This window comes from Pantoea sp. F_5, from assembly GCF_008631595.1.
GTDB classification, from domain to species: Bacteria; Pseudomonadota; Gammaproteobacteria; order Enterobacterales; family Enterobacteriaceae; genus Pantoea; species Pantoea gossypiicola.
The window spans coordinates 172,365-225,906 of sequence record NZ_VWUO01000001.1; the positions used below are offsets into that span (position 1 = coordinate 172,365).

The 53,542-nt window shown below is 50.4% G+C and carries 74 protein-coding genes, 2 tRNA genes and 1 pseudogene (2 of these 77 only partly in view); 59 read left to right on the top strand and 18 right to left on the bottom strand.

Going from position 1 to position 53,542, the window contains the following annotated elements; translation table 11 throughout:
* Window positions 1-29: the beginning of a DMT family transporter gene (locus F3I44_RS00810; RefSeq protein ID WP_150012661.1), read on the bottom strand. 871 nt of this gene lie to the left of the window's left edge; only the first 29 of its 900 coding nucleotides appear in the window; its start codon is at window positions 27-29; its stop codon lies beyond the left edge, outside the window.
* A gap of 176 nt (window positions 30-205) precedes the next feature.
* Between F3I44_RS00810 and F3I44_RS00815 the strand changes: the two genes are divergently transcribed.
* The 15 genes and pseudogenes from F3I44_RS00815 (at window position 206) to F3I44_RS00880 (ending at window position 12,892) form a co-directional block, all read left to right on the top strand.
* On the top strand, window positions 206-1,075 hold the full coding sequence (locus F3I44_RS00815; RefSeq protein WP_150012451.1) for a helix-turn-helix domain-containing protein: 870 nt from the start codon (window positions 206-208) through the stop codon (window positions 1,073-1,075).
* Window positions 1,076-1,641: 566 nt separating this feature from the next.
* Window positions 1,642-2,142, top strand: coding sequence for a type VI secretion system contractile sheath small subunit (tssB, locus tag F3I44_RS00820; protein ID WP_150012449.1), 501 nt, complete (start codon window positions 1,642-1,644; stop codon window positions 2,140-2,142).
* Between the two features lie 33 nt (window positions 2,143-2,175).
* Window positions 2,176-3,723, top strand: coding sequence for a type VI secretion system contractile sheath large subunit (gene tssC, locus F3I44_RS00825; RefSeq protein ID WP_150012447.1), 1,548 nt, complete (start codon window positions 2,176-2,178; stop codon window positions 3,721-3,723).
* A 17-nt stretch (window positions 3,724-3,740) separates the two neighbouring features.
* On the top strand, window positions 3,741-5,090 hold the full coding sequence (gene tssK, locus F3I44_RS00830; RefSeq protein ID WP_150012445.1) for a type VI secretion system baseplate subunit TssK: 1,350 nt from the start codon (window positions 3,741-3,743) through the stop codon (window positions 5,088-5,090).
* Window positions 5,087-5,815 carry a type VI secretion system protein TssL, short form gene (tssL, locus tag F3I44_RS00835; protein WP_150012443.1) on the top strand — a complete coding sequence of 243 codons (729 nt, stop codon included), beginning with the start codon at window positions 5,087-5,089 and terminating at the stop codon, window positions 5,813-5,815. Before tssK ends, tssL begins: the two co-directional genes overlap by 4 nt.
* The gene (locus tag F3I44_RS00840; protein ID WP_190286011.1) at window positions 5,815-5,982 is read left to right on the top strand and encodes a hypothetical protein; all 168 of its coding nucleotides are present in this window, start codon (window positions 5,815-5,817) and stop codon (window positions 5,980-5,982) included. Before tssL ends, F3I44_RS00840 begins: the two co-directional genes overlap by 1 nt.
* A complete protein-coding gene (locus tag F3I44_RS00845; RefSeq protein ID WP_223813000.1) occupies window positions 5,960-7,147 on the top strand; it encodes a type VI secretion system Vgr family protein in 1,188 nt (395 codons plus the stop codon). Before F3I44_RS00840 ends, F3I44_RS00845 begins: the two co-directional genes overlap by 23 nt.
* 2 nt (window positions 7,148-7,149) lie before the next feature.
* On the top strand, window positions 7,150-8,607 hold the full coding sequence (locus F3I44_RS23645) for a hypothetical protein (protein ID WP_223811640.1): 1,458 nt from the start codon (window positions 7,150-7,152) through the stop codon (window positions 8,605-8,607).
* Window positions 8,607-9,671, top strand: a complete 1,065-nt coding sequence (locus F3I44_RS00855) for a type VI secretion protein ImpA (RefSeq protein ID WP_150010646.1) — start codon at window positions 8,607-8,609, stop codon at window positions 9,669-9,671. Before F3I44_RS23645 ends, F3I44_RS00855 begins: the two co-directional genes overlap by 1 nt.
* A 2-nt stretch (window positions 9,672-9,673) precedes the next feature.
* Window positions 9,674-10,123 carry a type VI secretion system baseplate subunit TssE gene (gene tssE, locus F3I44_RS00860; protein ID WP_150010662.1) on the top strand — a complete coding sequence of 150 codons (450 nt, stop codon included), beginning with the start codon at window positions 9,674-9,676 and terminating at the stop codon, window positions 10,121-10,123.
* A 14-nt stretch (window positions 10,124-10,137) separates the two neighbouring features.
* A complete protein-coding gene (locus tag F3I44_RS00865) occupies window positions 10,138-10,608 on the top strand; it encodes a hypothetical protein (RefSeq protein WP_150010644.1) in 471 nt (156 codons plus the stop codon).
* 121 nt (window positions 10,609-10,729) lie between these two features.
* A complete protein-coding gene (locus tag F3I44_RS24205) occupies window positions 10,730-11,128 on the top strand; it encodes a hypothetical protein (RefSeq protein WP_150010642.1) in 399 nt (132 codons plus the stop codon).
* A gap of 78 nt (window positions 11,129-11,206) precedes the next feature.
* On the top strand, window positions 11,207-11,365 hold the full coding sequence (locus F3I44_RS23650; protein ID WP_156085415.1) for a hypothetical protein: 159 nt from the start codon (window positions 11,207-11,209) through the stop codon (window positions 11,363-11,365).
* Window positions 11,338-11,469 (top strand): annotated as a pseudogene (locus tag F3I44_RS24210) (GIY-YIG nuclease family protein); the annotation flags it as partial. The gene F3I44_RS23650 and the pseudogene F3I44_RS24210, both read left to right, overlap by 28 nt.
* Window positions 11,470-11,515: 46 nt before the next feature.
* A complete protein-coding gene (locus F3I44_RS00880; protein ID WP_150010640.1) occupies window positions 11,516-12,892 on the top strand; it encodes a VasL domain-containing protein in 1,377 nt (458 codons plus the stop codon).
* A gap of 227 nt (window positions 12,893-13,119) precedes the next feature.
* Here F3I44_RS00880 and F3I44_RS00885 read toward each other — a convergent pair.
* Window positions 13,120-13,194: transfer RNA gene (locus F3I44_RS00885), tRNA-Arg, on the bottom strand.
* Window positions 13,195-13,389: 195 nt separating this feature from the next.
* Between F3I44_RS00885 and F3I44_RS00890 the strand changes: the two genes are divergently transcribed.
* A complete protein-coding gene (locus tag F3I44_RS00890; protein WP_150019165.1) occupies window positions 13,390-14,559 on the top strand; it encodes a site-specific integrase in 1,170 nt (389 codons plus the stop codon).
* Here the strand turns inward: F3I44_RS00890 and F3I44_RS00895 are convergent.
* The 11 genes from F3I44_RS00895 to F3I44_RS00940 form a co-directional block, all read right to left on the bottom strand.
* On the bottom strand, window positions 14,543-14,728 hold the full coding sequence (locus F3I44_RS00895; RefSeq protein WP_150019166.1) for a DNA-binding protein: 186 nt from the start codon (window positions 14,726-14,728) through the stop codon (window positions 14,543-14,545). The genes F3I44_RS00890 and F3I44_RS00895 overlap by 17 nt on opposite strands.
* A complete protein-coding gene (locus F3I44_RS00900; RefSeq protein ID WP_150019167.1) occupies window positions 14,715-15,305 on the bottom strand; it encodes a 3'-5' exonuclease in 591 nt (196 codons plus the stop codon). The genes F3I44_RS00895 and F3I44_RS00900 overlap by 14 nt, the downstream gene beginning before the upstream one ends.
* A 99-nt stretch (window positions 15,306-15,404) precedes the next feature.
* Window positions 15,405-15,617, bottom strand: a complete 213-nt coding sequence (locus F3I44_RS00905; RefSeq protein ID WP_150019168.1) for a hypothetical protein — start codon at window positions 15,615-15,617, stop codon at window positions 15,405-15,407.
* Window positions 15,596-15,958, bottom strand: a complete 363-nt coding sequence (locus F3I44_RS00910) for a LexA family transcriptional regulator (protein WP_150019169.1) — start codon at window positions 15,956-15,958, stop codon at window positions 15,596-15,598. Before F3I44_RS00910 ends, F3I44_RS00905 begins: the two co-directional genes overlap by 22 nt.
* Before the next feature lie 136 nt (window positions 15,959-16,094).
* Window positions 16,095-16,262 (bottom strand): hypothetical protein, encoded by a 168-nt coding sequence (locus F3I44_RS23850; protein ID WP_190286060.1) that lies wholly within the window; start codon window positions 16,260-16,262, stop codon window positions 16,095-16,097.
* Window positions 16,259-16,783, bottom strand: coding sequence for an HD family hydrolase (locus F3I44_RS00915; protein ID WP_150019170.1), 525 nt, complete (start codon window positions 16,781-16,783; stop codon window positions 16,259-16,261). Before F3I44_RS00915 ends, F3I44_RS23850 begins: the two co-directional genes overlap by 4 nt.
* Window positions 16,784-18,091, bottom strand: coding sequence for a DNA-binding protein (locus tag F3I44_RS00920; protein ID WP_150019171.1), 1,308 nt, complete (start codon window positions 18,089-18,091; stop codon window positions 16,784-16,786). It lies immediately after the preceding gene.
* 77 nt (window positions 18,092-18,168) lie between these two features.
* Window positions 18,169-18,978: a YfdQ family protein gene (locus F3I44_RS00925; protein WP_150019172.1), complete on the bottom strand. Its 810-nt coding sequence runs from the start codon at window positions 18,976-18,978 to the stop codon at window positions 18,169-18,171.
* A 29-nt stretch (window positions 18,979-19,007) separates the two neighbouring features.
* A complete protein-coding gene (locus F3I44_RS00930) occupies window positions 19,008-19,373 on the bottom strand; it encodes a hypothetical protein (protein WP_150019173.1) in 366 nt (121 codons plus the stop codon).
* Window positions 19,374-19,664: 291 nt separating this feature from the next.
* Window positions 19,665-19,853: a hypothetical protein gene (locus tag F3I44_RS00935; protein WP_150019174.1), complete on the bottom strand. Its 189-nt coding sequence runs from the start codon at window positions 19,851-19,853 to the stop codon at window positions 19,665-19,667.
* Between the two features lie 439 nt (window positions 19,854-20,292).
* A complete protein-coding gene (locus tag F3I44_RS00940) occupies window positions 20,293-20,985 on the bottom strand; it encodes a S24 family peptidase (protein ID WP_150019175.1) in 693 nt (230 codons plus the stop codon).
* Between the two features lie 107 nt (window positions 20,986-21,092).
* Between F3I44_RS00940 and F3I44_RS00945 the strand changes: the two genes are divergently transcribed.
* The 11 genes from F3I44_RS00945 to F3I44_RS01000 all read left to right on the top strand — a co-directional run bounded on the left by F3I44_RS00945 (window position 21,093) and on the right by F3I44_RS01000 (window position 28,090).
* The gene (locus F3I44_RS00945) at window positions 21,093-21,317 is read left to right on the top strand and encodes a helix-turn-helix domain-containing protein (RefSeq protein WP_150019284.1); all 225 of its coding nucleotides are present in this window, start codon (window positions 21,093-21,095) and stop codon (window positions 21,315-21,317) included.
* A gap of 30 nt (window positions 21,318-21,347) precedes the next feature.
* Window positions 21,348-21,671, top strand: a complete 324-nt coding sequence (locus tag F3I44_RS00950; RefSeq protein ID WP_150019176.1) for a CII family transcriptional regulator — start codon at window positions 21,348-21,350, stop codon at window positions 21,669-21,671.
* 377 nt (window positions 21,672-22,048) lie between these two features.
* Complete coding sequence (locus tag F3I44_RS00960; RefSeq protein ID WP_223811641.1) at window positions 22,049-22,549, top strand: NUMOD4 domain-containing protein; 501 nt, start codon at window positions 22,049-22,051, stop codon at window positions 22,547-22,549.
* Window positions 22,543-24,075 (top strand): DEAD/DEAH box helicase, encoded by a 1,533-nt coding sequence (locus tag F3I44_RS00965; RefSeq protein ID WP_150019178.1) that lies wholly within the window; start codon window positions 22,543-22,545, stop codon window positions 24,073-24,075. The genes F3I44_RS00960 and F3I44_RS00965 overlap by 7 nt, the downstream gene beginning before the upstream one ends.
* Window positions 24,072-24,923: a Rha family phage regulatory protein gene (locus F3I44_RS00970; RefSeq protein WP_150019179.1), complete on the top strand. Its 852-nt coding sequence runs from the start codon at window positions 24,072-24,074 to the stop codon at window positions 24,921-24,923. Before F3I44_RS00965 ends, F3I44_RS00970 begins: the two co-directional genes overlap by 4 nt.
* Window positions 24,923-25,897 (top strand): toprim domain-containing protein, encoded by a 975-nt coding sequence (locus F3I44_RS00975; RefSeq protein WP_150019180.1) that lies wholly within the window; start codon window positions 24,923-24,925, stop codon window positions 25,895-25,897. Before F3I44_RS00970 ends, F3I44_RS00975 begins: the two co-directional genes overlap by 1 nt.
* Window positions 25,894-26,469 carry a recombination protein NinG gene (locus F3I44_RS00980; protein WP_150019181.1) on the top strand — a complete coding sequence of 192 codons (576 nt, stop codon included), beginning with the start codon at window positions 25,894-25,896 and terminating at the stop codon, window positions 26,467-26,469. Before F3I44_RS00975 ends, F3I44_RS00980 begins: the two co-directional genes overlap by 4 nt.
* Window positions 26,466-27,110, top strand: a complete 645-nt coding sequence (locus tag F3I44_RS00985) for an MT-A70 family methyltransferase (RefSeq protein ID WP_150019182.1) — start codon at window positions 26,466-26,468, stop codon at window positions 27,108-27,110. Before F3I44_RS00980 ends, F3I44_RS00985 begins: the two co-directional genes overlap by 4 nt.
* A complete protein-coding gene (locus F3I44_RS00990; RefSeq protein WP_150019183.1) occupies window positions 27,103-27,501 on the top strand; it encodes an antiterminator Q family protein in 399 nt (132 codons plus the stop codon). The genes F3I44_RS00985 and F3I44_RS00990 overlap by 8 nt, the downstream gene beginning before the upstream one ends.
* A 209-nt stretch (window positions 27,502-27,710) precedes the next feature.
* Window positions 27,711-27,786, top strand: a tRNA-Thr gene (locus tag F3I44_RS00995).
* Between the two features lie 85 nt (window positions 27,787-27,871).
* On the top strand, window positions 27,872-28,090 hold the full coding sequence (locus F3I44_RS01000; RefSeq protein WP_150019184.1) for a DUF1327 domain-containing protein: 219 nt from the start codon (window positions 27,872-27,874) through the stop codon (window positions 28,088-28,090).
* 20 nt (window positions 28,091-28,110) lie between these two features.
* On the opposite strand, the gene F3I44_RS01005 is transcribed toward F3I44_RS01000, so the two are convergent.
* Window positions 28,111-28,413, bottom strand: coding sequence for a hypothetical protein (locus F3I44_RS01005; protein WP_190286010.1), 303 nt, complete (start codon window positions 28,411-28,413; stop codon window positions 28,111-28,113).
* Window positions 28,414-28,654: 241 nt separating this feature from the next.
* Between F3I44_RS01005 and F3I44_RS01010 the strand changes: the two genes are divergently transcribed.
* From F3I44_RS01010 to F3I44_RS01050, 9 genes are all read left to right on the top strand, one after another.
* Complete coding sequence (locus F3I44_RS01010; RefSeq protein ID WP_150019186.1) at window positions 28,655-28,999, top strand: phage holin, lambda family; 345 nt, start codon at window positions 28,655-28,657, stop codon at window positions 28,997-28,999.
* Window positions 28,992-29,606 carry a glycoside hydrolase family 19 protein gene (locus tag F3I44_RS01015; RefSeq protein WP_150019187.1) on the top strand — a complete coding sequence of 205 codons (615 nt, stop codon included), beginning with the start codon at window positions 28,992-28,994 and terminating at the stop codon, window positions 29,604-29,606. The genes F3I44_RS01010 and F3I44_RS01015 overlap by 8 nt, the downstream gene beginning before the upstream one ends.
* Complete coding sequence (locus F3I44_RS01020) at window positions 29,603-30,064, top strand: lysis protein (protein WP_150019188.1); 462 nt, start codon at window positions 29,603-29,605, stop codon at window positions 30,062-30,064. The genes F3I44_RS01015 and F3I44_RS01020 overlap by 4 nt, the downstream gene beginning before the upstream one ends.
* A 15-nt stretch (window positions 30,065-30,079) precedes the next feature.
* Complete coding sequence (locus F3I44_RS01025) at window positions 30,080-30,352, top strand: hypothetical protein (protein WP_150019189.1); 273 nt, start codon at window positions 30,080-30,082, stop codon at window positions 30,350-30,352.
* A 36-nt stretch (window positions 30,353-30,388) separates the two neighbouring features.
* On the top strand, window positions 30,389-30,736 hold the full coding sequence (locus F3I44_RS01030) for a Gp49 family protein (RefSeq protein WP_150019190.1): 348 nt from the start codon (window positions 30,389-30,391) through the stop codon (window positions 30,734-30,736).
* Window positions 30,737-30,810: 74 nt separating this feature from the next.
* The gene (locus F3I44_RS01035) at window positions 30,811-31,080 is read left to right on the top strand and encodes a hypothetical protein (RefSeq protein WP_150019191.1); all 270 of its coding nucleotides are present in this window, start codon (window positions 30,811-30,813) and stop codon (window positions 31,078-31,080) included.
* Window positions 31,081-31,082: 2 nt separating this feature from the next.
* Window positions 31,083-31,262, top strand: a complete 180-nt coding sequence (locus tag F3I44_RS01040) for a hypothetical protein (RefSeq protein ID WP_150019192.1) — start codon at window positions 31,083-31,085, stop codon at window positions 31,260-31,262.
* A gap of 253 nt (window positions 31,263-31,515) precedes the next feature.
* Window positions 31,516-32,973: a glycosyltransferase family 2 protein gene (locus F3I44_RS01045; RefSeq protein ID WP_150019193.1), complete on the top strand. Its 1,458-nt coding sequence runs from the start codon at window positions 31,516-31,518 to the stop codon at window positions 32,971-32,973.
* A 21-nt stretch (window positions 32,974-32,994) separates the two neighbouring features.
* Window positions 32,995-33,192 (top strand): Rrf2 family transcriptional regulator, encoded by a 198-nt coding sequence (locus tag F3I44_RS01050; RefSeq protein WP_150019194.1) that lies wholly within the window; start codon window positions 32,995-32,997, stop codon window positions 33,190-33,192.
* Here the strand turns inward: F3I44_RS01050 and F3I44_RS01055 are convergent.
* Window positions 33,151-33,420: a DUF1883 domain-containing protein gene (locus tag F3I44_RS01055; RefSeq protein WP_150019195.1), complete on the bottom strand. Its 270-nt coding sequence runs from the start codon at window positions 33,418-33,420 to the stop codon at window positions 33,151-33,153. The two genes, F3I44_RS01050 and F3I44_RS01055, sit on opposite strands and share 42 nt — an antisense overlap.
* A gap of 104 nt (window positions 33,421-33,524) precedes the next feature.
* Here F3I44_RS01055 and F3I44_RS01060 point away from each other — a divergent pair, with 104 nt between their 5' ends.
* From F3I44_RS01060 to F3I44_RS01115, 12 genes are all read left to right on the top strand, one after another.
* The gene (locus tag F3I44_RS01060; RefSeq protein ID WP_150019196.1) at window positions 33,525-34,115 is read left to right on the top strand and encodes a hypothetical protein; all 591 of its coding nucleotides are present in this window, start codon (window positions 33,525-33,527) and stop codon (window positions 34,113-34,115) included.
* Window positions 34,108-34,476: an HNH endonuclease gene (locus tag F3I44_RS01065; RefSeq protein WP_150019197.1), complete on the top strand. Its 369-nt coding sequence runs from the start codon at window positions 34,108-34,110 to the stop codon at window positions 34,474-34,476. The genes F3I44_RS01060 and F3I44_RS01065 overlap by 8 nt, the downstream gene beginning before the upstream one ends.
* A 265-nt stretch (window positions 34,477-34,741) precedes the next feature.
* The gene (locus F3I44_RS01070) at window positions 34,742-35,230 is read left to right on the top strand and encodes a terminase small subunit (protein WP_150019198.1); all 489 of its coding nucleotides are present in this window, start codon (window positions 34,742-34,744) and stop codon (window positions 35,228-35,230) included.
* A gap of 3 nt (window positions 35,231-35,233) precedes the next feature.
* Window positions 35,234-36,892 (top strand): terminase large subunit, encoded by a 1,659-nt coding sequence (locus F3I44_RS01075; RefSeq protein WP_150019199.1) that lies wholly within the window; start codon window positions 35,234-35,236, stop codon window positions 36,890-36,892.
* Between the two features lie 57 nt (window positions 36,893-36,949).
* Window positions 36,950-38,884 (top strand): phage major capsid protein, encoded by a 1,935-nt coding sequence (locus F3I44_RS01080; protein WP_150019200.1) that lies wholly within the window; start codon window positions 36,950-36,952, stop codon window positions 38,882-38,884.
* 206 nt (window positions 38,885-39,090) lie between these two features.
* Window positions 39,091-40,434 (top strand): phage portal protein, encoded by a 1,344-nt coding sequence (locus tag F3I44_RS23855; RefSeq protein WP_150019201.1) that lies wholly within the window; start codon window positions 39,091-39,093, stop codon window positions 40,432-40,434.
* Window positions 40,431-41,639 (top strand): phage portal protein, encoded by a 1,209-nt coding sequence (locus F3I44_RS23860; RefSeq protein ID WP_150019202.1) that lies wholly within the window; start codon window positions 40,431-40,433, stop codon window positions 41,637-41,639. The genes F3I44_RS23855 and F3I44_RS23860 overlap by 4 nt, the downstream gene beginning before the upstream one ends.
* Window positions 41,636-41,962 (top strand): head-tail connector protein, encoded by a 327-nt coding sequence (locus F3I44_RS01095; protein ID WP_150019203.1) that lies wholly within the window; start codon window positions 41,636-41,638, stop codon window positions 41,960-41,962. Before F3I44_RS23860 ends, F3I44_RS01095 begins: the two co-directional genes overlap by 4 nt.
* Before the next feature lie 8 nt (window positions 41,963-41,970).
* The gene (locus F3I44_RS01100) at window positions 41,971-42,303 is read left to right on the top strand and encodes a head-tail adaptor protein (protein ID WP_150019204.1); all 333 of its coding nucleotides are present in this window, start codon (window positions 41,971-41,973) and stop codon (window positions 42,301-42,303) included.
* Complete coding sequence (locus F3I44_RS01105; protein ID WP_150019205.1) at window positions 42,296-42,685, top strand: hypothetical protein; 390 nt, start codon at window positions 42,296-42,298, stop codon at window positions 42,683-42,685. The genes F3I44_RS01100 and F3I44_RS01105 overlap by 8 nt, the downstream gene beginning before the upstream one ends.
* The gene (locus F3I44_RS01110) at window positions 42,682-43,092 is read left to right on the top strand and encodes an HK97-gp10 family putative phage morphogenesis protein (protein ID WP_150019206.1); all 411 of its coding nucleotides are present in this window, start codon (window positions 42,682-42,684) and stop codon (window positions 43,090-43,092) included. Before F3I44_RS01105 ends, F3I44_RS01110 begins: the two co-directional genes overlap by 4 nt.
* Before the next feature lie 15 nt (window positions 43,093-43,107).
* The gene (locus tag F3I44_RS01115) at window positions 43,108-43,563 is read left to right on the top strand and encodes a phage tail protein (protein ID WP_150019207.1); all 456 of its coding nucleotides are present in this window, start codon (window positions 43,108-43,110) and stop codon (window positions 43,561-43,563) included.
* Window positions 43,564-43,670: 107 nt separating this feature from the next.
* On the opposite strand, the gene F3I44_RS01120 is transcribed toward F3I44_RS01115, so the two are convergent.
* Window positions 43,671-44,294, bottom strand: coding sequence for a hypothetical protein (locus F3I44_RS01120; protein WP_150019208.1), 624 nt, complete (start codon window positions 44,292-44,294; stop codon window positions 43,671-43,673).
* A 20-nt stretch (window positions 44,295-44,314) separates the two neighbouring features.
* On the opposite strand from F3I44_RS01120, the gene F3I44_RS01125 reads away from it, so the two are divergent.
* Window positions 44,315-44,509, top strand: coding sequence for a hypothetical protein (locus F3I44_RS01125; protein ID WP_150019209.1), 195 nt, complete (start codon window positions 44,315-44,317; stop codon window positions 44,507-44,509).
* A gap of 33 nt (window positions 44,510-44,542) precedes the next feature.
* Here F3I44_RS01125 and F3I44_RS23660 read toward each other — a convergent pair whose 3' ends face one another.
* Window positions 44,543-44,701: a hypothetical protein gene (locus F3I44_RS23660; RefSeq protein WP_190286009.1), complete on the bottom strand. Its 159-nt coding sequence runs from the start codon at window positions 44,699-44,701 to the stop codon at window positions 44,543-44,545.
* A gap of 268 nt (window positions 44,702-44,969) precedes the next feature.
* Here F3I44_RS23660 and F3I44_RS01130 point away from each other — a divergent pair, with 268 nt between their 5' ends.
* The gene (locus F3I44_RS01130; RefSeq protein WP_150019210.1) at window positions 44,970-45,194 is read left to right on the top strand and encodes a type II toxin-antitoxin system Phd/YefM family antitoxin; all 225 of its coding nucleotides are present in this window, start codon (window positions 44,970-44,972) and stop codon (window positions 45,192-45,194) included.
* Window positions 45,191-45,565: a type II toxin-antitoxin system death-on-curing family toxin gene (locus F3I44_RS01135; protein ID WP_150019211.1), complete on the top strand. Its 375-nt coding sequence runs from the start codon at window positions 45,191-45,193 to the stop codon at window positions 45,563-45,565. Before F3I44_RS01130 ends, F3I44_RS01135 begins: the two co-directional genes overlap by 4 nt.
* 35 nt (window positions 45,566-45,600) lie before the next feature.
* Here the strand turns inward: F3I44_RS01135 and F3I44_RS01140 are convergent, their stop codons facing one another.
* Window positions 45,601-46,425, bottom strand: a complete 825-nt coding sequence (locus F3I44_RS01140) for a LexA family transcriptional regulator (protein WP_150019212.1) — start codon at window positions 46,423-46,425, stop codon at window positions 45,601-45,603.
* A gap of 78 nt (window positions 46,426-46,503) precedes the next feature.
* Here F3I44_RS01140 and F3I44_RS23665 point away from each other — a divergent pair, with 78 nt between their 5' ends.
* The 8 genes from F3I44_RS23665 to F3I44_RS01180 all read left to right on the top strand — a co-directional run.
* Window positions 46,504-46,677, top strand: coding sequence for a hypothetical protein (locus F3I44_RS23665; RefSeq protein ID WP_190286008.1), 174 nt, complete (start codon window positions 46,504-46,506; stop codon window positions 46,675-46,677).
* 69 nt (window positions 46,678-46,746) lie between these two features.
* The gene (locus tag F3I44_RS24215) at window positions 46,747-47,343 is read left to right on the top strand and encodes a Bro-N domain-containing protein (protein WP_370461289.1); all 597 of its coding nucleotides are present in this window, start codon (window positions 46,747-46,749) and stop codon (window positions 47,341-47,343) included.
* 63 nt (window positions 47,344-47,406) lie between these two features.
* Entirely contained in the window at window positions 47,407-48,111 is a 705-nt protein-coding gene (locus F3I44_RS01150) for a Rha family transcriptional regulator (RefSeq protein ID WP_150019213.1), read from the top strand.
* Window positions 48,112-48,243: 132 nt separating this feature from the next.
* Window positions 48,244-49,380: a hypothetical protein gene (locus tag F3I44_RS01155; protein ID WP_223811642.1), complete on the top strand. Its 1,137-nt coding sequence runs from the start codon at window positions 48,244-48,246 to the stop codon at window positions 49,378-49,380.
* Window positions 49,381-49,493: 113 nt separating this feature from the next.
* Window positions 49,494-49,835 carry a phage tail protein gene (locus tag F3I44_RS01160; protein ID WP_150019214.1) on the top strand — a complete coding sequence of 114 codons (342 nt, stop codon included), beginning with the start codon at window positions 49,494-49,496 and terminating at the stop codon, window positions 49,833-49,835.
* Window positions 49,836-50,058: 223 nt separating this feature from the next.
* Window positions 50,059-53,067, top strand: coding sequence for a phage tail tape measure protein (locus tag F3I44_RS01170; protein WP_150019216.1), 3,009 nt, complete (start codon window positions 50,059-50,061; stop codon window positions 53,065-53,067).
* Window positions 53,067-53,405 (top strand): phage tail protein, encoded by a 339-nt coding sequence (locus tag F3I44_RS01175; protein WP_150019217.1) that lies wholly within the window; start codon window positions 53,067-53,069, stop codon window positions 53,403-53,405. Before F3I44_RS01170 ends, F3I44_RS01175 begins: the two co-directional genes overlap by 1 nt.
* A gap of 17 nt (window positions 53,406-53,422) precedes the next feature.
* Window positions 53,423-53,542, top strand: the 5' end (the start) of a protein-coding gene (locus tag F3I44_RS01180) for a phage minor tail protein L (protein WP_150019218.1). Its footprint extends 633 nt past the window's final position; 120 of the gene's 753 nt are visible here — the first part of the coding sequence; the start codon lies at window positions 53,423-53,425; its stop codon lies off the right edge, out of view.

The window sequence follows — 53,542 nt, forward strand, 5'->3', positions numbered from 1 at the left end:
ACGACAGAGAGATACAAAAAGAGGTTCATTGCCAGGTTCTCCACCACAAAACGCCGAGTCTGCAGTGGTAATGCGCGCGGATCTTGCAGCGGATTGCGCCGGGTTTGCAAAATCTTGCGCATTTTTATCCTCTGTCCCGATGTGACCTGTTTTCTGTCCCCGGCAATCCGTAAACTGGCCTTCTGTTTATCTGAACTGATACCCCATGCGTACCTATCAAACCTTTGAAATGCTGCAACGCCACAAAGCACAACTGCGCGATCAGGTACACCTCAATAATGGCATTCAACTGGCCGCCTGGTTTAATAGTGGCGATCGCGTCACCAATCTGAGCGATCATCACACGCTGAGCCTTTATGTGGCGGGGGGCTACGATACCTGGCATAAAACAGCGCACGGCTGGCGCAACGGTGGGGCCCCGGATCGCTTCTGTCTGATGCCCGCAGGCAAGGAATCCACCTGGGATTTGCGTGCCGACCTCGCTTTTGTTCATCTCTATTGCAGCGAGAATCAGCTGCGGCATCTGGCCGAACAGGTCTGGGATCGCAGCCCGGCGCAGTTAAATCTGCATGAGAAAGTCTTTTCCGCTGATGACCGCATTACCCAGCTTTATCGACACTTCCTGCTAAGCAGCGACTGGCAACAGCCCGCCAGTCAGCTGATATTGAGCAGTGCATCAACCCTGCTTCTTACCCATCTGCTGCAGCAATACAGTGAGGTTAAATGGCCATTGCCACAGGTACGGGGCGGACTGGCTCCGGCAGTCTTGCGGCGGATTCTCGACTTTATTGAAACCCATCTCGACCAGCCTTTGACCCTGGCGGTGCTGGCGCAGGAAGCGGCGCTGAGTGAATTTCATTTTGCCCGCATGTTCCGTCATACCACTGGCGAAGCGCCGCACCAGTTTGTGATGCGTCGTCGTATGGATCGTGCGCGAACATTGCTTGATCGGCCCGACCTGACGCTGACCGAGATTTCTCTTCAGTGTGGTTTTCACTCTTCAGCGCATTTCAGCCATCGCTTCCGTCAGGTCTATGGTATGACGCCTTCGGCGTGTCGGCGGGGAAGTCGCTGACCGTCTTAGCGACAGCAGGCGCTATGGATAGCGCATCATAGCACCATAAACCATTAACATAAATTATCATTAAGGCTGGCCTGTTTAGGTTAAGTTTCGTCATCCATTTCTGACGCAATTCTATTAAACAATCATCAACCGCACTTTTTAGCCATATGACATTTTTGTGCTTATTCCTGGAGTGAAGAGTCGACTGAAACATTTGGTAATCCCAGATATCATGCGTGTGTGAGCGGTGGTGTTAAGAAAACTCTTATATATCAGATCGATATGATCTTATTCCTGACAGACCTCCTTGTTACTTTTTGTTACATCTTATCATTTCATTTAATTGGCCCACTATTTTTAAACTCGCGCCATGGGTGTTTATCTGAAAAATAAATCTCCGTATTCACGTTTCTACACCGCGTCATATCGCCAGTAAATGGAATGTACTCGCTTCTGACCGCAGGTTCTGCTTTGTGATTAATGTTTAAAAGCAGGAATGTTTTCTGGCAGGGTAAGCCGTTCTTAAAATTTGACACTGGCTGTGACGGTTTCTATCACTCAATAGATTAGGGACAGCCATGTCTAACTCTTCCTTTCAGTCCGAAATACCAAAGGCACGTATTAATTTAAAGCTTGATTTGCATACGGGTGGAGCGAGCAAGAAAACTGAGCTCCCCCTGAAATTGCTGGTGGCGGGCGACTTCAGTAATGGTCAGGAATCTGCCCCCCTGACTGAGCGCAAAAAAGTTAGCCTGAACAAAAATAACTTCGACTCAGTTCTTTCCGAATATTCCCCAAAAGTTAATCTGACCGTTAAAAACACACTTGCCGGTGATGGTAGCGAAAATAGTGTTTCACTGACCTTCCGGAGCATGAAAGATTTCACCCCTGAACAGGTCTCCCGGCAAATTCCTCAGCTGAAGGCGATGCTTTCCATGCGCAACCTGCTTCGCGATTTGAAAGCGAACCTGCTGGACAATCAGGATTTCCGAAAAGAGCTGGAAAAAATTCTGCTCGACCCGGCGTTAAGCGCAGAACTCAGAGCCGAACTTTCAGCCCTGGCACCTAAGCAGCCATAACGGTCACGATGATTTAACGGATTAAAAAGGAAGATGCTGATGTCTGTAAAAAATGAGAATGCGGCTGGTGGTGAAAGCGTGGTGCTGGAACGTCCTGCTGCGGGTGGGGTTTATGCCTCCCTGTTTGAAAAAATCAACCTGAACCCGGTCTCTGAGCTGAGTGCGCTGGACATCTGGCAGGACGCACAGGCGATGTCGGATGCGACCGCGGATGAACGTTTAACGGCGGGGATGCAGGTGTTCCTGGAGTGCCTGACGAAAGCGGGCTCAAAAGTTGAAAAACTCGACAAAAACCTGATTGATCACCATATCGCGGAGCTGGACTACCAGATTAGCCGTCAGCTGGATGCGGTCATGCACAGCGAAGAATTCCAGGCGGTGGAGAGCCTGTGGCGCGGCGTGAAATCCCTGGTCGACAAAACCGATTTCCGTCAGAACGTGAAGATGGAGTTGCTGGATATGTCAAAAGAAGACCTGCGTCAGGACTTCGAAGACAGCCCGGAAATTATCCAGAGCGGACTGTATAAACAGACCTATATCGATGAGTATGACACCCCGGGCGGTGAGCCGATTGCCGCGCTGATTTCCGCTTATGAGTTTGATGCGTCTGCGCAGGATGTTGCTCTGCTGCGCAACATTTCAAAAGTGTCTGCCGCAGCGCATATGCCGTTTATCGGCTCTGCCGGCCCGAAATTCTTCCTCAAGGACTCAATGGAAGAAGTGGCAGCCATCAGGGATATCGGTAACTACTTTGACCGTGCGGAGTATATCAAGTGGAAATCCTTTCGCGAGACGGACGATGCCCGCTATATCGGTCTGGTAATGCCACGCGTGCTGGGGCGTCTGCCATATGGTCCGGACACCGTACCGGTTCGTAGCTTTAACTACGTGGAAGAAGTGAAAGGCCCGGATCACGACAAATACCTGTGGACCAACGCTTCGTTTGCCTTTGCATCCAACATGGTACGCAGCTTCATCAACAACGGCTGGTGTGTACAAATCCGGGGCCCGCAGGCGGGTGGTGCCGTCCAGGATCTGCCTATTCATCTGTATGACCTGGGTACCGGCAACCAGGTGAAAATTCCGAGTGAGGTGATGATTCCGGAAACCCGCGAGTTTGAGTTTGCGAATCTGGGTTTTATTCCGCTTTCCTACTACAAGAACCGCGATTACGCGTGCTTCTTCTCGGCAAACTCGACCCAGAAGCCGGCTCTGTATGACACCGCCGATGCAACGGCCAACAGCCGCATCAATGCCCGTCTGCCGTACATCTTCCTGCTGTCGCGTATTGCGCACTATCTGAAGCTGATTCAGCGTGAAAACATCGGCACCACCAAGGACCGCCGTCTGCTGGAGCTGGAGCTGAATACCTGGGTGCGCAGTCTGGTGACCGAAATGACCGATCCGGGCGATGAACTGCAGGCTTCTCATCCGCTGCGCGATGCGAAGGTGGTGGTGGAAGACATTGAGGATAATCCGGGCTTCTTCCGTGTGAAACTCTATGCGGTGCCGCACTTCCAGGTGGAAGGGATGGACGTCAACCTGTCGCTGGTTTCACAGATGCCGAAAGCCAAATCCTGAGGCGAGGGGAAATCAGGGTGAAAATTTATCGTCCGTTATGGAATGAAGGGGCGCTTCTGGCCCCTCAGCAGTTCCAGCAGCAGTCTGAATGGGATGCATTTTCCCGGGCTGGTATTGCCGCCCGTGGAAATGCTTTCCCCTGGGGTGTTGGTCGGGTTGAGCTTGATGACGCGATGCTGGCCTCCGGCCGCGTGCAGGCGCAGTCACTTCGTCTCTGGTTACCGGATGACACACTGGTTGATACCCGATTCAGTGACCTGCCTCCGGAGCCACGTGAAATCGAGGCACCGGCTTCTGCCGGCAATGTCCCGGTGACAGTTTATGTGGCGTTACCGGTGATGCAGGCCGGGATCGTGAATGTACAGACAGACACGCTACCTGCAGAGCGCCCGCTGCGCTATCGGGAAGCCTGGGAGACAATCGCCGACCGCTTCGGTCAGGAAGAAGAGTCGATGGCGGTGGCCCGGTTTAATCTGGCATTCCGTTTCGGACATGAAGACAACGGTGCCTGGGATACCTGCGCCATTGCCCGTCTGTTACAGGACGGGCAGGGGGGCTGGCGTCAGGATCCTGACTTTATCCCGCCGATGGCGCTCTTCTCGGCAAGTCGTAATCTGTGTGAACGTCTTGCGCTGCTGAATCGCCAGTTGCGCTCCCGTCGTCAGCGTCTGATGTCCATGCGTCGTGAAAGCAACGACAGAATGGCCGATTTTGCGGTCGCTGACGTTTCGTTGTTCTGGTTGCTGAATGCTCTGAACTCGCATGCACGGGTGCTATCTGAGTATGAGCGCTTCCCTGACAGACATCCTGAGCAGGTCTGGGCCGAACTGGCGCGTCTTGCCGGCAGTATGCTGACCTTCTCGCTTGAGCACGATCTGGATGCCATTCCGGGATATGACCACCGCGCGCCGGAAAAAACCTTCCCGCCGCTGTTTGACCTCATCAGTGAGCTGCTGGAGGCCAGCCTGCCGTCACGAGTGGTCGCGGTCAGGATGGATCGTCTGGATCCGGAAACCTGGAAAGCGGTACTGCATGATATTCGTCTGCGCGATGAAGCGGATTTTTACCTTTCCGTACGAGCCAGTCAGCCGGCATGGCAGATTGCCGAACGGTTCGCAGAGATGTGTATTGCCGGTGCTCCGGCGAATGTCGGTGAAGTATCCGGCGTCGCCGTCGAGGGAATTAGTCTTATTGCCCTGAGCCGTGTCCCGGCTGCACTGCCGGTGCGTCTGGAGAACCAGTACTTTGTACTGGATATGGAGAGTGATGCGGCTCGCGAAATGCTGGATCAGGGGGTGTGCGTATTCTATGTTCCATCCCTGCTCGGCGAGCTGGAGCTTGAACTTTTTGCGGTGTTGCGCTCATGAATAAGGTTATCGACATTGATACCCTGATGGCGGAGACCTGGCTAACCGTGGCGCAATTACGTCACGGTGGACAGGTGACAGATGGCCCTGCACTGTATGCGGCCTGCAAAGCGCAGGTGGAAAGTGTACGCGAGGCGCTAGGGCGCGCCGGGCTGGGTGCTGAAAGTATTGATCACATCACTTATGCCCAGTGCGCCCTGCTGGACGAAACCGTCATGAACCGTAAGCCGGAGGCTCAGCAAGCGGAAAATGCGCAAGCGGCAGTATCCGGCGACAGTGCCCTTGGTGCGTTGAATATGCCCCTTGATGCCGGGCAACGAGCCTGGCGTTCTGCGCCACTGCAGGCGGTTTACTTCGGCTCCCTGAGAGCGGGCGGAGCCTTGTACGATCGTATCGCGGAGGTGTTGCGTCAGCCCGCGCCGGAGCCTGCGGTGCTAACCTGCTACCAGCGGGTGCTGGCGCTGGGGTTTCAGGGGCAATACAGCCTCTCCGGGGTGGGACAGTCTCAGCGCGATGAAGTGATCGCTGCCCTGAATGAGCGAGTGCCACCGCTGGAAAGCGGGACATCACTGGTGGTTCAGAAGACCGGTCGCCGTCGTTATAACCTGCTGCGATCCGTCTGGTTCTGGATTGTGCTGGCGGTGATCCTGACCGGTGTGGTGTGGCTGGGTGGTCATTTGTGGTTGCAGGATCTGCTGCGCCAGCAACTGCCGGAGCAGCCCTGATGCGTGGAAAAACAGTCGTCCGGGCTGCTCTGCCGGTAGTGCTCTGCCTTGCCGCCGTGTTGTGGCTGGTATGGGGATTCCTGACCTGGCCGGTTGCCGGGAAAGCCATCCTGACTCTGGTGGTCTTGCTGGTTGCGGGCATGCTTGCCCGTCGCCGTTACCGTTGACCCGGACCGCCCGTACATCGCCCATGCGTTCCATGACTCTGAACACCCGGACGTGGTCACCCGCGATAACCGCAGTCAGAACATCCTGCGCACAGCAGGCCAGAATGAACTGAGGATGGAGGACCAGCGCAGGAGTGAACATATCGCGCTCAGTACCCCGTTCGGGGCCACGGCACTGAACCAGGGCCACATCGTTGATGCAGAGAACGAGCCACGGGGAACCGGGTTCGAGCTGCGCACCGATGAGTACGGCGTTATCCGTGTGGCAAAAGGGCTGCTGGTCATCGCCGATGGCAAAGTGCATGGCGAAGGCGATGTGCTGAGCATGGATGAGGCTCTGAGGGAAATTGAGGCCGTCCGCGTACAAATCGAGGGGCTGGCCACAGCCACCCGGCAGGCGAAAGCCCTCGAAGCTGATATCGCCAGCCAGCAGGCGATGTTCGCCGCACGGCTGAAAACTCTCAATGAGATGCTTCACTTCTCAGCCCCCGAGGGGATGGCTTTTACCAGCGCAGAGCACCTGCAGCTGGCGGCCACTGACAATATTGCCCTGAATGCCGGTGGTGATATCAGTATCGGGACCCAGGGGCATATCACCGGACTGGCAGGCGACAGCGTGGGATTGTTTGCCCAACACGGTAAGCTGAGCCTGATTTCGGCTCAGGGGCCGGTCCAGTTTCAGGCGCAGAACGGGATGATGCACCTGAGTGCGGAGCAGAAACTGACTCTCATCTCTGCCAGCGAGATGCTACTGGCCGGGAAGAAGCGAATACGTCTGGTGGGTGGGGGGAGTTCCATCCTCATTGAGCAGGGGCAAATCAAATACGAGACGGCGGGAACCTATACCCGTAAGGCCAGTCGACTGGATACGGAAGGTGGGGAGTCGCAGACGGTAAAATTGCCTTATCTGCCCGGCAAGGGAGAACACGACCTCGCGCTTAACTTCTTTGACGGGCAGGATGCTATCCCGAAAGCCCCCTATACCCTTCATTTCGATGGTGGCAGCGAACTCGCTGGCGTACTGGATGAGCAGGGATACGCCCTGCACAAAAATGTGCCGTCTGAGCCAGCGACCGTGACTTACCAGCTTCCACCGCCTGAGCCGGAAAAGCCCTGGGCACCGTGGGATTTACTGCTGGAAAAAACCAGCGTCAGGGAGGGATAAAAATGATAGATCAGGAACTTCAGCACGCTCTGGCTTTCTACCAGTCCCCACCACAAAGCTGGTATGACGAACTGGCAGATAAAGCCAAAGCATCCGGAGAGTGGCTGTGGGAAACGCTTCAGGGCGACTTTAACGAACAGCAGACGACCGGGCAGATCGTTACCGGAACGGTTATCTCAATGATCCCTCTGGTGGATCAGATTTGCGACGTCCGTGACCTTATCGCCAACTGCAAAAAGATAAAAGAAAATGATACTGAGGTCTGGCCGTGGGTGTGCCTTGGTCTGACGCTGGTCGGTTGCTTCCCGACGCTGGGCTCGCTGGTCAAGGGGAGTGCCAAAGTGATGTTATTGTCCGTGCGCAAAGCCCATTTTAACGAGCTGAGCAAGGCGGGTAACTACAGTCGCCTGCTGGACGGGAGTATCGCACAGCTCAACCGTTTTCTGGATACTCCTGCGGTTCGTAGTACGTTACGAACGCTTTGTATCTACAATCCCTATCATTATCTGGCAGGCAAAATTGATGAACTGAAAGGCATGCTCAGTACATCGGCGCTGCTTGAGGTGATGGACAAGCTGATGAAAGTGACGCGCAGTCTGTTCGATACAGTAACCAACTGGGGGCCATCCAGCCTGCAACGTCCTGTCGCTGCACTGTGGGAAACGCTGGTCTCTGTGCGCAGCAAAGCGAATGCAATGCTGGCGAAAGCGCTGAAACCACTGAACGACATTCTGGAGCGCCTTGCGAATCGTCTGAGAGTAGAAGGAGATAATGCGTTTCGTGCACATGTCGGGGAGAACGCTCATTTCTACGGTGCGACCCGAGCTGGTGCAGAAGTAGAGTATTTCAAGCGTGAGAAGCCGGATTGGGTGGATGTTGGGGCGAAGGAACCCAAATATGAAGCTCTATCCAAATTCAATCAGGATGCTGATATTGTCCGAGGGTGGCCGGATATAAGTGAAACAAGCAAGAATCCGGCATTAAGAGGTAAGTACGATACTTTCGACGAATCTATGCAGGCTGCTGAAATCCCCGCTGGTACAGTTCTTTATCGTGTAGTTGACCCTTCCTCTAGTGATAACAATATCTGCTGGATGCGTAAGTCTGAGTTCGACAAATTAACCAGCAAAAGTGACTGGCGGCGGCGTTTTGCTGTGTGGAAGAGCTGGAATGAAAACGGTGAATATGTGACCTATATCATACCACCAGGTCAGCCATTAAAGGTCTGGGAGGGACGTGCGGGTACTCAAATTAATCGTGAGGCTTTTGAGTATTCGCTGGATGGGGGAGCAGTGCAAATTGTACTTGACCCGTCACAACTGAAAAAAAAGTACACCGGGCCACGGCAGAAAACAGGCTGGGGATATGGTGATACCACTAATGACCCTGTTTATCCGTATCTGGGGTTGCCGAAACTGGAAAATACCCACAACTGGTACGAACCAAAGGATAAAAAATAATGGCTGTATTACATCCTCAGGAATGCTATCTGCTGGATAAATTTATTTCTCCGGAACATTACGCCGCAACTCGCGATGCGATTATTGCCTATATTGACGCTCATGAAGCAGCGTTTGCCCGCTACCTGCGGGAGATGCCGTTAAACAGCCGTAAACTCCCTCTCTGGCAACAGGCCGATATAGTGTGGGGGAATCGGGTGATGCCAAATATTCGATCCGCCAGAGAGCGGTATACAGAAGCATTTATTTTGCGTACCCATAATGATATCAGGGCATTTAACATCGGTCATACTATGAGTGATATTCGCAAAGGTATTACCGAATGCTGGGACGGTTGGATGACGGAAGAAGAGATAGCAAAAATATTTGAGATTGAAAGTCGTGCAGCAGAATTAGATAAGCGGCTATCTGTGACAATCAGAGGTTCCTGGAGTGAAGGAGACTTAACTTATGATGGTGAGGGGGTCTATACCTTTGATGATATTCCAAACTCGATTCCACGATATGAGCTTGATCAGTCAGTTCGAATCGAATTAGGTGAGATTCCAACTCAAACTGGTATCTATCTACCTGATATAGATTTCGCACCAGCAAGATTTATTCCTGCTGATTATGGGCAACCCGCATCAGCACGTCAGGGGTTAGAAAGAGGTAATTATGTCAGCAGAAGTGGAGAAAGTAAGTATAGTTGGAAAAAGTCTCAATGGGCCAAAACAGGTTGGACACTGATCCGTCGTATCGAAGGTGAATATATCGATGTGCCGCCGGGTGGTTTTTTTCCGGAGGGGAAACCGGAAGAGCTTTATAACTGGCCACAGCGTGAAAAGAAACTTTTGCAGGAAGAGAGGGAACGTATTAACTGCTGGAGCGGCGCTTTTGCACCGTTCAGTGGCCGCTGGGCAGCCATTTTTAACGGGGCGACGCAGTACACCCAAACCCGCGTGGGGCAGATTATGCCGCAGTATGAAGATAAGCATGGTCAGAAGCACCCGGCTCGTTGGTCACTGCTGGAAAGGGATGATGGCGGCAGCGTGTTTGACATAGCTCCTGATGAGGGAAATTGATCATGCCGCGCAATTCGCCCTCATTATGCGAGATGCTTTATGGCAATTTTGTCGGTGATCTCGACCTTCAGCATATCAGTGAAGAAAATCAGATCATTTTGTCAGTTCTGGACAACATGCAACGGATCCTTAACTGCCGTGCAGGCACGCTAGCGCATTTGCCGGACTATGGCCTGCCGGATATGACCACAATTCTACAGGGGCTTCCCGGCACCGCACATAAGCTGATGTCGACGCTGTCTGCGGTCTTGCTGAAATATGAGCCGCGCCTGAAGTCTATTGAGGTGCTACTGCTTGATCAGGAAATTCCTGGTGAACTCCGCTACGCCATAGATGCAGAACTTAGCGGTATTGGTCTGGTGCGCTATGGCACTGAGTTTATGCCGGAGGGACGAGTGATGCTCAGACACCTGAAACAACAGCAGTATCTCGATACCAAATCCCGTCTGTAAGGTCAGAGAGCATCATGTCATTAAAATCACAGTTTCTCGAAAAATTGCAGACCAGAGAACCTGCTCCTGCGTCATCTCTCAATAAGACTCAAGCTGATATTACAGAATTTCGCCTGCGAATGACGCAACTTCAGGAGCAGATGAGCGCGTGGCTGGAAGGTACCGGACTAAGCGTGGAGGTGTACAGTACATCCGTTACAGATCTGCTGGTGGAGAACGGGACTTTTGAGATTACCGCCCTCGTTCTGCATATAGACGACCGGTCTGTAAAATTTGTGCCGATATTCCTGTATGGTCAGGGTGTAACCGGGTGTCTGGAAGCGACCTTCCATAATGGCGGCGTCGTGACGCCTCTGGGGCGATTATTTATGCGGTCAGGCACGTTGAACAACTGGACCTTTACTCCGCCTGGTGCTTTATCCCCTTCCGGGCAGGGTTTTGATGAGAGCACATTTTTTGGTTTGATTCTGGCGCTCCTTCCATAGCGGAGCCGGAATGAGTAATCGTTTGTTTGCCTGTCTGTGATTGCATCATTACCTGGCGAAACAGTTAATGGCTGACGGAGAACAGAGCGACAAAATAACGAAATAAATTACGGATATGGAAATGAGAAAATTAATCTTTATTCTGGTCTCAGGGATACTGTTTACGGCACAGGCCGATGCTGCACGTGGAAGACAGCCCTGCTCAGGTTCAAAAGGCGGTATAGCGCACTGCACATCGGATGGACGCTTTGTCTGTAATGACGGGAGTCTGAGTCAGTCGAAGCGATTCTGTTCCGGGTATGGTTCCTCAGCAGCCAGCAATCCGGTAAGACCATCTGCTTCCACCCGCAAGGCTAAGTCGAAAAAAGTGACAACTGCGAAAAAGCAGGAGCCGCAAAGTGTTGCAGAAAACGACGAACCGGTCAGTACCCAACCCCGACAGCCCACATGCGCTCCCCTCTATATGGCCAGTAAGCCCGGATATACTCATTTACCGATTTGCTCAGGGAATCAGTATTAGTCGGATAGAGCAGAGATTCTCTTCCCGTTATTCAGATCAAATCGTCAGGATAAAAATAAGAAAGAAAAGAAATAAAACATGACACGAAGAAAAAAAGATGACAATGCTGCGGGTATTATTCTGGTTATTCCTGGCGTCATTGCCTGGGGTATTTATGTCGCGGTAAGAGCATTAATCAATATTAATGGGCGATTTAAGCAGCGTAAGGTTTTTTCCGGGTCGAGCTCAGCCGGATAATCGATGAGGTTGAGCGTCATCATGGGCAGGTTGAATATATTGCTGACCCGGTGGCGCTACAGTATCTGCAGAGTCTCGAATATGCAGAAAGCCAAGCCGCATAAGCAATAACTTTCAATAGCTCCTTATACGTCAAATGGACAACTGGTCATGAATGACATCAACCCGCGAAAAATCAAAACCGGCGGCGACCCGCGCACGCTACCGGACTATGCCACCCTGCGTCATGAACTGAGTAAGCTGACACATCCGGCTCGTCCGGATGTGAACTGGCAGTATGTCGAAAAACTTTGTCTCTCACTTTTCGAGCAGAACGGTGTGGAGTTACAGACTGCGGCCTGGTACACCCTGGCCCGTACGCAACTGGCCGGCTTATTTGGGCTCAATGAAGGGCTGACGATACTTGAGGCACTGATAAACCATCAGTGGGGGGCTCTGTGGCCTCAGCCAGTCCATGCCCGGATGGAAATCCTCAGCAGTCTGAGTCAGCGCCTGCAGCAACGAATGCGTTCACTCCCGCTGAATTACAGCGACCTCAGCCAGCTGTACCGGGCGGAGCAACTGCTTACCGGACTCGGAGAGGTACTGCAGCGTCTGGAGCTTAAACATCTGAGCCAGCTCGATACGTTGCGTACCCTGATGCACAACAGTGCTGTCCGGCTGGAAAACAGCGATAGTACCGGGTCAAACATTCAGCCAGGTATTGTGCTGCCAGCCACCGTGATGAATGATGCGACAGCATCCACCAGAGACTTTGCTGGTGGTCCGGATGAAGATATGTCAGAGAGTGCAGTGAAGAGGGCTTACGTTGCGCAGCCGGAACAGCAGCCGAATGTGGAAGTGCTGGCAGCTATGCCCACTCCGATAAAAAAATGGAAATCCTTCTCCGCCGGGATGTGTACCATGCTGGTAATAAGCATAGTTTCAGTGTGGAGCTGGCATTTTCTACACCGTCCAGACCCTCTACAGAATCAGCTTGCTGCTTCACTGGCTCCGTTCCCTGCACCTCTTACGTCTGAACAGTTGGGGATGTTGCGTCAGCAGACTCCGTTACCGCAGGATCTTATCGCACAGACACAGCGGCAGCTTGCCCGGCTGGATAAGTTGCCGCCTGACTGGAATATTGACTTCAGTCGACAGCTTGTAAAACAGGCGCAGGTGCTTTCGCCAGAGCAGGCTAAACCTCTGGCACAAAACTGGCAGCAGCAACTCAATGCGATTGCATTACCGACAGAACATCTTGCTGACTGGTATCAGGGAATGACAACGCTACAAACACTCAGCGACAGACTTAACGGGCTTGATGAGCAGAAAGGTAAATACATAACGGTCAGTGAGCTGAAGTCAGTCGTTTTTTCAGCCATGCAGTCTTTCAGCCAATCGATACCGGCTGAAGAGCAGCTAAGGGCATTGTCACAAAATCCCGCGGGCGAATCTCTGCCTGCTGCTGCCAAAGCTCAGCTGGAGATGCATCTGAAGCAACTAACTGCCCGTTATGCAGAAATAAAACAGAATGCATCTAAATAAAAAATATCTGAAGCATTCGATGCAGCCAATTACCTATACCCGGCCGGTCATGATTACAACGCATTCGCAGGTGTTCATTCATTTGTCTGAAGAGCATAGCCATAGCCGTTAAACAATCAATGGTAATTGAGCAGAGAAAAGGCAAAGGGGGGTAGCCGTCATTAATGACCTGATGTTGATTTTTAAGGGGTTTAAATGATGGGGGCGTTTTCTAAAGAGAAGAAGTCTGGTGTCCCCTGCAGGAATCGAACCTGCAACTAGCCCTTAGGAGGGGCTCGTTATATCCATTTAACTAAGAGGACGTAGAGCTAACAGATTTTCAAGTGTTCGTCTCGTATTGCATGTTATCCCAAGAGTCCGCACACCATCAAGCCTTTTGTTTCTTTTAGTTCCTGTTCTTTCATGTGTTTCCGCAAAGAAAACCATTTAGTTCACTTGCCATTGCGTACAGATTGAGTACAGAATGCATAAAATCATTGTGTACAGGATACAGAGCCGTGGCCCTCAGTGATACCAAACTTCGCAGCATCAATGACAAACCTTACAGTGGTGCACCCGAAGTCACAGATGGTGACGGCCTCAGCGTGCGTATTACCCCAAACGGAACGATTACATTTCAGTTTCGTTTTCGCTGGAACGGTAAACCCGTTCGTCTTTCTATTGGTCGTTATCCTGCCACATCTCTGAAAGAGGCGCGTGTTGTGGTCGGCGAGATGCGCGAATTGTATCTCAAGGGGCTGAACCCAAAAAATTATTTTGCTAAACAAGATGGTGAGCTCACTCTTAAAGAGTGTCTGGATCAGTGGTGGGGCAAGTATGTTGAGACCCTGAAGCCTAATACACAGACGTTGTACAAGTCAGTTGTGTACAACACCATGTACACAGAATTTCCAGACGCGCCAGTTGTTAACATACCTGTTTCTGCATGGGTGAGGTTCTTCGATAAGCAGGAGAAGAAAAACGGTAAAAAGGCCAGGGTATTGCTTCTGCAGCTACGATCTGTGATGAACTGGTGTATCAGTCGGCAGTTGATCCCTTCCTGTGAGGTTCTTAAGCTCAGCGTGAAGACCATTGGAAAGAAACCAGATGTAGGAAGTCGGGTGCTCACCTATACCGAGTTGGCAAAAATATGGCTGGCCCTGGAAAACAACAAGATCGTTTCTTCAAACAAGGTCCTGCATCAGCTGCTGTTACTCTGGGGGGCCAGGCTGTCAGAACTCCGCCTGGCTACCGCTGGCGAATTCAACATGGATGACCTTATCTGGACTGTTCCAGCAGAGCATTCGAAGATGGGAAACCTTATTCGTAGACCTGTATTCGACCAGGTTAAGCCTTATATCGAAAGGTTACTTAGTTCAGATAATGACGTTCTCTTCCCCGGTCAGGAGCTGGACAAATCAATTGATCGTTCATCTGCAAATCTGTACATGAAAAAGCTTAGGGATGTAATTGATATACCAGGGTGGCGAACGCATGATTTCAGACGCTCACTGGTAACGAATTTATCTGGGGAGGGGGTCATGCCCCACGTCACCGAAAAGATGCTGGGGCATGAGCTTGGAGGGGTTATGGCGGTGTACAACAAACACGATTGGCTGGTGGAACAAAAGGAAGCGTATGAACTTTATGCCGACAAGATATTCTGGCATGTTAAACAACTCGGTTGACGCCGCCTTCGTCTATCCATTTCATTACTGCTTTTCGGCTGTATCGTGACGGATAGGTTAGAACAGGATCAGGAAAACCACATTCTTTCCGTAAACGCCAGACAGCCGTTTTTTTCTTTTTGAGCAGGTCAAAAACTTCCTGCTCTTCCATAAAATCACTTTTGGTCATAAGTCACTCCATCCATTAATTTAGCCGGAATCAGTCGCTGCCAGATTGCAGAAACGTATTTAGCCTGATGTCTTGCATCAGCAAGTGCGTTATGGGTTACACCATCAAATGGCATATCGCGCTTAGGATCGAAACCAAGCTGTTTGCCGAGCAGCACCATGGTGCGCACGTCGCTGTCGTTCCAGAATTGCCATGGGCAGGTTTGGCCGGAACGTTCGTAGGCTGAACGCATAATCACGTTGTCAAAGTTGGCACCATTGCCCCAGACTTTCAGGTAACGCGGCTTGTCAGAGTTACGGCTGATGAACGAACTCAGTTCGGACAGAGCTTCGGCGATGTGCCTGGTATCGTCGGTACAAATCGCGGCGCGAGCCTCTGCTGATTGCCTCAGCCACCACAGTATTGTGTCACCGTCTGGGGCAGCACCCTGAGCCATGGCGCTGGCGAGGTTAACGGCAACATAGAACTCTGCGCCCAGCTCGCCGCTTTGTGGATCAAAGAATACAGCGCCGATCGCGACAATTGGCGCAGCAGGCTTATTTCCCATTGTTTCGAGGTCAATCATTAAATGGTTCATTGGATTCAAAACCTCCCGATAAAATTTATTTAAAAAGAGCGATGAAGATACGTGCCAGGCAGATTACACACACCGCTCCGAAAAAAGCCTCAGACCAGCTCATAACTCACCATCCTCTTCGTTGACTTCAACTTCTGTACCATCGTAAGCAGACTTAATGCTATTCGACGCAGCAATGATGGTGTTGAACTGATCAGCGTCTACAGTCACACCGGGATACTGGCGTGAGAGTTCAAAACTAATCGCAGCAACGAGCTTGATCTGGTCAATGCAGATAGTGGTCTTCATTTTTACGCATTCGTCAGTGAGCATGATTTGCTCCTCCCCTTCAGTCCCGCCGCTTCGATAACCTTATACACATCCCGCTCGTAACGCAGATGCTGAAATACCCCGTCAAACCAGTATTCACCGCTGTTAACGTCGGGAATATCCACGATGGCGCTGCCGGTGATTACAATGCCCCGGCTTGCGCCACGCCGTATCTTGAGCCAGCCTTTGCGCTGCAGTGCCTGCAAATGAGACTGTGCATTATTGGCTGAAGCCCATCCCATGCCGGCAGTGATCTCTTTGTTGGTCGGTGCCATACCGTTTTCATGGATGTATGCCCGGATAAATTCCAGCGTTGCCTGCTGTTTATCTGTCAGCGGTTGCACGATGTTTCCCCCTTACACTCACACCACACCTCAAACATGCGTTTCACGATTTCTCGACAGTAATAACCATGCATATCGCGGGTGAGGTCGTAGCGGTTCCCATAACGACGCCGCATCCAGGCCTCAAATGACTTATTCATGATGGTTCTACTGCGCGTGTGTAAGGCATGTCGGTGGCGTCAATTTCTGCATCACAGTGGATACAGTATCCATCGGCGTTGGAGAACTCGTTGTTGCTCATCCACTCCATGCATGACCAACAACGGATTTCGCCGGAGCGGGTATACTGGATTTCTTCCATCATCTACTCCTGTTAAGATCGGCAAAGCGCTGAAGAAAAAGCACAAATGATTGGCGAGGGTTTAGAGGGGACAGGATAAAATAAGCAGGCTCAATACCTTCCAGTATCGGCCATGGTGTTCCGTCATCTAAATCAAGGTCCCGGCGTTCTGTAGCCAGCATGACCAAATCTGCATGCTTAACAGCTGAGCTCATGGGAAAAGGGACTCCGAATTTAGCGGCAATAACAACCTCCACTTCTTCAATCTGTCGTTGATAATCGGGCAGTAGTTGTTTAAGTGGTGCCGCCAGATCGTTGCAGTAAGCCTCTGCAGCGTCATGTAGCAGCGCTTCCAGTGCGAACTCTGGTGGTACCAGATAACTTACGTGAACTGAGTGCTGCGCCACGCTGTAAAACTCAGGAATATGGCCCGTGAAACGGCAAATTTTTGACAGTGCTCCGGCTATATCCTCAATGCAGATCGCATCGGGAGAAATGTCGTGGAAATTGAAATGTTTCCCCGAGAGAGTAGTAATCCAGCTCATTTATTTGACCTCAGTATCTATGGAAGCAAAAACGGCAGCGCGGAGCTTTCTGATATTGAACCAGGTGTCTGTTGGCGTACCCTTCATTAATGAAATAAAGTCAGCCATATTTTTTATGGGGCTTTTGTCATCCCCCATAGCCTCATTGGCGACATCAATCATACGTTCGTGAACATGATCAATTTCCTCAGCGGCACATACACTGCTTTCGAGCCATGATCTAAGCTCTTTAGAATCCAGATATTTCTCCATCAGATGTTTGGCCTTAAGGATGATCTCCGGCATTACAACTACAATTGTCGGATGTTCAAAAGAGTCGGCTAACCAAGAGTGGGCAAACTTTGACTCAAAGAAAGTGAACTCTTCTTTGTCACCGAACGCGGCTGCAGCACACGCCCATAGCTGGACGCTTTTATTGATGAGGTCCATTTTAAGCACTGGTAAACACTCTTCAGATGATTCATCTGTGGTCTGACAAGGCTGTTGTTCGCCGCTGGTGAGTGCTGGATCAGTCTGTATGCCCTGACGGTACTCAGTAAGGATACGATTAATCTCTTCTGAGGTGCCATCAGTGAGGATCAGGCATTCACCGTTGGTGTTACTGAACTCTGCGTCACATAGTAACTCCAGAACGCGCCGCGCTTTGGCTGCGTTGAACTGGGGCTTGGCGATGCTCTTTGTGATTTTTGTTTTACCGGCGTCTTCGGCCTTTTTCATTAACCGCGCCGCTTCGCGGTCAGCATAAACGCCGTGTTCACGTGAGATATTAATTGCCAGTGCATAATTCAGTGAACCGGAACGCACCAGGCTTTTAAGATATGGAGAGCACTCGTTTAGCTGGATGTGTTGAAGCACATCGGATTCTGATCGTTTAACCTTTTTGGCAATCTCCGCATTACTGAATCCTTGATTCTGCAGGCGCATATAAGCGATACCGCGTTCAAGCGGTGTTAATGCAAGGCCCTGGGAACTGGTGATCATGAAGGCAATCTTGTCTGCTTCAGTACCTACAAAATCTTTGCACTCAAGGCGAACAATTTCATGCCCCATCTCAACAGCCGCTAGAGCACCATAATAACGGTGGTGGCCGTCGATGACTTTTACACCGCGTTCAGTTACTTCTACGGCTAAAGGCGGGAGATATTCACCGGAAATAAAAGCGTCCCGAAATTCTTCAACGTGCGGTATATTCAACTCACGAACGTTATAGCCTTCTTCGGCGTATATTTCAGCCAACGGAACCATAAACGTTTTCTTTGTAGTGAGTCCTGAATCTTTGTTGTTATAAAGCTGGCCTAAACTTGCCATCGTAAACCTCCATTAAGAACAAATGCTTTGCTATGCGCCACATTATGTGGCGCATAAAACAACACTTAGATCATTAATCAGACAGAACCTTCAAATACTGGAACATCAGTCAACTGTGTTTCCAGATCGGTCACTATTTCCTGAAAGGCATGTTCAACTATTTTTGCCGGTTCAATTAGCTCAAACCAGAGGACCAGCTGACCTTCGCGAAGACGGTAACGAATTCGCGCATCAACCTGATATGGAGCTCCATTATGAAAAGGGGAAATAGCTAGGCTGATTTTTTCCGGCATAGAGGTGTTACCAGAGCCAGATTTTTCGTCGCTGTAAGACATCTGGAAAGTGCCATCCTGCAAACGACGAACCGACTTAAACTCAGCTTTACGCGTTTCCTGGAATGCCAAAACCATTTCCAGCAGGTCAGTGCCTGACGGACCTTTGTAGTCATCACTGATGGGTGCAATATTTTGGATATGGTTTTCAAGAAACTCTGCAAAGTCGGTCTGACCCATTGCCTTTTTGTCGCGGCTTGCCCACTCTTTCCAATCCTCAGAGAACGGGCAATCATAAACAGCTTTATGTTCGCCCCAGTTAGCTGCAGCGGCTGACTCGTGATAATCAAGTACAGCTACAATTTTTGTATTCTCTTTGTCAGCGAAAACAACTGAGCGCTCATCCTTAAATTTACTGATATATGCAATCAGTGAGGATGGAGAGATAAGGCGCACGCGCTGACGGATACGTGATGGTGAGAGCTGATGGCTTTCCAGCGATTCCAGAGAATAATTATCTGGTAAAGCAATCGCCGGAATTTCTGTGGCTGGTACAAGGCTGATTGCCGCCAGGTCACGAATTTCTGAAACAACAGAGCCTTCAATATTTTTCATTGAATATTCCTTTTAATTGATGGGAAAGTTTACTGGTTGGATTGCAGTTTGATAGGAGCTGCAGATTGTTCTGGTTTATCAATTACACGCAAATCGAGTTGCGTCTGGCTTGGATCATCGCGAAGCAGGTCGCCGTCAGCGGTTGAAAACATGATAGTGTCTGCACGGTCCAGTTCCGGAACAGAACGTGTGACCTTAGGCGTTAATTTCATCGTGTTTTCGTCACGAGTATTTAGCATTGAACAGTTAAGGGTTAATGTTACCGCCCCTTTTTTACCTGTTTCACGCACAGCTTTGATCACTTCAGCTAAAGTTTCAGTTAATTCACTATCAAGTGTGCCACGGTTGATATAGGCCAGTTGCTGGCTGAATGGTGTACATTTATTTTCAGACATAAAGTTTCCTTTTTTTCAGAGTGGATTGCCTTTCTGCGTCAGAAGCTTTCCAATCCAGCTCTTACGCAAAACCAAAAGGATTTTGGGTTTCCTGACAGCCTGCACACCACGAGTGACGCGCATCAGGTCTATAAAAGTTGGTACTGCATTTGGTTGAAACATTTGATGTCCTTCTGCTGTGCCCGTAATAAAAAGGGCGGTTACCCGTCAGAACATTATCTCCGCTCCTCCATTGGATTAGATTGAAGACCGGATAACCGCCAAACCTACATAATCAAAGATGATTGCCCATTACGCCGGGCCAGCGTTCACCCTGGTGCCGCGCAGGTCGAGCCAGCCGCCCACGTTCAGATTGTCCGGCAAAGCGTCGACCTCGCTAACATCTTCCAGGTCCAGATCGTGAGTGACGGTAATATTTCCATTATCTGAAACAGCATGATGAATATTTTTTTTAACCAAGTGCTTAATTAAGTCGAACATTGCATATCCTTCTTATTTTCAAGGAGGTGACCATTTCACGAACGTGGTCCCTGAGTGGTTTTATTGCTGCCGCCTTACTGAAAGCGACAGTGTAAAAACGCTGCTCGTCACATCATCGTGACGCTTCAACCACTGCTTATCAGCCAACCCCTTTGTTAACTCTTGACTCTCGATCTCCCGCAGAAGAATAAGAGCCTGCCATCCTTCCATGTCCGACGCTGATACTCAGCCAGGGCGCGGGGGTAAGCCTGCAGTGCGTTCCATAATGTTAAAGAGCGTCGGCGGTGTTCGTGCCGATGACGGTTATGTTGTCGATGTGAGGAATATAAAATTAAAATGCGAAATGCGCAAACAAAATATTTGCGTAAATTGCAACTAGTGAGGGCGGGCGAAAAAAAACCGCCAGGCATGGCGGTTCATTTACTGCAGAGGATGAGAGTTAACCGTGTCGTTTGAAAGCTTGTGATTGGCTGATCATTACCTTGCCATAGACGTAAAAGCGAGATTCATTGCTTTTATCAATGCACCATTCTTTGTAATTAACGTTGTCAGAAAGTACTAAAATCTTATCGGGAACCATCTGTAATCGTTTGACATGAATTTTTTCATCAAAACCAAAGACATATATACCATCCCCATCAAAGTTATGGATGGATATGTCTACAAAGATTAAGTCGCCGGGCTCGATAGTGCCAGACATGCTATCCCCACGAACATTGATCATTCTTACTGAAGAGGCTGGGCGACCTCCAAAAAGCGTACTGGCGTGAGTATTGTCGTACTCTATGGAATGTATAACATCGACAACATCGCTGACATTAAATGATCCCGGCCCCGCACTTGCTGAGACGTCGAGGACATCAACACGATACATCATTGCTCCCTCCCTCCTAGATGGTTCAGTACTGTTATTATAAACAGTATTTTCATCAGGAGTGCCAGTAAATAATTCACTGACGTCAATAGAAAGAGCTTTTGCAATCTTATTAAGTGATTGTTCAGTAAATGATTTCTGCTTCCCTGTCTCCAGTCGAGATATGTTTGCGCTGTCCACCCCTACGGCGACAGCAAGGTCACTTATTTTCAGGCCACGCGAGATACGTAGCGCTCTTATCTTATTTCCAATATTCATGCGGTTATTACAAGTCAGATTTGCGATATGTACAAATCAACTTGCGCAATTTCCTTTAGTGAAATATTATGCGGAATACGCAATCAGAGGGCAGCTAAATGCAAATTGTGCAAACCCCATTACGGGACATACGAAAACATCGAGGGTTAACCCTTCAGCATGTCGCAACAGCAATCAATCTTGATGTGGGAAACCTCAGTCGCATTGAGAGAGGTATGCAAATCCCATCACTGGAAGTGGCTGAGCGACTATCAACTTTTTTCGAGGGTCAGATAACAGAAATGCAAATTTTGTACCCCCATCGCTATCTCAAAACGAATGGTGCTGCTTAAGGACTCACCAAAATTACAGGCTAATTATTGATGAAAAACAACGCAATCGCACGAAAGTTAGATCCTCCGATTTTCAACCCGGTTGAGATGGAGGGGATTTTGCTCAACCGGCTTGCTTCAGTAGGGCAGAAGGCCGTTGCCGAACATCGAGGCGTCAGTGAATCTGCAGTCAGCAGGTGGAAAAACGACGGCTATTTTCGAGACATCGCTGAGCTGTTGGCGTTCCTCGGCATTCAGCTGGCACCTCCGGAAGCAATGATCGTATCCCGCACTTATCTGGAATCTGTTGAAACACTGGCAGATATCGGTTTGAAAGCCGAGCGAATGAGGCCAGGTCCTTTGGGGTGGGATTGAACCCGTTGCAATAGCGCCAAACGGGGGAGTTTATGCACCCGGATGAATTAGCTGGATCAGCCATGCCTGCTGCATACGTGCGTGATGACCGGTCATGGATTGATGCGCAGCTTTCAACACTACCCCCGCACATTCGGGAAAGGATCGCAGGAGAGTACGCCAGAGTCTACCAAGCGGCATTTGACGCCGAGCCTGTTTCATTCAGGCAGGAAAACGCGGGAAGGAAAGCCGCCAATAAGCGTCTGCGCGAGTTTTGTACCCGGTATTCGCCGTCAGTGCGGGGATACACGGTTAATCCACCGAAGACAGTTTAGTTTTTTGTTTGGATGTATGGACGTCTAAATGGCTGAATCTGATTTGGGGGAAAGGGGGCGGTGTTGGGTTTAAGCGCGAAGCGCCTTGGAAAAGCTTTACCAGACAAAGCAGTAGTTAAAGAAGATCACTGTATGGGGTTGAAATCGTCCACAGCCGTATGGACGTTTAGCCATCCAAATGTAGAGGCCACAATGATTATTTCAGCAACCGAAGAACAATGGAAACCTGTACCGGTAGAAGACTACTCCCGTGCATATGAAGTCAGCACCCTGGGACGGGTCAGGGGGATTGATCGCATTGGTTCATCTGATTTTTTTATCCGTCGTATTCGCGGCGTAATCATGAAAGGCCGCATATGCAGTGATGGGTCAAAAACGGTCAGCCTGAGCGTCAATCGCAAACGCGCCAAATTTTGCGTTGACTGGCTCGTTGCTTCGGCATTTATCGCAAACCCGCACGGATATGTAACACCGCGCCATTTAAACAATGATTTGTCAGATAACCGTGCAGTAAATCTGGCATGGGGAACTGAGGCTGAAGTTATGCAGGAGGCGACATGCTGAGCATCCAGCCCCGCGAAAAACAGGTAGTGGCATTAAACATGCTGCGTGCAGCCTGGAAGCAACACGGCTCATTCATGCTTTACGCGCCAGTTGGTTTTGGAAAGACGGCCATCGCCGCGCTAATCACTCATGGTTTCGTTTCTCGCGGTCTACGGGTGATGTTTGTCGCTCCTTATACAGTGCTGCTGGATCAGACTGCCAGTCGGTTTGTTGAGTACGGCCTGCCAGAGGACGAGATTAGCTATGTGTGGCGTGATCACCCGTCATATTTCCCACAGAACCTGATCCAGATAGCGTCTGCTGACACGCTCATTCGTCGCAAATTCCCGGACAACATCGACCTGCTGATCGTTGATGAAGCGCACCTGCGTCGCAAACAGCTTCTGAAAGTAATTGAGTACCTGACGCAGGAAACAAACGTAAAAGTGGTTGGCTTGTCCGGCACGCCGTTTGCGAAGTTCCTGGGCAATTACTACCAGAAGCTGATTAAGCCGACGACGATGAAAGAACTGATAGAAATCGGGGCTTTAAGTCCTTATGAGTTTTATGCGCCGTCCCACCCGGACCTTACAGGTGTCAAAACTTCTGTTCAGGCTGGCTACGGTAGTGACTACAACGAAGAACAGATCGGCAAAATCATGAGCGCAGCGCCACTTGTCGGCGATATCGTCAGGAACTGGCTCGAGAACGGTCAGAACCGGCCGACGATCTGCTTCTGCGTCAACGTAGCGCATGCGAACTTCGTCACGATGGAATTTAGCAGGGCAGGTGTCGCGGTGGAAGTTATGACGGCACACACGCCACATGACCAGCGCCAGCTGACCATCCGTCGCTTTGAGCAGGGCATAACAAAAATCATTGTGAACGTTGGTGTGCTGGTGGCCGGGTTCGACAGTGATGTTCGCTGCATCATCTTCGCCCGGCCAACAAAATCGGAAATACGCTGGATTCAGACGCTGGGTCGTGGGCTGCGTCCTGCTCCTGGCAAAGAACAGTGCCTGATATTCGATCACACCGGCACCGTCAGCAAGCTGGGTTACCCCGATGACATCGAATACGACTATCTTCCCGCCGACTCAGACGGGATGGAAACCGCGCCTGTCCGCGTCAGCCGGGTTGAAGAACCTGAGCAGCTTCCTAAAGAGTGTCCATCCTGCCATTACGTGAAACCGGTTGGTATTTACATCTGCCCGAAATGCGGCTTCAAACCGCTGGCGGGTGAAGATGTAGAGACTGATCGTTCGCGTGGACTCAGCCGCGTTAAGAAAGAGAAAGTCACCCACACCAAAGAGCAGAAACAGAGCTGGTGGTCACAAATTCTCTATTACCAGCGTATCCGCAGCGCCCAGGGAAAGCCTGTCAGTGATGGCTGGTGCGCTCACACCTATCGACAGAAATTTCAGGTATGGCCACAGGGATTACACCGTACCCCAATGGAAATCACACCTGAAGTGAGCAACTTCATCAAATCCAAGCAAATCGCCTACGTGAAGGGCAAACAAAAGCAGGAAGGTAAAGCAGCATGATCACAACCTTACTCAGCATTGATAATTCGAGTTCCGGGCGTTATAGTCCCGTTGCAGCGGCAAAATCCGCTGCCGGGCTTCGCATCCCGGAACTTTCCACAGCGCATAACCATGCTTTAAGCGGTTTTTTTATGCGCGCAGCCTTTGTGCACCTGTCAATGGTGGCTCAGGCGGGGGCTTCTTTGGAAGCGCCGGTATCTGTGGAAGCCGGTAATGCGAACTCCGTCTGGGCTACCACCAATCATGGCTTCGCATCTGTGGGTGGTAGTAACAATCATTCCACAGAGGCTGCCATCATGGCTACGATCCCCGCTATTGCTCAACCTAAAATTACTGTCACCAACGGCCAGGCCGTTACCACCTCCTTTGCAATCGCAGAGTATTTTCATAAACGTCATGCCGATGTTCTTCGGAAAATTGAATCCCTTGAATGTTCGGAGAAGTTTATGTCAACGCATTTTTGCGTTCACACAGAAAACATCCGAGCTGGCGCGGTAAGTCGGGACTCCAAGTATTACCGCATCACCCGTGACGGCTTCGCGTTCCTCGCTATGGGCTTCACTGGCAAACGTGCTGCGCAGTTCAAAGAGGCTTACATCAACGCTTTTAACCAGATGGAAGCAGCGCTGACTCAACCTGCCTTACCTGATCTGCGTTCTGCATCTCATAACGCCGAAGTTGTCGCTGAATACCTGAATATCATTCACCGTGCCTGGTGTAAAAAGTTGTACCCAATGCTGGTAGCCGCTGACTCCCCTCTTGCAAGAATGCTGAATGACAGAATCAGCGATGCCGCAACACTCGCCTCATTCGTCAAATCTGACATTGATCGCGTAGGGAGGCATTGATGAACACCAAACAGGCGGCGATGGGCCGCTGGCCGGAGATTTTCGAATATTACGGTTTACCACCGGTTACCGGAAAAAATCATTTCAGGGGTGAGTGTCCGCTATGTGGCAAAAAGGGCAAATACCGCTGTGACGATAAAGGTGGTTCTGGCTCTTACATCTGCACATGCGGATCGGGTGATGGCTGGGCGTTACTTGCTGGTTTCACGGGTAAAGAATTCAAGGTACTGGCACATGAGGTGGATCAGCTTATTGGCAACACGTTCACACCGGGCCATGACAGCATACCAAAAGCCAGATCACCCATTGCCACACAGCGGCTAACTGTCAGTCGTAAGTTTGCGAGTCTTGTTCCTCTTCGAGGCACCAGTGCAGAGGGTTATCTGAAGAATCGCGGGATTAACGCATTACCCGCCGAACAGGTTCGCTATTGCAATAAACAGCGTGCTGCTGGCAGAGAGTTTCAGTCGATGTATGCGCTGGCAACGGATGATAAGGGTGAGCTTTGTTATCTGCACCGCACTCTCCTGGACGGTGATCGTAAGGCACACACAGGTGGTGCAGCCAAAAAGCTGATGAAGTTACAGGAAGACAGTTACCTGGATCACGCCAGGTCAGTGGCGATCCGCATGTTTCCATCTGCCAGCACACTCGGTATTGCAGAAGGGATAGAGACTGCGCTGGCTTGTCATCAGATAACTGGTTGCCACACCTGGGCGACCCTAAATACCACGTTCATGAAAAAGTTTCGTGTCCCGAAAGGTGTTACGCACCTGATTATCTTTGCTGATGCTGACGATAACGCTGCGGGTCATGCAGCTGCTTTTGAATGTGCGTCTGCCAACCTTCACGCTAAGAACGATCTGGAGATGGTATCTATCCGCTGGCCTGAGAGAGGGGATTTTAATGATGTTCTGCTGAATGGCATGGACGTCTACGAGCTGACATTCCCACCCAGGGGGAGCCGCCATTGAAAACTAAAAGCAAAAAGCGGGTTTACAAGCCCAAAACCTGCCCACAGTGCCTGACGGTATTCACACCTGATCGCTACCTGCAAAAAGTCTGTGGTCCGGTGTGTGCCGTCAGCTATCAGCGTGCCGCCAGAGTGCGTTTAGCCGAACGGGATAAAAAAGACAAGCTGAAAATCAGAAAACTGGAGGTTAAACCGTTAAGTTATTTCCGGGCGAAAGCGCAGGAAGCCTTCAACGCTTACATCAGGGAACGAGACGCTGCGGAACCATGCATCAGTTGTGGTCGGTTTCATGATGGGCAGTACCACGCTGGGCATTACCGGACTGTTGGCAGCAATCCTGAGCTGAGGTTCGACGAGGACAATTGCCATAAGCAATGTTCAGCCTGTAACAATCACAAGTCGGGAAATCTGAGCCAGTACAGGCCCAATCTGATAACCAAAATCGGCCAGGCACGTTTTGACCGTCTTGTTGGCCCACATGAGCTGAAGCATTACGGGCGTAATGATTACGAAGAAATAGCCCGACTTTATCGCCATAAAGTGAGAGCCCTGAAAAAAGAGAGAGCCGCATGAGTTATCAACTGATTTATGCCGATCCACCGTGGTCTTACGGTAATACAGTCAGTAATGGAGCAGCCAAAAATCACTACAGCACTATGACGCTGACTGAACTTAAGCGACTGCCCGTTTGGGAACTTGCAGCAGATAATGCTGTGCTGGCGATGTGGTACACCGGCACACACAATCAGGAAGCACGTGAGCTGGCAGAGGCGTGGGGTTTCACTGTCAGAACCATGAAGGGCCTGACGTGGGTGAAACTGAACCAGCTGGCTGAACAGCGATTCAATAAAGCGCTGGCAGAGCAAACGCTGTTTGATTTTAACGATCTGCTGGACATGCTCAATGCTGAGACTCGCATGAACGGCGGCAACCATACACGCGCCAATACAGAAGACTTACTGATTGCCACCTGCGGAACGGGCTTACCCCGCGCCAGCGCCGCAGTGAAACAGGTTATTTTTTCCTGTCTGGGAGAGCATAGCGAGAAACCCGCAGAGGCTCGCTATCGTCTGGAGCAACTTTACGGTGATGTTCAGCGCATAGAATTATTTGCCCGCGCCAGCGTTGATGGGTGGGATTGCTGGGGTAATCAGTGTGAAAGCGTGGTTGAAGTGTTTCCGGGTACGTTTAGCGAGGTGCGAAATAATGCGTGATATTCAGATGGTGCTTGAGCGCTGGGGTGCCTGGGCGGCAAACAACAATGAACATGTACAGTGGAGCGGTATTGCTGGTGGCTTCAAAGGACTCATACCATCAAGAGTTAAATCGCGAACAGCCTGCTGCGACGATGACGCAATGATTATTTCCAGTTGCATTGCAAAACTTAACAAAAACAATTCGGACCTGCATGATTTGCTTTTTGATTATTACATCTTCGGCATGACCTTTATGGCACTTGCCCGCAAACATAATTGTTCTGACGGGCATATTGGTAAAAAGCTACAGAAAGCGGAAGGCGTAGTTGATGGGATGCTGATGATGCTTGATATACCGCTTGAAATGGATCGGTATGTCGAGAAAGAAAATATCGTAAAGACCGCATAAAGATATTTACGTACGTAAAAAAGAAGATAGTCTGTTATGACTGGTCACAACGTACTGGCACATAGCATTTGAAACCTCGCTACCCAGCGAGGTTTTTTATTCCTATCCCTGCGGAGGGATAAAACCTTCCACATACCCTCTAGCGGATAGGTAACATCACTAAACTATTTGAGAGCTCGCTTCGGCGGGCCTTTTTTGTATCTAAATTCGCCGGTTTAGCTCAGATGGCAGAGCGCCTGACCTGTAATCAGGATGTCGCGGGTTCGAAGCCTGCAACCGGCACCATATAACACGCTAACGCAGCGGGGTAGCGCCCGCACTATTAACAGGCTCGCCTTCTGGCGGGCCAGCTAAATGGAGAACAATTAAAATGAGTACAGATTATGAATTTGCTGTAACCAGTTTAGGTACTGAAGGGGAGTCGGTTAATGCAACAGTTACTCTGCGCCAACGGGGCTTCGTGTTTGGTGAAATACTGACATTGAATTGCCGTATTGAAAAAGTGGACGGTGAATCACTTTCATATTACGAAAAAGAGGCAATTACCAAAGCAACCCGGGCGCTTAAGGATATTGCCTCTCAACTTTAAGCAGTGCCTATCCTGCTTTGTTACGACTCATCATTGCCTGGCAATTTATCAAAAATCTCCCGTACCTTAGCATGGACCAGATACGCATATTCTGATTCGGCACGTTCCTTATGACTCTTGCCGGCTTTTGATGTGCCAAACACAGCCTCAAGTGCTTTGGCGTTATATCCGAATATTTCATCCGGGCTTTTGCCCGAAATTTTTGCAATTACAGCAAGATAATAAGGTAACACATTATCCAGCACTTCTTTTTGACCGATAAGGTGAGGCAACACTTTATCAAGCTGTGAGCTTAAGGGCTTAAAAAAATCAAGTCCTTCCATAATGATTCTCCTTTGTCAGAGAGTTATCAGCCATCTCTCTAAAGTGACTTTCGTCCGTGCCCCAAACACGGGCGGGCTGAGATTGGATTTTATTTAGTATGAAGTAATGGCTGGTGACTTAAGTCATAGAAATATCTGTTTACCCATAACGAAAGCCACGACCAGCATCTTATCGCGCACCTGCGCACGGCTGGCGTGTGGCTTTCTTCTTTTCATCTGCCGCCATACGGGCGGAGGCAATATGAATGACAACCACCTGCCCGATATAGCGAATCAGACCTTGAAATGGATTGCGACCTATCTGCCTTCGGTATATGCGGCTGGCGCTGCACTGACTATATCGGCCCTGAACGACATTCGTGCGGGGAAGCCGCGTCTTTACACCATTACCGGTGCGCTGATCTGCGGTCTCTTCGCGCTGTCACTTTCCGCCATGCTGGAATATTTCGGCCTGCCCCCCAATGCGGGTGCGTTTGTCGGTGGCCTGGTTGGATTCGTGGGTGCTGACCGCCTTCGCGACATTGCCCTGGCGCTGGTTTATCGCCGTGCCGGTATGGATGAACAAAAGGAAAAAGAAATTGAATAAAACACAGTTTCAGCAGGCGGCGAATATCAGCGACGAACTGGCCGTGCGATGGTTTCCGCACATTGACGCCGCGATGAAAGAATTTGCTATCACTTCTGCTGACGACCAGGCGATGTTTATCGCCCAGGTGGGGCATGAATCCTCAGGATTTACTCGCATCGCCGAAAGCCTGAATTATTCGCCGGAAGGACTACTTGCAACCTTTGGTAAATACTTTACTCCCGACACTGCACAACAGTACGGGCGCACCGCAGACCATCCGGCAGAGCAGCAGGCTATTGCGAACATCGTGTACGGGACCCGCATGGGAAATAACGGTCAGGATGATGGCTGGAAATATCGTGGTCGTGGGTTGATCCAGATAACCGGCCACAATAATTACCGCGACTGCGCAGCCGGACTTGTTGCCGATTTATTGCTGGTACCGCAACTGCTAGAGCAGGAAAAATATGCCGCACGTTCGGCTGCCTGGTTTTTTTCCTCTAAAGGTTGCATGAGGCACAGCGGCGATATTGAGGCTGTCACGAAGATTATTAATGGCGGTACCAATGGCCTTGATGACCGCAGAGCTCGTTATCAGATGGCGCTGGTGGCACTTAAGGCATGAAAGAATATTTTATAGCCGCGCTTCTTGCTGTTGCTCTCCTGTCTGCTTCTGTCGCTGCGCACTACCGGCTTAAAGCTACCGAGTGGCGCACCACCGCGTATCAATTCCAGAAAGTAGCCAGACAGCAGGCAGCCACCATCACCGATATTAATCAGCGCCAGCAGCGTCTGGCCGTGCTCGATAAAACCCACACGGAGGCGCTCAGTGCTGCCGAATCTGAAAATGATGCTCTTCGCCGCCAGCTTGCCGCTGGTACTCGCCGCATGTACGTCCACGCAAAATGCCCCGTGTCCGGTACCGGCACAGCGACAGGGGCCGGCAGCCTGGGCGATGGAGCCGCCGTCGAACTCGCTGCAGATTCTCGACGAAACGTTCTCGACATCCGCGCCGGCATCATCCGTGACCGGGAAAAGCTGAAATATCTGCAGGGGTATGTGCAGACCGAGTGTCTCAGATAACCAAAAGGTCAGACTGTGAAAAAAATACTGTTTGTTATAGCGCTGTGTGCGGTTGCTGCCGGCTGCACCGATGCGTCCCGTTCAAAATTCACGGCGTTTGGCTCACCTCATGAAGTCCAGTGCTGGAATTATCATCAGGAAATTTATCACGGCATATCAACTGGCCGGGTAAGTCACGACAAAGAAGGCAGCAGCGATACGATTTCGTTTGAGGATGCGGGCACGCACCAGCTGGTGGAAATCATGCTGGGCCAGTCCTCAACCTGCGTTATTAAGGTTAAGCCATAAATCAGGCAGCAATGCCGGTAACTAACAGGTGGTAAAATGTCAGACAAAGATATCGAACAGGCAATTCAGGCCAAAGGCAAAACCGCACCGCGAGTGACTCCCGAACACATCGGTAGTGTCATTTCCAGTGAGCACTATTTTACTGCGCAGGATGGTGTTAATGGGGCGTACGGAACTCCGCGCGATGCCCCTGCATCACTATCATGTCTGACATTTTGCGTACTGACTTTGAAAAACGGGTTCAGCGTCACCGGTGAAAGTGCCTGCGCCAGTCCGGAGAACTTCGACGCTGAAATCGGTCGTCAGATTGCGCGCGAGAACGCTATCCAGAAAATCTGGCCGCTGGAAGGCTATTTGTTGAAGCAGAAATTAAGCGAACAATAGCCCTCATCAAAATAAAGTTTTCAAGATTCGCACCAGCATTATCCCCCCAATAAATTCCTCATAAGGAAATATGAATGTTCAGTGCTAACGTCCCGATTATATGGGCGCTGGCTGCGCTCGCCCTGGGTTTCATAGCAGGTTATATGGTTGGCCTGTTTCGATGGAAGAACGCGCCGGCTAAGGCCGCTACTGAGCTATTAGCCATCCGAGATGCATGGAAACAGGCTGAAGCCCATTTTCAGGCTCAGATTGATGAGCTGAAAGCAAAGCTGGATGAGAAATTCATTCAGCATTCCGAAGAGGCGCGAAACGACGCGTCAAAAAAGTCACTACTGGAGAACTGAAAATGTCCGAACCGCTGAATGATGTAAACGATCAACAGAACACTGATACAAACGACACAGTCGATAACAGCAGCAACACTGATGCTGTGCTGGCGAAAGTGAAAGAACTGCTGAAAGTAGCAGGTCACGACGTGGAATCGGTGTTTGAAGATGTCGTCGCGCTGGCTAAAAAGCTGGTCTGATAGTTCGTGTTACAGAGCATTCCTCCGGGAATGCTCGATAATGCAGAATTAATTTAAAATTGCTTGCCCGCTGACACCCTTACTTTTAGCAGGACATTCTAAATGGCTACGTTTAAATACTCGATTAAGTGGACGCTTCGCCCTTACACGAAGCCACTACTTTTGATTGCAGCATTAACCAAATGGAGTTGGCTAACTGTTATCTGTTTCAAAAAAGAAGTGGTTGTCCGGGACGTGGAGCGGTGAGGCTGACATGAACGTTGTTATTGATGGGGTAAAATACGCGCCAGCAAACAATCCCACTTCCAATATCGGCATAGCAATCTCCACCCACAATCGACACGAAGTACTATCCCGCGCCCTGGAACACCATCTTAAGTATCTGCCATACGGTGCGCTGGTGGTAGTTATAGATGACGGGTCCAAAAAGCCAGTGACGGTCCCTGATGGGGTCCGACTTATTCGACATGACATGTCACAGGGGATTGTAGCGTCAAAGAACGCGAGTCTTGAAGCATTAATGGACGCTGGGTGCGAACAATTATTTTTATGGGACGATGACGCCTGGCCAGTCGCAGAAAACTGGCATCAGCCTTACATCGATTCTCCTGAGCCGCATCTGGCCTATCAGTTCCTAGACCTTGCCGGCCCGCGCAAGCTCAGAGACATGAACATCCTCTTTCAGGATGCACAGCATATTGCTTACACAGGCCAGCGCGGCGTGATGCTGTATTACCATCGCAGCGCAGTAAATAAAGTTGGCGGCTTCGATCCTGTTTATGGGCGAGGCATGTATGAGCATCCTGATTTGGCTCTGCGCATTCATAACGCCGGGCTGACAAGCTGGGCATTTGCTGACGTAGTCGGTTCTGAAAGGCTGATTCATTCATGCGATGAGCATGAAACCGTTGACCGGTCGCTACCGGGAGCAGAGCGGCAGGCACTGGTGGCAAAAAACTCAGTTATCTATAGTCACCGCCGGGACAGTTTTTACACCGGCTATGTTGAGTATCGTCAGCAGCGTAACGTTGTTATCACCACGCTACTGACCAGTCAGCCAGACCCGCAGCGCGGCAGCAAAATGGCGGCAACCCCAGACCTGCTAAGCAAATGGGCCGCATCTGTAAAAAGCGCTGATGCTGTTGTGCTGGTGGATGAACTTGAAACAGCACCTGCAGGCGCAACGCTTCATCGCGTACCGGATGTGGCTATGAACGTCTATTTCCGGCGCTGGCTGCACATTTACCAGCATCTGCGTGATCACCCGGAATACCGCTGGGTCTGGTGTACCGATGGCACAGACGTAGAAATGCTTCATGAACCCTGGCAGGAAATGGAGCCAGGTAAAATTTACGTTGGTTCGGAGCCGAAAACCTATGCTGACGCCTGGGCAGCAGCCAATCACCCAGAAGCGTGTTATCAGCAGTTCCTGACTCAACACCGAAAGGATTTGATGCTTAATGCCGGATTGCTTGGCGGCAGTCGCGCTGAAGTGATGGCTGTTGCTCACGGCATCGTCCGACTGTATTACCACATCGAATCACTGCGCTGCTGGAAAAAGGAAGGTGCAGCGTCCGCTATCGGGGACATGATCGCGTTTGCCATAGTTGCACACCGCTACAGCGACAGGCTGGTGACCGGACCCCGCGTTCATACTGTGTTCAAGTCAAACGGCATAGGAAAAGATTATGCCTGGTGGCAACATAAATAAGCCGAAAGGCGGGAGAGAGTGATGAAGATTGAAATCTCAGAAAACGATAACGTCATCTGGATGCGTGATACTGCAAATAAGTTGGGCATTGCATCAAAAGGTTATTTAAAGGACGGCACTCAGCAAAAAATCATTGCCGCCCTTGAGGATGCATTAGCTCAGGCCAAAGGGGAGGCCTTAAGCTGGAATAACGTTAATACCGTATTCGATGTTGGCTGAACCGCCCCCGAGATCCAGCGTTATGTTCCAGTAGCCAGAATAAGGAACATGAAGGTGTGCCGGAAGTCGCTTAAAAAAACCGCCACCTCCATGATGCTGAAATCTACGGCCGCTTCTGTAGCTATTAAAATTACTGTCAGTCGTCATAAGGATATTGCATTGATGAGAGCAGTTAACGACAACAGTATCGCCCTCATTGAGTTGCATTCTTTTGTGTAGATAATGCATACCATTTCCTTTTCAGAGGTAATCAGCCATCCCTCATTATTGCTGTGTGCGCCTGCGCCCCAAACGCAGGCGGGCTGAACCCCTATAGTAACCAGGGCTAATGAATGATCGAAGCCATAACGTATGTAATCGTCGGTCACCATTCACGCAGGCACCCGGCAGAAAAGCTGGCGAAGTCGCTCAAGGCACATCTGATTATTGATGAGTATCAGCATGGAGCAAACTGGAATCACCGTCGAGCGCTTGAGTGGGCAAATAAGCAGGTCTGCAGAGTAGTCATCATTGAAGATGACGCAGTGCTGGTGGAGGGTTTCAAAGACAAGGTTGCTGGCTGGCTGGCAAGATTTCCTGATGATCTGTGCTCTTTCTATCTGGGTACCGGAAGGCCGCCTCAATACCAGCTTGATATAGCGATGAAGCTTATCGAGAGCGATAAACGGCAGACAGACTACATCACCATGAAACGGCTAATTCATGGCGTCTGCTACAGCCCCCCGCCTGCCAGCATCCCACGGATTCTTGCACGATGGGACGTCACAAAGCCCGCCGACTTTGCTGTGGGCGATGCCTATGGAGGTGTGGTCATTTACCCCTGCTGGTCGCTGGTGGATCATGCAGACGGAGATTCGGTCGAGCGTCATCCTGATGCTGCTCTCCGGACAGAACGGCGCAGAGCCTGGAGGTTTTATGGCTAAGCTGAAGACCCTGCAGCCGAGGCTTAAAGCCATCGATACAAGGCGCATCAAGCCAGTGTACGGTGAAGCGCGGCGCATTAGCGGCAGTACCAGGATGAACCTGAAGCGCCGAATCTATGTGCGTGACAGTGGTCACTGCTGCATGTGCCAGCGCGTTGTGGATCTGCATAGCAGCGAACTGGATCACCGTATCGCTCTGCAGTTCGGTGGCAGCAACAATGAAGATAATCTCTGGACCCTTTGCATTGAGTGTCACAGGGATAAGTCCTTGCGAGAGGTCGCATCCGGACAGCCCGACAGCGAAGCACTGAAGCATCATGTGCCAGCGGAAGATATCGGTGCATCAGTAACGATTGTGTGAAGCAAGCATGAACTTGCAATTATTGATATCAGCAGGGTGAAAAGCCGCGTCGCGCTATGAGGGATGTCGCTGCGGTGGTGGCGATCCACCATCGCGGCAGGGTGGAGGTAGCAGACGAGCCACGCCGCCGTCCAGACGTCCGTGACGGGCCTGGCTGGTGGCTGGTCAGGGTGGGGGGGGGTACCTCTGAACCTCACCCCCTTTCGCCTTCGACACCGCGCTCCCCCTCACGCACAGAAAATATCCCCGTTTGGAGGGTGTAAACATGTTAACAGCCCAGAAGCGAAAATTCGCGCTGGCGCTGATTTCCGGTATGTCGAAAAAAGATGCGGCTATAAAGGCTGGGTATTCTGCAAACTCCGCTCGATCTAAGGGGTCGCAGCTTGCTAAGGACCCGGAAGTCATCGCCTTTATTGCACGCAAAAAGAAAGAAAAAATTGACGTTGATGATGTGCCGTCACTGGGGAAAAAAGTTAATACCCCAGCGGTAAACCCGCCCCCCGGATCCGCTGCGAAAACCATTATTGCGGTCGGTGAATATGATGACCCGCTTGAGTTCCTGAAGGCGGTGATGAACGACCAGCACGAGGATATTGATACCCGCAAGGATGCTGCAAAAGCCATGCTTCCCTACATTCATAGCAAAAAGGGGGAAGGGGGCAAAAAGGATGCAAAACTGGCAGCAGCTAAATCCGTCGCCAGTAAGTTCTCAGGCCTGACACCGCCGAAACTGGTGGTCAGTAATAGAGGGTAAAAAATGCCACAATGGTCAACGGCCTGCCCGGGGTGGGAAGACAAACTGATCAATCGGCAATCCATCATCCCGCCGCCAATATTTCCTGATGTGGCCCAGCATGCCTTGTCAATATTTAAAGAGTTGCGTGTATCAGACCTGCCGGGCAAGCCAACATTTGGTGAGTGCTCGGAGCAATGGGTTTTCGATTTCGTTTCTGTCATTTTCGGTGGTTATGATGCCGAAACGGGTAATCAGCTGATCCGTGAGTATGGATTGCTTATCAGCAAGAAGAACACCAAAAGTACTATCGCGGCCGGGATTATGCTGACGGCCCTGATTCTGTGCTGGCGGGAAGATGAAGAACACCTGATTCTGGCACCCACTAAAGAGGTCGCTGATAACAGTTTCAAGCCCGCCGCCAGCATGATCCGTGCTGACGAAGAGCTTTCAGACATATTTCACGTACAGGATCACATTCGTACCATTACCCACCGCGTTACACGAAACAGCCTGAAAGTGGTTGCTGCTGATGCAGAGACGGTATCCGGTAAAAAGTCGGGCCGCATTCTGGTTGATGAACTTTGGCTGTTCGGCAAGCAGAGTAAGGCCGAATCCATGTTCATGGAGGCACTGGGCGGGCAGGTTTCACGAAATGAGGGCTGGGTAATCTACCTGACCACGCAAAGTGATGAGCCGCCGGCCGGTATTTTTAAGCAAAAGCTGAACTACTGGCGTGATGTGCGCGATGGCAAAATTAGCGATCCTAAAACGCTTGGCATTCTGTACGAATTTCCGGAAGCCATGCTTGAGGCCAAAGCCTGGCAGCATCCTGAAAATTTCTATGTCACCAACCCGAATATGGGGCGTTCGGTCAGTAAGGACTGGCTTGAGAGCGAATATCTTAAATACGGCAACAGTTCAGACGGTACGCTGCAGCAGTTTCTTGCCAAGCATCTTAATATCGAAATTGGTTTAAACCTGCGCAGCGATCGCTGGGCGGGCGTTGACGTATGGGAACAGCAGGCTCAGCGGGTGACGTTTGATGAAATACTCAGGCGGGCGGAAGTGGTCACTGTCGGCATTGACGGTGGCGGCCTTGATGATTTGCTGGGACTGAGTGTGATCGGGCGGGATAAAGAGAGCCGCCAGTGGCTCTGCTGGTGTCATGCCTGGGGGCATCAGATCGCGGTTTCACGACGAAAGAGTGAGCAATCCCGCTTTATCGACTTTTGCGGTGCCGGGGATATGACCATCGTTAAGAACGTCGGGCAGGATACCGAAGAAGTGGCGGCGTATGTTGCACAAATTTACGAGGCCGAACTGCTCGACAAAATAGGGATTGACCCGTCAGGTGTAGGACAGATTCTGGACGCACTGGTTGAGGCCGGAATCCCGGCCGATGATATCGTCGGAGTCAGTCAGGGCTGGCGGCTGGGTGGCGCGATAAAAACCACTGAGCGCAAACTGGCTGAAGGCGTGCTTGTTCATGGAGGCCAGCCGCTTATGGCCTGGTGCGTGGGTAACGCCAGAGTTGAACCCAAAGGCAACGCCATTCTGATCACCAAGCAGGCGAGTGGTAAGGGCAAAATCGATCCCCTCATGGCGCTGTTTAATGCCGTGTCGCTGATGGCGCTGAACCCGGAGGCAAAAAAGAAAGATTATCAGGTATTTTTCATCTGACCAGATGATTTGCAGACAACCCGCTTCGGCGGGTTTTTTCATTTAAGGAGGCAATTAATGGCGCTCAAGCACGCCTGCACTCTCATGACGGTGAAATCGGTAAACGAGGATGATCGGATTATTACCGGCATCGCCTCCACACCGTCACCGGACCGTGACGGTGACATCCTGGAGTCAGAGGGGGCAAAGTTCCGCAACGATACGCCGTTTCTCTGGCAGCATGACAGCACCCAACCCATAGGCATATGCACGCCTGCGAGGGTAAAAGAAGGGCTACAAATTACCGCAAAGCTGGTCAAGCCCACACCAGATATGCCCTCACAACTGGCCTCGCGGCTTGATGAGGCCTGGACTTCAATCAAGGCGGGTTTGGTGCGGGGACTCTCCATCGGTTTCCGGCCCATTGAATACTCATTCCTGGATGAAGGTGGCATCCGCTTTCTGTCCTGGGACCTGCTTGAAGTATCGGCAGTGACCATACCGGCAAACGCCGAATGCTCTATCGATACCGTTAAATCTTTTGATCGACAGTTTCTCGCCGCGTCAGGCAATAAGAAACCGGTGGTAAAAAACGCTAAAACCGCTGGCGCTACAGCACCCAAAACCAAAACAGGAAACAATCTGATGAACGTAGCAGAACAAATTAAGAGCTTTGAAGCGAAGCGTGCAGCGCTGGCAGCATCACTTGATGAAGTGATGTCCAAAGCGGCTGAAGAAGGGCGTACTCTGGATGCTGAGGAAGAAGAGAGCTACGACAATACGTCCGCAGAAATCAAATCCGTTGATGCTCATCTGAAGCGCCTGCGTGACATGGAAACCAGCCTGGCCGCTAATGCCAAGCCGGTCGATAAGGCTGCAAACGGAGCGGTCAGCTCCATCAAAACGGGGGCACCTTCAATTATCCGCGTGGAACAGACGCTGGAAAAAGGGATTGCCTTTGCCCGCTTCGCCAAGTCGCTGGCTGCGGCAAATGGTAGTCGCTCTGAAGCGCTGGAGATTGCACGCAAGCAGTATCCGGATGACTCAAAGCTTCATCATGTACTCAAGTCTGCCGTTGGCGCGGGTACCACGACCGATCCTGTCTGGGCGGGCGCACTGGTTGAATATCAGGATTATGCAAAGGACTTCATTGAGTTTCTGCGTCCGCAGACGATCATCGGCCGGTTTGGGCAGGGAAATATTCCTTCGCTGCGTCAGGTTCCGTTTAACATCCGCATTCCTGCACAGACTTCCGGCGGCTCGGCAGGCTGGGTTGGACAGGGTAAAGCCAAGCCGCTGACGAAGTTTGACTTTGAGTCCATTACATTCAGTTTTGCGAAGGTTGCGGCGATTGCTGTCCTGACAGACGAGCTGATCCGCTTCTCAAATCCTGCAGCTGATGCGCTGGTGCGAAATGCGCTGGCAGAAGCTGTGATTGCGCGGCTGGACACCGATTTTATCAACCCTTCAAAAGCTGAGGTTGCGGGTGTTTCCCCGGCTTCGGTGACAAACGGCATCACGGCGATTCCTTCTACCGGTATTCCGGATGAAGATGCTGCTGCTGCATTCGGTGTTTTTGTGGCTGCAAACCTTCAGCCGAATGGCGCGGTCTGGCTTATGTCGAGTACAACTGCCCTGGCGCTGTCCATGCGTAAAAATGCGCTGGGGCAGAAGGAGTACCCGGATATGACACTGCTGGGCGGCACCTTCCAGGGACTTCCTGTGATCGTTTCTCAGTACGTGGGAAATCTGCTGGTGCTGGTCAACGCGCCGGATATTTATCTGGCGGATGACGGTGGCGTTGCTGTGGATATGTCCCGTGAAGCATCGCTGGAGATGGAAAGCGAGCCTGCTGGCGATAGCGGAACGCCCACCGCCACTGAAATGGTCTCCATGTTCCAGACAAACAGCGTGGCTATCCGTGCCGAACGCTGGATCAACTGGAAGCGTCGCCGCACTGCTGCGGTAGCGGTTATCTCCGGCGTCAACTACAGCACCGGTCAGGGTAGCTAATCAGGTAAAGGAGGGCGGGGCAAAACCCCGCCGTAACTCATGGTCAGGATCAGATATCTGCAGCATACCCATGATTCCCGTTCAGGGGAGGTGAAATTTGTGGATGACCAGTGCGCCAGGGTACTTGTTCTGCTCGGTAAGGCCGAGTATGTGACCGGAAAACGACCCGGCATCAGGAAAAAAAAGACTGATTCGGAGGGGAGCTGATGTGGAATCCCTTCAGAAAAAAGCAGGCGATGCAACAGCCAGTTAGCCGTGGGTGGACACCGTTGTTTGGCTTCGTTCATGAGCCCTTTGCCGGTGCATGGCAGCGAAACCTTGAGATTAATCAGGACACCGTACTGTCGTTTTACGCGGTATTTTCCTGCATTTCTCTTATAGCCAGCGATATATCCAAAATGCCCCTTCGTTTAATGCAGAGCGATTCACAGGGCGTTAAAAAAGAGCTCACCACAGGCAAAACGGCTGCTCTCTGCAAAAGGCCTAATGCTTTTCAGAACCGCATACAGTTTTTTGAACACTGGATCAATTCCAAGCTCTGTCATGGCAATACTATCGCCCTGAAAATCCGTAACAGCCGCGGCGACATTACCGAACTGCGGCTGCTGGACTGGCACAAAGTTACGCCGCTGGTCGCCGATGATGGATCGGTCTTTTACCAAATCAGCCCGGACAATATGACCGGCGTTGAAACGACGATAACCGTACCGGCCAGAGAAATCATTCACGACCGGTTTAACTGTCTGTTTCATCCGCTCATCGGACTATCCCCGATATATGCAGCGGGACTTGCTGCAACGCAGGGGCACCATATTCAGGAGAATTCCGCTCATTTCTTTCGCAATGGCAGCCGGCCGGGTGGTGTTATTGAGGTGCCGGGATCGCTGAGTGAAGAAAACGCGAAGCTAATTAAAGCCAGCTGGGATAGTGGCTATTCAGGTGAGAATGCTGGCAAAACCGCCGTACTGAGTAACGGTGCAAAATATAATCCGGCTGCAGTGTCGGCTGTGGATTCCCAGACCGTTGAACAACTCAGCATGACGGCGCAGATCGTCTGCTCCACGTTTCATGTCCCGGCCTACAAGATTGGGATCGGTGCCATGCCTTCTGGCGACAACATCGAGGCTCAGGAACAGCAGTATTACTCACAGTGTCTTCAGACGCTGATTGAGTCAATTGAAATACTCCTGGATGAGGCTTTTGAGCTTGAAGGTAATAGCAGCACGGAATTTGACGTTAACGCGCTGCTGCGTATGGATAGCGAACGCCGCCTTAAAACGCTGGGTGAAGGTGTTAAAAACACTATTCTTACGCCCAACGAGGCCCGGCGCAGTGAGAATCTTCCTGCGGTGCCCGGTGGCGACTCACTCTATCTTCAGCAGCAAAACTACAGCCTCGAGGCGCTGGCACGGCGCGACGCGTCGGACAATCCCTTCGGCAGTAAGAATGCAGACTCACCGCCAGCACCGGAGGCCAGCCAGGATAAAGCCCTGTCAGCCGTCGAAACTGCTGCTACCCGGTCAATGCTCAGGGGGCTACTCAAAAAATGAACGAACGGGAACTTTCTCTGATAAAAGCGCTGGGAGAGGAATTTGGCCTGGTACTCCGCGAAATGCGCAATGATTTTGAAGAGCGACTACAGGAGCACAAAGGCGCGACTGAACAGTGCCTTCGTCAACTGGCAAATGATATTCAGTCACTCAAAGACGCGCCTGAACCGGACTTCGCGCCGCTCGTAGCATCTGCTTTATCGGCGATCACCCCACCCGAGCCTCCACCTTTGCCTGATGTCGCAGCAATGGTTGGCGAGGCTATTGCGGCGCTACCCCGGCCGCAGGATGGTACCAGCGTCACCATTGATGACGTGCGGCCCATGCTTGAAGAGCTGGTAAGCATAGCTGTTGCTGACATTCCGGCACCCCGCGACGGTAAAGACTACGATCCGGACGTGCTGAAGCAGGCGGTCAGTGAAGCGGTGGCAAGCCTGCCGGCACCCAGGGACGGCACCAGCGTCACCGTTGATGACGTGCGGCCCATGCTTGAAGAGCTGGTAAGCATAGCTGTTGCTGACATTCCGGCACCCCGCGACGGTAAAGACTACGATCCGGACGTGCTGAAGCAGGCGGTCAGTGAAGCGGTGGCAAGCCTGCCGGCACCCAGGGACGGCACCAGCGTCACCGTTGATGACGTGCGGCCCATGCTTGAAGAGCTGGTAAGCATAGCTGTTGCTGACATTCCGGCACCCCGCGACGGTAAAGACTACGATCCTGATGCGCTGAAGCAGGCGGTTAGTGAAGCGGTGGCGAGCCTGCCGGTACCCCAGGACGGTCGTGATGCGCTGTCGCTGGAGCTGCTACCTGGCATTGATGAAAGCAAAAGCTATCCGCGTGGGACATGGGCTACCCACAATGGTGGTCTGTGGCGAGCGTATGAAAAAACGTTTGGTATGCGTGGATGGGAGTGCGTGGTTGACGGTGTGTCCGATGTAGATGTTTCACTCAATGAGCGGCGTTGTTTTAACGTCATCGTCAATCGTGCCAGCGGTCAGTATGAGAATAAGACTTTCAACGTGCCAGTCATGCTCTATCGCGGGGTTTTCAAAGCCGATACCGAATACCTGCCGGGCGATACGGTCACCTGGGGTGGATCGTTGTGGCACTGCGACACTAAAACTCAGGATAAGCCCGGAGAAACCGGCTCGACAGGTTGGACGCTGGCCGCTAAGCGGGGACGGGACGGGAGAGATAAAACATGATTGAGCTTGTCACCCTGGATCAGGCAAAAGAGCATCTGAGGATCGATGAAGATGCGGGCGACACCGATCTGACTCTGAAAATACAGGCAGGTAGTGCGGCGCTGCTTTCTTATATACAGGGCAGTCGTGAATTGGTTGTGAATGACAAGGGTGCTCTCGTTGATGGTGAGCCACTGGTGAGAGTTCAGACCGCGTTACTGGTCCTGCTCGGTTATCTCGATCGCAACCGGAACGGCGAAGATGCCGATAAGCTGATGCAGGGGGAGTTGCCATTGTCAGTGACGATGCTGATTTATGATCTGCGGCGACCAACCATTATCTGAGGTGATTTATGTCTTCCATTCTCGCAGGTGAACTCAGCAAGCGTGTAACGCTGCAGCGTCGTGATACTACACGCGGTCCCCTTGGTGAGGTCCTGAGCGAAAAGCTCATCGATGTGGCCACTGTCTGGGCAAAGGCTGACGTCAAATCTAACAGAAAAATTCGCACGCTGGATCAGGCCCAGGTCGTTGAGACATGGCTGTTTACGCTGCGCCCACGTGCCGACGTCCAGATCGACTGGAAAATTTGCTGGAAAGACGCCACGTTCACGGTTGTTGCTGTAGACCGCACTCAACCTGATCGCGTTGAGATCAAAGCAGAAAGGGACGTGCGCCATGATTGAAGCCGCTATCAAATCTGAACTGGAAGCCATCAGCGGCATGCCGGTTTATCCGCTGCTATTACCGGATGAGCTGCAGGAGGGCATTACTTTCCAGCGCATATCTGATCCAGAGGTAGAAGACGGCCTGGTACGCACCGGCTTAATCGCCGGGCGCTTCCAGATATCCATGTATCGAATCGACCAGTACACCGATCTGGTGCTTCTGGAAAGGAAAATCTGGTCGGCCTGGCGTGATATCCGGCATGGCTATATCGGCGGTTACCCGGTTCAGTATGTGGAAAGAGGAAATATTGTTCAGGACAGAGCGACACTGACCAGCAAAAGCATTCAGTACCGCCTGGTCAGGGACTTCACGCTGTATTTTTTCGAGGACACAACATGATCCGTATGGAAGTGAAAGGTCTTACTGAGCTGGAAAAGCAGCTTGAAGCGCTCGGCGAAAAAGTAGCGGTTAAAGTGCTGGCTGAAGCCGGTAAAGAGGCTATGCAGATAGTCAGTGAGGATATGCGCCGGCATGCAGGTTACGACAAGGAAAGCTCCGGCCCGCACATGCGCGACAGCATAAAAGTATCTTCCCGCAACCGGATGAAAAATAAGCGCTGGAACACCGTCGTTACTATCCGTGTTGGCCCCTCCCGAGAACACACCCAGAAAGCGCTTGCGCAGGAATATGGCACCTCTAAACAGGTTGCCCGGCCCTTTATGCGTCCGGCGCTGGAATATAACACTGCAAAAATTTTGCGAATCCTTACGGTACAAATCCGCGAGGGCATACAGAACAATCGTTAACTGAGGTAATAACCTATGACAGACAAAACTTCACCCGAATACGCCATGCTTCCGGCAGGAACGGTGGTTAAGTGGGGTAAATCAGGCGATACCGTCGATGAAATGCAGGCGCTGATTAACTGTAAAGCGCTGGGTGCTACCGGTGCTACAGGTTCATTCGTAGACTGCACCACCCTGATCGACACCCAGAAACAGTTTCTGTCCGACCTGCCTGAAGGCCCGGAAAAGTCACTGGGTTTTATCGACGATCCGACCAACCAGAGTTTTACGGCATTTCTGAATGCTGCTCAGCAGCGTCAGACCGTACAATTCTATGTCAAGCTGCCGAACGGGCGAACCGCCACAATGATTATGGCGCTTTCTGGCTGGCAGATGAATGAAATCACGGCACCAGCCAGTGAGGTGATTCAGATTACCGTGAAGGGTAAGCAGAACAACCTGACCTGGGGAGTGGATGATCCGGGTAGCTGAGGCCGATAGTTCCTGGTCGGACAAATGCAAATTTCAACGTGACCAGCTCTGCCTGACAATCAATCTGCGGAATCCTCACAGATGATCAGTGCTTATTACTGGCCCACTCAGGTGGGCTTAGTACTGTCAGTTGTATTTGTAGTGAATGAATATTGATGTTGGGAGAAATCATTATCCCACTGCTTATCGTGCTTGCTTGCAACGAATTTCATCATCTCTTGCATTAGCACGCTAAAAATAAGACAGAGTTTTAGCCTGTTTTGTGAGCTATCAGAGGCCATAGTAACCGTTGCGACCTCATTGCCATCTGGGCTGTTAACGGTCACATATCGCTTTGAAAGCGTCACATCTGATGAAAGCCTGATGTGATTATCAGTCTTTTCAGCAAAGCTTTGTATGCGAGAGTCTGGAATCGAATTCTTAATGGGGTTGTGAGCAATGTCGTTTCGTAAAGAATTAAGAACCTTGAAAGCCTTCCCTAAGTGCTCAGGAAGCCCAAGATTTATAGCCATCTCAATTTTTGCACTGCATTCAACCAGAACGCGATTCTTATCCTGCCCGAATAATCCGGCGTTATTGCAGCATGCACAAATCCATGACTCGATGAGGCGCTCGCTAATAAGGTGTAGTCTTAGAGTGGTTCCTACATCATCATCAATAGTTGCTGCTTTTAAAAGCAGGTCATTAACATCAATGGCAGTGTAATATTCCATAAATACACGTGCGTCCATTTTTTCTCCGTGAGGTTTGTATGATGAACTTAAGCGAAACGCTGATTATCTTTCTCAAAGATGACGGCATCTCACTTCAGACGCTAGATGGTCAGTCAGCCGGTTACTGGCCAAATGGCAATCTCCGAATCTTTGCAGGTCAAAACAGGCAGGCTTTCCCTGCTCGTATAGTGCTCCATGACGAGCGTTCCGACATCTCATCAAATGAAAAATAAACCCGGAATTTAATCTCCGGGTTTTTAACAACATCAATGGCGTTTTTCGTAGTGATCGCCCGTACGTGCATTTTTGTATTTCCCATACTTGTGGGAAGAGCCATGCCCGCCAGAGTAGTGACCACCGCGAGCAAAACTGAGGGAAGGTGAAAGCAGCGCGATCGCCATCAAAGCTACCATAATTTTTTTCATGATTATCCTTTTCAAAATTTGCTGTAAGGGAAAAACCCATTGGCAATATACGCTTAAGTTTTAGAATGAGAATCCTGACAAATGATCAGGTTTTTCGACTCGGCTACGAGGCCCGTCCTGATGCGTAGGGAAAATGCGATCTTCGGATGCTTTAAGCTGGTTGATCTACCTGTACAGTATTCACGCAACCTGGCAAGTGATAAACTCCCGTTTAAGATTTGGATTGTACAATCCAAACTATAATTTTCACTTGCCAGAGGTAATCCCCATGATGACTATACCGTTCTCCGATGCTCGCCAGAAGCTTGCAAGTGTCTTTGAGACTGCGACGAAACAGCCGGTAACTATCACTCGCCGCTCTGCACCGGATGTTGTGGTGATCTCCGCTGAGCAATTTGCAGAATTCCAACAGGCGAAGTTTGAGGCTTCACTTGCTCGCGTTATGGGTAAGCCAAAGAATCAGGATCTTTTCAGGGAACTAGCCGATAAATGATTTTCTTTTTAACTGTCGACCAGGTCATAGCGATCCATGACAGTCAGTTAGAAGCTTACGGCGGATTGCCGGGATTCCGGGATATTGGTCTTATTGAGGGCATGGTGGCAAGGGTTGAAAACCTCCATGTCTATGAGAGTGAAGACGACCTGTTTGTTCTGGCTGCAGCCTTACTGCTTTCCATCGCTCGCGGGCATGGATTCAACGATGCAAACAAACGCACCTCGGTAGCAGCTGCGATGATTTTTCTGGGCATGAATGGCTCGTCGATCGCGCCAGATGAGGGGTTCGCTGACTTCATAGTGGAGGCGGCACAGGGAATTCATGATCTGCAGGATGTAGCGGCGGAATTGCAAATGCTAGCGGAGTAGACCCGGCCACTGAGCCGGGTTTTTGCTATCTGGATTCAGGCGGGCTTTTTATTGTTAATGGTCTTTAGTATCTGGTCAATTTTATCTTCAAGTGAACTAAGCCGTGAATCATAATCTTTACTCGCCAGAAGTGTTGATGATTTGCATGTTGATAGTTCAGGGTCACCTGCGTCAATAGGATACGCCCTGCTTAGAGATGTTTGAGAGTGAATAGCTATGCCTTTTATCTCAACATCTTTAATTGGTATTAGTGGGTATGCTGGATTCAAGGAACGCAGAAATTTCTGCCCCTGATCTTGTACCAATTGTTTAAATGTCGCGAAATCGTCGTCAAATTTACAAAAGACGAAATCTCCGCTAAAAGCTTCCTCATATGGCTCGAATATAACTACTGTTCCGTCAGGAAATGAGACTGAACCAGAAGATGCCATAGAATCACCTGAAATTTCTATCGCGAAAGCATTTTCAGAAATCGAGATACTTGGTGCGGGAATGTAGTCCTTTATTGAAGGAGTGCCATGCGCTGGCGACGTATCATTATCTAAGAGAGTCATAGCCATGCCCCATGACAAAACCGGTATTTCTCGAACTGTTACGGTACGTTTTATGTGATTTACGTCAGGTCCTCGTCCATTTCCAGTGGAGAGCCACTCCGTGGATGTGCCTAGTGCTGCCGCTAAATTTCGCAGCACCTTATCTCTTGGTTTTGAATCTCCAGCTTCATATGCGGCAATTTGCCTGCGTACGATCCCTACGATGTCGGCAAGTTGAGATTGAGTCAGCCCTAGTGCTGTTCTGGCTATAGCAATGCGTTTACAAAATGAATCATCTATTTTCATATGTGAATCTTTAAAACTCATATTGACACACTGTGTCTGCCTGATGATAATCTTCTCACACCGTGTTGGTGTGAAGATGAAAAGTGCATGAGGTGAATAATGGAGCAGAAAAAGTCAGAGATCAAGCCGATGGCTTATCGGATGCGTCCCGAAGTAAAAGAGTTCGTTGAAGGTAACGCTAAGCGAACTTACCGTTCTGCGCAGGGAATGATGGATTACCTGATGGATAAGATTATGCAGATGGAAAAAAAAGGTGAATTTGTCATTCAGTAAAAAGCGAAACCCCGCAGTGCGTCAACACTAACGGGGCCTCTGATGTCAGTAATCTTGGAGAAAACCAACATGAGCATTGTAGCTAAGTCACATCTCGACTTCCACGGAGTAATGCTTAACCCTGTAGAAAATGTTTCTGGAATTTGGCTAACTTCAGCAGATATAGCAAATGCTCTAGGTTATGCCTCAAGCAAAAGCGTATCAACGATTTACTCACGCAACATTGATGAGTTTTCCAATAGCATGTCAATGGTCATCAAAATGATAACCAATGGAATAAACAATAACTTACGTGAAAAAAGTGTACGTGTTTTCTCACTCCGTGGTTGTCATCTGATAGCCATGTTTTCAACAACTCCGGCTGCCAAAAAATTCCGCCGCTGGGTGCTGGATATTTTGGATCGAGAAGTTGCCGTTAACATGCCGGTTCAGTCAGGTCCAAGTGAGCGCGAGATCCATGCATACAACGTTCATGCACTGGCCGACCACTACAAGTTTATGTACGAAGCATGGGAGAGGCAGATAGAACCAGCATTGAGGGCTATCGAATCGCCGCTAGCAGATCGCTTACATGATCGTTTTCAGGATGGAGGTGTGTTCATGCAACTAATAAAAGAAGGTTCAGAAAAGCAATTGAAGAGGGGGGAAGTTGCAAGGCTTTACTGAAAAAGAAAAACCAGCAGGGTCTAGCTGCTGGTTATCAGGCGTCAAATCAACTACGAGGTTCGTATGACTGAGTTAACTGTATCAAATGCTAGATCATCTGTCACTAAGATGTCGAGCCGTGAGATTGCGAAATTGACCGGCAAGCAGCACAAACACGTTCTGGACGACTGTCGCAAAATGTTCGAGGCGCTCAGTATTCAATCGGCCGACTTTTCGGCCGATTACCAAGACGAGCGCGGGCGCACGTATCAGGAATTCTGGCTCGACCAGGATTTGACACTTACTCTCATGACCGGCTACAGCATACCGCTGCGTCATAAGGTGGCAAAACGCTGGCGTCAGCTTGAGTCCGGCGAAGTTTCGCCACAAAAATCCGCGTCATACCTCCCAGAATATCGTCGCGCTCGCGCAATAAAAATGGAAGTTGAAGCATTGAACCTCGCACTATCTTTCATGCCAAAACTGAGCGATATCGCAAAGCAGACGGCGATGGCGCGTGCTGTTAATGATGCCGCTGGCATGGAGTTGCTTCCGCTACCTCAGGTAGAAGAGCATTACTACAGCGCCCGAGAGGTAGGGGAGATGCTAGGCGTATCCGCGCAAAAAATTGGGCGAGTTGCCAACGCTAATAACCTGAAGACAGATCAGTTCGGCATCACGGTAATGGACAAGTCAGCACACAGCAACAAACAGGTTGAAGCCTTTCGCTACAACGCTGAAGGCATCAGGGCGCTTCGGCATTTGATTTGCGGGGCCAGGGTAGCTTAATCAGCAATTTGGACCTCGGTCCAGCCACATAAGCAGATCATTGATCAGGCTCATTGTTGAGCCTGTTTCTTGCTTTCCTTTGAGTTCAGCTAGCCTTATGATTTTAGCTAACTTTTTAAAGGAGATAAAAAAGTGAGAAAAAAACTATTACTTGTCGTTATGCTGTCAACCATTTTGATGTCAGGTTGTGGGCCAGCAAAATTAAATGATAGCGAGAAGAAACTGGTTGATAACTTAAAGGTTGAGTTATCGAAGACTGAAAAAGATATTGAGTTGTCTTTGTCAGAAAGCCAGCAGTATTCTCAGGGTTTAATAAGAAATTTAATCACTTCAAAAAAAGAAATCCTTGAAATAAACAAAGCTCTTTTGCAGCAAAGAATAAATGCATTAGAAGCTGGTGCAAAAATAGATTTTGAAACCAAAGGGACCAAGACGGACCCAGCTTTAGCCGATAAGATCAGTAATGAGATGGGTTCTTTGATAACTAAAATTGACTCTGACAAGGCTGACTCTGGAAATTATACTGGGCTTGTTCAGACAATAAAATTGGCGACCATTGCATCTGAAGAACAAACTTTAGCAATGCTACAACAAAAATATCTAGCTGCAAAATATGGCATGATGACGATTCAGATATCCGAAACCAGCGGTAAAAGTCATTCACCATCTTCTTCTCCCGTTGTGAGTGATAAGAACAGTAAGGATAATTTGTTGCCGCCAGCAGATGGGCCATTTGGTTTGCAGGAGGGGTTAACCAAGAAAAATATAGAAGATATGACAGGGGTTAATTTATCTCCTATTGAAGGTTCAACAAACCTCTATCTGGCGGAAGCTTTACCTAAGAGTAATAATGATTTTTCGACCTTCGCTCTACTTATCTCACCTCAAGTTGGCTTATGTCAAATTAGAGCCGTGGGTAAGGATATTGACTCTGATAGTTACGGTATAGCATTACAAATAAAGTTTAATGAATTAAAAAAATCCTTGGATTCTATTTATGGTAATGGTAAGAAAATTGACATTGTGCTTCCGGGTTCAATATGGAAAGAACCTGAGTATTGGATGATGGGAGTTGCAAAAAAAGAGCGAACGCTTGCAGCAGAGTGGACTTCAAAAAATGATGCTATGAAAAAGAATAGATTAAGTGATGTAAATATTGAATCACGAGCAGATAGTGATTCTAAAGGGTATATTTTCCTACAGTATACCTTTGAAAATGGAACTCAGTGCCAAAATGAATTAGATAATGCGAACAAGGGCTCTCTATAAAGGCCTGCAAGAGTTTTGCCAGTGATTGGATTACTTAAATCAGTAGTTTTATATAGAAACCTTTTTATACATAACCACTCCCTAGTGGGGTGGTTTTTTTATGGAGAAATTAAATGAAAGACTTTAAGTCACGCCTTTTATGCCCCGTTCATGATGCTTTGACGGTCACTATTTTAGGCAGTGAGTTTTTTATCCGTCGACTTTCAGCTTACGAACTGGCTGAATTTGAAGATAAGGCAGCGAAACTGCGCAGTGAAGATAATACACGCGGGCTGGCAATGGCTGGCGCATCCCTGGTACTAAATGCGCTGGTGAGTGAAGACGGACAGCCGATTGCTGATTTGCCAGCACCGGATGAGCTCATGAAAGCACACTCCTATGCCTCGCTGATTGAGGCGCTTACAGTGGTTCAGCGCCACAGTTACGGCACGCTAGAGGAAGCAAAAAAAAACTGATGGATTCCCCGTGGCTTCAGCTGATCTTTTCACTCGCTGACCGCTTCGGGGAGTCTGACCCGCGCAAAATAGCCTGCCTTCCCGCTGAAATTCTTCGCTACTGGGAGGCATGGTTTTCCTTAACAGACCCGACCTGTGACATCACCCCTGCGGCACCATCCGCACCGCCATCTCGTACACCGGTCGACAAACAATGCGCTGACATTATGAGGATACTCGGATAATGAGTGACGTAGCGTCTTTGTCGGTTGCCCTGCATCTTAATTCTGCGACGTTCAAATCGCAGATCGCAGATGCATATCAGAAAGCGGGGCAGGCCAGCAAAAATTTTAACAGCCAGGCTAAAGCTCAGGCCAATGAGCTATCAGCTGCTATTGCCAAAACGGTAGAGGCGGCAAAGAAAATTGGCGGGCAGAGTATTGGAGCAGATCAGTTTTCTGGAGTAACTCAGGGTGCAGGCCAGCTTAACTTTGTACTGCATGAAGTGGCTGCGGGCAGTAACGTTGCCAGCAGCACAATCATTAATGCGCTAATCCCCGCTGTTCATTCGCTCAAAGGTCAGCTGGACGGCAGCGCAGACGGCTGGCAGGCCCAGCAGGAAGCCGCCCGTAAGGCTGCGCAGGAACTGGCATCAGCTGCCCAGCAGCAGATCAGCGTGGCGCAGGCAGAAAAGCAGGCAGCAATCAGTAAAGCTGCGATAGCTGAAGAAACAATTGTGGCTGCGGCTGCACAGCGTGAAGAAGCTATCGCCCTGGATGATTATTATGCCAAACGAACTGAGGTTAACAAACAATACGGGATAAGTCTCAGCTATCAGGAAGAGCACCTTAAAAATGAACGCGCGATCATTGAAGCTGAGCGCCTAGAAGAGTCTGGTGTGGAAAAGCTGGAGGCGGCAAAAGCAGCGATTATTGCAGCCGAGTTGGCTGAAACTGAGGGGAAAGCAGCGCTAACTGCCGCGACCGAGGCGGCAGCTGCGGCCAACACACAACTGACGGTTTCGCAGAGAATAGCGGCGACCAGCAGCAGAGCCTTGAGTTCCGCAATGAGCTTGCTGGGTGGCCCTGTTGGCATTGGCCTGAGTGTGCTTGCTGCTGGCGGAACGTTAATCTACAACGAGTTTAAGAAAGCTGAAGAGCAGACTAAAAAGCTTAATGCGGCCGCGCTGGACCTGAGTACATCCTCCCTAATTTCTGCTACCGATCTAAAACGACTGAATGGAGAGTTAGGAGACACGGAGAATTCAGTTACTGCCGTGTCTGCTGCTGCAAAAGCGGGATTTTCCGGCCAGATGTTGACACAGGTCGCCACACTTGCCACTGCTTACGCAGAAGCGGGTGGAAATGCCGATGACCTGGTGAAAAGCCTTTCTGCACTTCGGGGCGATCCTGTCACTGCCATGGAGAAACTTACCGCTTCAGGAGTGGCGCTCGGTGATTCTATTATCCATCAAGTCATGGCACTCAGCCAACGCGGACAGACTGCACAGGCTAGTCAGCTACTGATTGAGGCCGCAATAGAAGCAGAGAAGGGAAGATTAAAAGAGTTGGGCGTTGAAGTTGATAAAACTTCAACTCAGGTTAACAACCTTGGTCAGACTTGGGGGATGGCAGGCAACCAGGCTGCAGAAGCACTCGGTACAGCGATTGATAACACTCGTTATCTTCAGAAACTGCAAAAAGATTACGACGAATCTTCGGCAAGATATATTGCAGCCAGTAAAGCGGGCTATGCCGCTGCTCAAAATGAGCGCTTAAAAAATGCTGCGGACCTCAAAAGTTATATGACTGAAGGAACCAGCGCTGTTGAAAAACGCGCTGCGGCACTTAAAAAACTTAATAACAGTATTTATTCTCCTGACTCTGCAGATTACAAGCGCATTCTGAAAGGGATTAACGACGAATACGATAAATCCACCAAAAAGCCCAAGCACAAAGCGGCCACTGGTGAAACTGAAGGCCAGCGAATGCTGGAGCAGGCCCAGCAGCGCAGCGCAGTACTGAAGGAGCAGGCGCTGACAAACGACAAAATGACTAGCTCGCAGAGTCAGCTTGTTGCATTTGATCAGAAAATTGCCGGGCTTAAAGGCACGGCACTCAATGCCAGCCAGCAGAGTCTGGTGAACATGCAGGGACAAATTCGCGCACAGCTTCAGGCTAATGTGCTGCTGGAACGTGAAGCTGCACTTCGTAAAGTCTCTGAAAAATATCAGGGTGAGGCCAAAAAATGGGCTGAAGAAGCTGCAGCGATGAAGCGTGAAGCAGCGGCCAGCCTGGATAAGTACAGTCAGTCCGATCAGGAATCCGCTCAGGCTGAAGCAAAACTTGCCATTGAGAACCGCTTCAGCCAGCGCCGCATCGCGCTTGATAAAGATTTTACTGATAAGACATCTGCAGAGTATCAGGCCCGTCTGGCTGATCTGGAAAGCGCCAAGCAACAGGAACTGCAGATCACCGAGAAAAGCGTGAGTGACCGTCTGGCTCTTGAAAACGATTATGGGAAGGGATTCCGGCGCGGTACGCTGAACTGGATAGACAGCGCCCGCTATGCAAACAGCCAGATGGCGAGTTATGCCGGAAGTCTGTTTGACAGCATGACTGACTCTGTGGCTACTTTCGCCACAACGGGCAAGCTCAACTTCAAATCCTTTACCACATCGGTGCTGTCAGACCTTGCCAAAATAGCAGCCCGTGTAGCGCTCAGTAATGCTCTACAAAGCATTCTTGGCACCGCTTTCTCCAGTGCTGCAAATGCTGACATTTCGGCACCATCCGGTTCAGGCGGGTCAACGGGGGGGATGGGAATGCCCACTGGCTGGCAGGCTTACGCCAGCGCAACCAAAAATGCAAAAGGTGGAGTTTACAACTCTCCGAATCTGAGCAGCCACAGTAACAGCATCGTCAGTCAGCCTACCTTCTTCGCCTTTGCAAAAGGCGCGGGCGTTATGGGTGAAGCCGGTCCGGAGGCAATCCTGCCGCTCACGCGCACATCGGGAGGTGCTCTGGGCGTGCGTAGCACGGGTTCCGCGTCTGCGACCACATCACCCATTGTCAATGTCACAATTACAAACAACGGAAATGGCCAGAGCTCGGCAGACAGTTCTTCCAGCGCGGGCTGGGAACAGTTCGCCAGGCAGATTACGCCCATGATACAGCGTGAGGCGCAGAAAGTGGTAAATCGTAATCTGGGGCAGGCAGGAGCAATAACTACGGCAATCAGGGGGCAGCGCTGATGGCACTTGAAACCTTTACCTGGCCCGTGCGCGTAAATGCTGCGGGCGAAAACAGCCTGAAGGTCAGGACCGCTTCATTTGGCGATGGCTATGCCCAGACTGCAGGCGATGGACTTAACAGTGAGGTGTCGCAGTGGTCGGTCACGCTCGTCGGCAAAGAGGCACTGGTCCGCGAAGCGCTGGATTTTATCCGCAACCATAGCGGATACCGGTCATTTATCTGGACGCCACCTCTGAGCGACGCCGGGCTTTTCCGGTGTGCAGAATATAAGCCCACCGCCCTGGGGGCCGGTAACTATTCTCTTTCAGCCACCTTCATCCGCACTTACGCACCCTGAGCAGCAGGAGACAACCTATGGCACTGACCAGTGATTTTCAGAAACTGGAACCCGGCAGCCGCATTCAGCTGATCGAAATCGACGGCAGCGCGTTCGGCGCAGACGTTTTGCGTTTTCATGGACATGGTATTGCACAT

Coding starts and splice junctions, on each gene's coding strand:
- F3I44_RS01140 (WP_150019212.1), bottom strand. CDS start 46,425: ATGAGTTTTAAAGATTCACATATGAAAATAGATGATTCATTTTGTAAA.
- F3I44_RS01080 (WP_150019200.1), top strand. CDS start 36,950: ATGGCGCTCAAGCACGCCTGCACTCTCATGACGGTGAAATCGGTAAAC.
- F3I44_RS01130 (WP_150019210.1), top strand. CDS start 44,970: ATGATGACTATACCGTTCTCCGATGCTCGCCAGAAGCTTGCAAGTGTC.
- F3I44_RS00985 (WP_150019182.1), top strand. CDS start 26,466: ATGAGTTATCAACTGATTTATGCCGATCCACCGTGGTCTTACGGTAAT.
- F3I44_RS24205 (WP_150010642.1), top strand. CDS start 10,730: ATGAGAAAATTAATCTTTATTCTGGTCTCAGGGATACTGTTTACGGCA.
- F3I44_RS01020 (WP_150019188.1), top strand. CDS start 29,603: ATGAAAGAATATTTTATAGCCGCGCTTCTTGCTGTTGCTCTCCTGTCT.
- F3I44_RS00915 (WP_150019170.1), bottom strand. CDS start 16,783: ATGAGCTGGATTACTACTCTCTCGGGGAAACATTTCAATTTCCACGAC.
- F3I44_RS01120 (WP_150019208.1), bottom strand. CDS start 44,294: ATGGACGCACGTGTATTTATGGAATATTACACTGCCATTGATGTTAAT.
- F3I44_RS01055 (WP_150019195.1), bottom strand. CDS start 33,420: ATGCATTATCTACACAAAAGAATGCAACTCAATGAGGGCGATACTGTT.
- F3I44_RS00950 (WP_150019176.1), top strand. CDS start 21,348: ATGAAAAACAACGCAATCGCACGAAAGTTAGATCCTCCGATTTTCAAC.
- F3I44_RS00880 (WP_150010640.1), top strand. CDS start 11,516: ATGAATGACATCAACCCGCGAAAAATCAAAACCGGCGGCGACCCGCGC.
- F3I44_RS00930 (WP_150019173.1), bottom strand. CDS start 19,373: ATGTCTGAAAATAAATGTACACCATTCAGCCAGCAACTGGCCTATATC.
- F3I44_RS00940 (WP_150019175.1), bottom strand. CDS start 20,985: ATGAATATTGGAAATAAGATAAGAGCGCTACGTATCTCGCGTGGCCTG.
- F3I44_RS00895 (WP_150019166.1), bottom strand. CDS start 14,728: ATGACCAAAAGTGATTTTATGGAAGAGCAGGAAGTTTTTGACCTGCTC.
- F3I44_RS01060 (WP_150019196.1), top strand. CDS start 33,525: ATGATCGAAGCCATAACGTATGTAATCGTCGGTCACCATTCACGCAGG.
- F3I44_RS23855 (WP_150019201.1), top strand. CDS start 39,091: ATGTGGAATCCCTTCAGAAAAAAGCAGGCGATGCAACAGCCAGTTAGC.
- F3I44_RS00965 (WP_150019178.1), top strand. CDS start 22,543: ATGCTGAGCATCCAGCCCCGCGAAAAACAGGTAGTGGCATTAAACATG.
- F3I44_RS01070 (WP_150019198.1), top strand. CDS start 34,742: ATGTTAACAGCCCAGAAGCGAAAATTCGCGCTGGCGCTGATTTCCGGT.
- F3I44_RS01110 (WP_150019206.1), top strand. CDS start 42,682: ATGATCCGTATGGAAGTGAAAGGTCTTACTGAGCTGGAAAAGCAGCTT.
- F3I44_RS01040 (WP_150019192.1), top strand. CDS start 31,083: ATGTCCGAACCGCTGAATGATGTAAACGATCAACAGAACACTGATACA.
- F3I44_RS00920 (WP_150019171.1), bottom strand. CDS start 18,091: ATGGCAAGTTTAGGCCAGCTTTATAACAACAAAGATTCAGGACTCACT.
- tssE (WP_150010662.1), top strand. CDS start 9,674: ATGCCGCGCAATTCGCCCTCATTATGCGAGATGCTTTATGGCAATTTT.
- F3I44_RS23860 (WP_150019202.1), top strand. CDS start 40,431: ATGAACGAACGGGAACTTTCTCTGATAAAAGCGCTGGGAGAGGAATTT.
- F3I44_RS01065 (WP_150019197.1), top strand. CDS start 34,108: ATGGCTAAGCTGAAGACCCTGCAGCCGAGGCTTAAAGCCATCGATACA.
- F3I44_RS01115 (WP_150019207.1), top strand. CDS start 43,108: ATGACAGACAAAACTTCACCCGAATACGCCATGCTTCCGGCAGGAACG.
- F3I44_RS00975 (WP_150019180.1), top strand. CDS start 24,923: ATGAACACCAAACAGGCGGCGATGGGCCGCTGGCCGGAGATTTTCGAA.
- F3I44_RS00925 (WP_150019172.1), bottom strand. CDS start 18,978: ATGAAAAATATTGAAGGCTCTGTTGTTTCAGAAATTCGTGACCTGGCG.
- F3I44_RS01105 (WP_150019205.1), top strand. CDS start 42,296: ATGATTGAAGCCGCTATCAAATCTGAACTGGAAGCCATCAGCGGCATG.
- F3I44_RS01125 (WP_150019209.1), top strand. CDS start 44,315: ATGATGAACTTAAGCGAAACGCTGATTATCTTTCTCAAAGATGACGGC.
- F3I44_RS01160 (WP_150019214.1), top strand. CDS start 49,494: ATGAAAGACTTTAAGTCACGCCTTTTATGCCCCGTTCATGATGCTTTG.
- F3I44_RS00970 (WP_150019179.1), top strand. CDS start 24,072: ATGATCACAACCTTACTCAGCATTGATAATTCGAGTTCCGGGCGTTAT.
- F3I44_RS01000 (WP_150019184.1), top strand. CDS start 27,872: ATGAGTACAGATTATGAATTTGCTGTAACCAGTTTAGGTACTGAAGGG.
- F3I44_RS01035 (WP_150019191.1), top strand. CDS start 30,811: ATGTTCAGTGCTAACGTCCCGATTATATGGGCGCTGGCTGCGCTCGCC.
- F3I44_RS01075 (WP_150019199.1), top strand. CDS start 35,234: ATGCCACAATGGTCAACGGCCTGCCCGGGGTGGGAAGACAAACTGATC.
- F3I44_RS01135 (WP_150019211.1), top strand. CDS start 45,191: ATGATTTTCTTTTTAACTGTCGACCAGGTCATAGCGATCCATGACAGT.
- F3I44_RS01005 (WP_190286010.1), bottom strand. CDS start 28,413: ATGGAAGGACTTGATTTTTTTAAGCCCTTAAGCTCACAGCTTGATAAA.
- F3I44_RS01175 (WP_150019217.1), top strand. CDS start 53,067: ATGGCACTTGAAACCTTTACCTGGCCCGTGCGCGTAAATGCTGCGGGC.
- F3I44_RS00840 (WP_190286011.1), top strand. CDS start 5,815: ATGCGTGGAAAAACAGTCGTCCGGGCTGCTCTGCCGGTAGTGCTCTGC.
- tssB (WP_150012449.1), top strand. CDS start 1,642: ATGTCTAACTCTTCCTTTCAGTCCGAAATACCAAAGGCACGTATTAAT.
- F3I44_RS01170 (WP_150019216.1), top strand. CDS start 50,059: ATGAGTGACGTAGCGTCTTTGTCGGTTGCCCTGCATCTTAATTCTGCG.
- F3I44_RS23660 (WP_190286009.1), bottom strand. CDS start 44,701: ATGAAAAAAATTATGGTAGCTTTGATGGCGATCGCGCTGCTTTCACCT.
- F3I44_RS01100 (WP_150019204.1), top strand. CDS start 41,971: ATGTCTTCCATTCTCGCAGGTGAACTCAGCAAGCGTGTAACGCTGCAG.
- F3I44_RS01045 (WP_150019193.1), top strand. CDS start 31,516: ATGAACGTTGTTATTGATGGGGTAAAATACGCGCCAGCAAACAATCCC.
- tssL (WP_150012443.1), top strand. CDS start 5,087: ATGAATAAGGTTATCGACATTGATACCCTGATGGCGGAGACCTGGCTA.
- F3I44_RS23665 (WP_190286008.1), top strand. CDS start 46,504: ATGGAGCAGAAAAAGTCAGAGATCAAGCCGATGGCTTATCGGATGCGT.
- F3I44_RS00865 (WP_150010644.1), top strand. CDS start 10,138: ATGTCATTAAAATCACAGTTTCTCGAAAAATTGCAGACCAGAGAACCT.
- F3I44_RS01095 (WP_150019203.1), top strand. CDS start 41,636: ATGATTGAGCTTGTCACCCTGGATCAGGCAAAAGAGCATCTGAGGATC.
- F3I44_RS00815 (WP_150012451.1), top strand. CDS start 206: ATGCGTACCTATCAAACCTTTGAAATGCTGCAACGCCACAAAGCACAA.
- tssC (WP_150012447.1), top strand. CDS start 2,176: ATGCTGATGTCTGTAAAAAATGAGAATGCGGCTGGTGGTGAAAGCGTG.
- F3I44_RS00905 (WP_150019168.1), bottom strand. CDS start 15,617: ATGCTCACTGACGAATGCGTAAAAATGAAGACCACTATCTGCATTGAC.
- F3I44_RS00935 (WP_150019174.1), bottom strand. CDS start 19,853: ATGTTCGACTTAATTAAGCACTTGGTTAAAAAAAATATTCATCATGCT.
- F3I44_RS00990 (WP_150019183.1), top strand. CDS start 27,103: ATGCGTGATATTCAGATGGTGCTTGAGCGCTGGGGTGCCTGGGCGGCA.
- F3I44_RS01010 (WP_150019186.1), top strand. CDS start 28,655: ATGAATGACAACCACCTGCCCGATATAGCGAATCAGACCTTGAAATGG.
- F3I44_RS23850 (WP_190286060.1), bottom strand. CDS start 16,262: ATGATGGAAGAAATCCAGTATACCCGCTCCGGCGAAATCCGTTGTTGG.
- F3I44_RS23650 (WP_156085415.1), top strand. CDS start 11,207: ATGACACGAAGAAAAAAAGATGACAATGCTGCGGGTATTATTCTGGTT.
- F3I44_RS00900 (WP_150019167.1), bottom strand. CDS start 15,305: ATGAACCATTTAATGATTGACCTCGAAACAATGGGAAATAAGCCTGCT.
- F3I44_RS24215 (WP_370461289.1), top strand. CDS start 46,747: ATGAGCATTGTAGCTAAGTCACATCTCGACTTCCACGGAGTAATGCTT.
- F3I44_RS23645 (WP_223811640.1), top strand. CDS start 7,150: ATGATAGATCAGGAACTTCAGCACGCTCTGGCTTTCTACCAGTCCCCA.
- F3I44_RS01150 (WP_150019213.1), top strand. CDS start 47,407: ATGACTGAGTTAACTGTATCAAATGCTAGATCATCTGTCACTAAGATG.
- F3I44_RS01050 (WP_150019194.1), top strand. CDS start 32,995: ATGAAGATTGAAATCTCAGAAAACGATAACGTCATCTGGATGCGTGAT.
- F3I44_RS01030 (WP_150019190.1), top strand. CDS start 30,389: ATGTCAGACAAAGATATCGAACAGGCAATTCAGGCCAAAGGCAAAACC.
- F3I44_RS00855 (WP_150010646.1), top strand. CDS start 8,607: ATGGCTGTATTACATCCTCAGGAATGCTATCTGCTGGATAAATTTATT.